Genomic DNA, 56,745 nt, shown 5'->3' with positions numbered 1-56,745 from the left:
GACGCCGATCTCGCGGGGCGACGAATGCCGCCTGGCCAGCCCGTGCAATGTGCTGGGGCGCCTGGACGGGGACGCCCGCGCCCTGGCCACGGTGCGCGACGGCGACCCCATCCGCGTGGAACTGATCGAGGGCTGACCCAGCCTCTCGGCGGACCCAGCCCTCGACCCGACACCGGACAGCTCACTCGAGCCGCGGCCGCACCCGCGGCGCCACCCGTGTTCTGCCCGACGGAGCCTTCGACTCCTGCGCTCGAAGCTCTTCGACTCCCGGAGCCCTAGAGCTCCTTGCGGAAGTTCTCCGCCACCTTCACGAAGATGTCGTTGGCCTCGGCCTCCCCGACCGTGACCCGCACCCCTTCGCCCGCGAAGGGCCGGACGACCACGCCGGCCTGCTCACACGCCTCCGCGAAGGCGAGCGTGCGCTCGCCCAGCCGCAGCCACACGAAGTTGGCCTGGGTCTCGGGCACCGTCCAGCCCTGCGCCCGCAGCGCGTCGACCACCCGTGTGCGCTCGCACACCAGCGAGCCGACCCGGCCGAGCAGCTCGTCCTCCGCCTGCAGCGAGGCGATCGCCGCGTCCTGGGCCAGCTGGCTCACGCCGAACGGCACCGCCGTCTTGCGCAGCGCCGCCGCGACCGGCTCATGGGCGATCGCGAACCCGACCCGCAGCCCCGCGAGGCCGTACGCCTTGGAGAACGTGCGCAGCACGCAGACGTTCGGCCGCTCCCGGTAGATCTCCACTCCGTCGGGCACCTCGGGGTCGCGGATGAACTCGCGGTACGCCTCGTCCAGCACCACGAGCACGTCGCTGGGCACCCGGTCCAGGAAGCGCTCCAGTTCGGCCCGCCGCACCACGGTGCCGGTGGGGTTGTTCGGGTTGCAGACGAAAATCAGCCGGGTCCGGTCGGTGATCGCGTCTGCCATGGCGTCCAGGTCATGGACGTCGCCCTCGGTCAGCGGCACCTGCACCGAGCGCGCGCCGCTGATCTGCGTGATGATCGGGTACGCCTCGAAGGAGCGCCAGGCGTAGATCACCTCGTCGCCGGGGCCGGAGGTCGCCTGGATCAGCTGCTGGGCCACGCCGACCGAGCCGGTGCCGGTCGCCACGTGGGAGAGCGGGACCCCGAAGCGCTCGGACAGCTCGTTCATCAGGCCCGTGCAGGCCATGTCCGGGTAGCGGTTGAAGTGGTGGGCAGCGGCGGTGACGCGCTCCATCACGCCGGGCAGCGGCGGATAGGGGTTCTCGTTGGAGGACAGCTTGTAGGCCACCGGGCCGTCCGCCGCGGCGGGCTTGCCCGGCTTGTAGGTGGGAATCCCCTCCAGCTCGGCGCGCAGCTTCGGGCTCGTCTCGCTCACCGCAGTCCTCCTCGCGACCACCGGCGGCCCGTCACCGCCGCCGGCTTCCAATACTGCTCACCTTATGAGGATTGGGCCGCGCTGCGTACCGGTCTGCAGGACCTCATGCGCCACACGTCCGGGCAGCGGCACCCCGCCGGTCCCGGGGGCATCACGGGCATCGTCGTACGAAGACGCACGAAGGGTCGGGCCGGGCGTACGCGGCGGGGGGCGCGCCGTACATATATCTATGCGCCGGTAGCTCGCGCCGTGGCGCGCATCCCTCGTCAAGGTGAGTTGAGACCTCTTCGAAACATCAGGTGCTTGGCAGGCCTATCCGCGCCGACGCATCATGTCCTGCGGGGAAAACGGTTAACTTCCTTGTTTTCGCAGGCACTTGGCGGCATCTCGCCATGCAGAAACGTGCCTGTCAACGCGTGCATATGCGTCCGCCCTACCCCGCGTCATGAGCCCTACTATCACCTCGCCATGACAGCAGCAGGGAAGCACCAGGTGAGCCGCGCGGAAACCTCACGCCGAGGCAGCCGGCCGGGCCGGGCGGGTATCAGAGACGTGGCCGCCGCCGCCGGAGTCTCCATCACAACCGTCTCCGACGCCCTGAACGGCAAGGGCCGGCTCCCGGACGCGACCCGGCGCCACGTCCGCGAGGTCGCCGACCGGCTGGGCTACCGCCCCTCCGCCGCCGCCCGCACCCTCCGTACCGGCAAGTCGGGCCTCATCGGCCTGACCGTGACGACGTACGGGGATGAACCTTTCACCTTCACCGAGTTCGCGTACTTCGCCGAGATGGCCCGCGCCGCCACCTCCGCCGCGCTCGCCCGGGGCTACGCGCTCGTCATCCTGCCCGCGACCTCCCGCCACGACGTGTGGTCCAACGTCGCACTGGACGGCACCGTCGTCATCGACCCCTCCGACGAGGACCCCGTCGTCACGGAACTGGTCCGTCAGGGTTTACCGGTGGTCTCCGACGGCCGCCCCGTCGGGTCCCTGCCCGTCACCGCCTGGGTCGACAACGACCACGAGGCCGCCGTCATGAACATCCTCGACCATCTCGCCGACGCCGGCGCCCGCCGCATCGGCCTGCTGACGGGGACCACGACCGACACGTACACCCACCTGTCGACCACCGCCTACCTGCGCTGGTGCGAGCGCGTCGGCCAGGACCCGGTCTACGAGGCCTACCCGGCGCACGACCCGTGCGCGGGCGCCGTCGCCGCAGACCGGCTCCTCGCCCGGCCCGACCGCCCCGACGCCGTCTACGGACTGTTCGACCCCAACGGCACCGACCTGCTCGCCGCCGCCCGCCGCTACGGGCTGCGCGTGCCCGAGGACCTGCTGCTGGTGTGCTGCAGCGAGTCCACCGTGTACGCCAGCACCGAGCCGCCCATCACCACCCTCTCGCTCAAGCCCCGCCGAATCGGCACGGCCGTGGTGCAGCTGCTCATCGACGCCATCGAAGGTGTGGAGTCGGACCAGCCGGTCGAGCAGGTGATACCGACCGAGCTGATCATCCGGACGTCCTCCCAGCGCCGCCCGCAGCGCACGACGGTCAGCCCGCCGCGCACTCCGGAGGGGGACGGGTAGCCGCGGGTGACCCGCCGTTGCGCGCCCAACCAGGGGGCGGATGGTCCCTCGGCGTGCGCGCTGGAGAGGGACGGGCGGCCCGCCGTGCTCCGGAAGGGGTCGGGCGGCCCGCCGTGCTCCGGAAGGGCATCGGTGGTCCGCCGCGTGCACCGGCCGGGGGGGCGAAGGGGCGGCGAGGCGGGTGTGCCGCCCCCGCAGCGTCGTGGAGGGCAAGGCGCCAGGTGGGGAAAGCCCTTCCCAAACGGGGCGAAAGCCGCGGTGAACAGGAGTCTTGTTCCGATTCACCACCCCTGGGTCATCACACGGCGCGATCCGCATTCCTATGATGGGCCCACGACACCGCGGGCCGCTGCGACCAGGCAGTCCGAAGCGGTGCAGATGCGGCGCGATGGTGGAGGGGTCGATGACTCAGGGGGCCGGTCAGGGACCCGAGGTGGAGCGGACGGCGACGTTGCGCGACTTCCGCGTGCCCGCGTACGTCCATGAGACCGGTCCGTTCGGCCACAGCGCCCACCCCGGCGAGGCCGTCCCGCCCGTCGAGGACCCGTTGCAGGTGCCCGAGGGTTACACGCCCACCGAGCGCGATCTGCCCGTCATCAACCGCGGTGACACCGTGCAGGTGACCGTCGACCCGGTGGCCGCGCCGGCCCCGTCCGCGACGCAGCCCGGCGCCGGCCCCGGTCCCCTCTTCGTCGTCGGCGACGTGCACGGTTATCTGGACGAGCTGATCGCCGCCCTGCAGGAGAAGGGGCTGATCGACGCGGCGGGCCAGTGGTGCGCCGGCACCGCCCGGCTGTGGTTCCTCGGCGACTTCACCGACCGCGGGCCCGACGGCATCGGCGTCATCGACCTGGTCATGCGGCTGTCCGCGGAGGCCGCGGCGGCCGGCGGCTACTGCAAGGCCCTCATGGGCAACCACGAGCTGCTGCTGCTCGGCGCCAAGCGGTTCGGCGACACGCCCGTCAACTCCGGCGCGGGCACCGCCACCTTCCAGGCGGCCTGGCTGCTCAACGGCGGCCAGAAGACCGACATGGACCGCCTGCAGGACCACCACCTGCAGTGGATGGCGCGCCTGGACGCGGTGGAGGAGGTCGACGGCTATCTGCTCGTGCACTCCGACACCACCGCCTACCTCGACTACGGCGACTCGATCGAGGCCGTCAACGACACCGTCCGCGAGACGCTGACCCGCAACGACGCCGACGAGTGCTGGGATCTGTTCCGCAAGTTCACCAAGCGCTTCTCCTTCCGCGACGAAGGCGGCGCCGACGCCGTGCGCTCGCTGCTCGATACGTACGGCGGCACCCGCATCGTTCACGGCCACAGCCCGATTCCGTACCTGCTGGGCGAGGTCGGCTCCGAGGACGGCGAGGACAGTGCCGGCCCGCTCGTCGAAGGCCCGCACGTCTACGCCGACGGGCTCGCCATCGCGATGGACGGCGGAGTGACGATGGCAGGGAAACTGCTGGTCCAGGAACTCCCACTGGGCGGCTGAGCGTTCCCGCGCGCCGCCCCGCCACGCATTCTCCCCCGTCGACCGACGGACGGCCCGGATCGGCTCAACACGCCGGGCCCATCGGCAATTTGTGGAAACCCCCTGTCACCGCGAGCCGTCGCCGCTCTACCATCGGCTTATCCGTAGCAGGCTCCCCTCCGTTTCTGCCCGACGGCTCGTCGTCATGCGAGCCCCAAGCCCTACGGAGCATCGGGGGATGCACATGAACAGCGTTCCGCAGCACCTGCTGAGCGAGGACCGTCAGGACTACGAACGGATCCTCGATGAGGCGCTGCGCTCCGCAGCCCACCGTCCCGAACTGTCCGCCGCCGGCCAACGACTCACCCTCGAACAGCTGCGCGCCATGGCGCTCAGCGCCACCTCCCTCATCGCCGCATCCGCCGCCACCGAGTACCAGCACTACGTCAAGGTCCGCGAGGAGCTGCGACAGCCGGCCCCGGCCGCCGCCCCGACGACCGAGCTGCACTCCGCGTCAGCCGACCCCGCCGACGCCCCGATGGGGCTCGCCGCCACCATGGGCGAGATGGCCGAGAGCACCGGCGCGGGCGCCGTCGCCGTGGTCGCCGTCCTCGCCCCCGTCCTTTCCGGCACCGCCGCCGCGATATTCCTGCTGGTGGGTTACGTCCTGAAGATGCTCGACCCCGAGCCGGCCTTCGCCCGGACCATGCTGACCGCCGGATGGGTGTTCGGCGCCCTGACCGCGGCCGCGATCCTCGTCGCCACCGTGGGGCTGCTGCTCACCGCCCTGCGCAACCGCCCCTCACTCGAGTCCCGCGCCCACGGTGAACCCCCGGAGGAGCTGACCCAGGCCCGCGACGCCTGGCACGAAGCCCTGCTGGAACGCGGCATCGTGCCGTTCCTGCGCGACGCCCTGACCGAGCCCGGTACGACCCCGGCGTACCCCGTGTCCCCGTCGGTGCCGTCCAGCCGCATCCCGCGCCTGGGCTACGACCGGCCGGGATTCACCAGCCCCGACGACGGACCCGCCGCCGGCCCGCGCCCCAGCTTCACAAGCCCCGACTTCAGCAGCCCCGATTTCGGCGGCCCGGAGCACCAGCCGGAGTGAGCGGATCGCGCACGCCGTCACGCACACCACCGGGGGCCGGGCCGAGGACCGGCACCGGCCGACGCCCGCGCGGGCCGGCGTCACCGACGCCGAGCTGGCCGAAGTCGTCGGCCGCATCGCGCTGAACACGCTGCCCAACTGCTCCTCGCTCAGTCCGACCTGGACTTCGCGGAGGTGGCCGCGTGAACCGGGCATGGCGCAGCGGCTCGATGGCGCAGCGGCTCGGTGGCGCTCGTGAGCGGCCACACCCTCCTCGACGCCGGCAGGCGTGCCGTGGGCAGCGCCGAGAACGCCGAGTTCGCGCTCGAGGGCGGCTTCGTCCCCATGAGGGTCCCCGGAGAGCCCACAACCCAGGTGGTCTCCGCCCCGGCCGTACGACTGCTCACCTACGGCTCCTGACAGCACGTCGCACGACGACGCTGAGCCGGATGAGCGGTACTCCGTGCATGCAGGGCACGGAGTACCGCCCGCGGTCCGCATCAGCGCGGGCCGGTGCGGGTCAGTGCGCGTCAGCCCGGGTGAGTCCGGGCGTCCGCGTCAGTCCGCGTCAGTCCGCGTCAGTCCGCGTCAGTCCGCGATCGGCAGATACACGCGGTTGCCCGCCGCCGCGAACTCCCGCGACTTCTCCGCCATCCCGGCCTCGATCTCGGCCTTGCTGCCGCCGTGCTCACGGCGGATGTCCTGCGAGATCTTCATCGAACAGAACTTCGGCCCGCACATCGAGCAGAAGTGGGCCGTCTTGGCCGGTTCCGCCGGCAGGGTCTCGTCGTGGAACTCCCGCGCGGTGTCCGGGTCCAGGGCGAGGTTGAACTGGTCCTCCCACCGGAACTCGAACCGGGCGTCGGACAGCGCGTCGTCCCACTCCTGCGCACCCGGGTGCCCCTTGGCGAGATCGGCCGCGTGGGCGGCGATCTTGTAGGTGATGACACCGGTCTTGACGTCGTCCCGGTTGGGCAGGCCCAGGTGCTCCTTGGGCGTGACGTAGCAGAGCATCGCCGTGCCCCACCAGGCGATCATCGCGGCGCCGATGCCGGAGGTGATGTGGTCGTACGCCGGCGCGACGTCGGTGGTCAGCGGGCCGAGCGTATAGAACGGAGCTTCATCGCAGATCTCCTGCTGAAGGTCGATGTTCTCCTTGATCTTGTGCATCGGGACGTGACCCGGGCCCTCGATCATGGTCTGTACGTTGAAACGCTTGGCGATCGTGTTGAGTTCCCCGAGCGTGCGGAGCTCTGCGAACTGCGCCTCGTCGTTGGCGTCCGCGATGGAGCCGGGCCGGAGGCCGTCACCGAGCGAGTACGTCACGTCGTACGCGGCGAGGATCTCGCAGAGCTCCTCGAAGTTCTCGTACAGGAACGATTCCTTGTGGTGCGCCAGGCACCACGCGGCCATGATCGAACCGCCGCGCGAGACAATGCCCGTCTTGCGGTTGGCGGTGAGCGGCACGTACGCCAGCCGCACGCCCGCGTGGACCGTCATGTAGTCCACGCCCTGCTCGGCCTGCTCGATGACCGTGTCCTTGTAGATCTCCCAGGTCAGCTCCTCGGCCCTGCCGTCGACCTTCTCCAGCGCCTGGTAGAGCGGCACCGTGCCGATGGGAACGGGGGAGTTGCGCAGTACCCACTCGCGGGTCGTGTGGATGTTGCGTCCCGTGGACAGGTCCATGACCGTGTCGGCGCCCCAGCGGGTCGCCCAGGTCATCTTCTCGACCTCCTCCTCGATGGAGGAAGTCACCGCGGAGTTGCCGATGTTGGCGTTGACCTTCACCAGGAACCGCTTGCCGATGATCATCGGCTCGATCTCCGGGTGGTTGACGTTGGCCGGCAGCACGGCCCGGCCCGCCGCGATCTCCTCGCGGACCACCTCGGGCGAGACGTTCTCCCTAAGCGCCACGAACTCCATCTCGGGCGTGATCTCGCCCCGGCGGGCGTACGCGAGCTGCGTGACCGCCTGGCCGTCACGGCCGCGACGGGGCTGGCGCGGACGTCCGGGGAAGACCGCGTCGAGGTTGCGCAGGCCGCCGCGGGGCGAGGTGTGCTTGATCCCGTCGTCCTCGGGACGGACGGGGCGGCCCGCGTACTCCTCGGTGTCGCCGCGGCCGATGATCCAGTTCTCCCGCAGGGGCGACAGGCCCCTGCGGACGTCGGTGTCGACGAGCGGATCGGTATACGGGCCGGACGTGTCGTACAGCGTGACCGCCTTCCCGTTGGTGAGGTGCACCTGACGGACCGGCACCCGCAGGTCGGGGCGCGAACCCTCGACGTATGCCTTGTGCCAGCCGATGGACTTCCCGGCCTCCTGAGCCGACTCGCTCTGAACGGAGGCAGGCGTGCGTGCGTCCTTGTTGGTCATGAGACCTACTCCCTACGCCGGCATTACCCGGTAACAGGTTCGGCGGTCGACGCAGCGGTCACCGTCTGCCGACATTTCGTGTGGAACACCACATGTTCCACGTGAAACATCGCGAAGACGGAGGTCAGCGCCCTCTCAGCCCGGTGCTCCGAGCTCCCGCGTGTGCAAAGGTGCCTCCACGCTAGCGTCAATTCAGGCGCGATGAACAGGGGGCCCCTCTCGTTCTTGCGATGATCGGGCGGTGACCACCACACACCAGCCCCCGTATCCGCCGCCCGAGCCGTCACGCGGCCAGGGCCCGACCGGCCACGGCCGGGGCGCCGAGGACGGACATGAGCACGGGCACGCGCCGGGGGCCGGGCACGGGCATCGGCACGCGTCCGGTGGGGGGCACGGGCATGGTTCCGCGCACGCTGCGGGAAGCGGGCACAGTGCCGCGCATTCCGCGGGAGGCGGGCACGGGCACTCGCACAGTCACGGGCCCGCCGCTCCCGTCTCCCGGCATCTGCGCAAGGTCATCGCGGCGATCCTCATCCCGTTCGCCGTGGCGGTGGTCGTCGGTCTCGGGGTGCTGTGGCCCGGCGGCGCCCCCTCCCACCAGCGCACCGGTGTCGGCTTCGACCGGCAGACCCAGCAGGCCACGGTCACCCAGGTGGTCGAGGTGAGCTGCAAGTCCGTCAACGCCTCCGGTGGCACCCCGACCGGTGAGACGTCCACCGCGCAGGGGTCCGCGGCCCAGCAACAGGCCAGCGGCGCCTGCAAGAAGGCCACTGTCCGGGTCGACTCGGGCAAGGACACGGGCCGGACGTTCACCGAGATCGTGCAGCCCGACCAGACGCGGCAGCTGCACCAGGGCGAGAAGGTCGTGGTCGCCTACGAGCCCTCGGCACCGAAGGACCTGCAGTACTCCGTCACGGACGTCGACCGGCGCTTCCCGATGGCCCTGCTGGCCGGCATCTTCGCGCTCGCCGTCATCGTCGTGGGGCGGATGCGCGGGGTGATGGCGCTCGTCGCGCTCGCCATCAGCTTCCTGGTGCTGAACTTCTTCATCCTGCCGGCGGTTCTGCAGGGCGAGAACCCGTTGGTCGTCGCCGTCGTGGGCTCCAGCGCGATCATGCTCATCGCCCTGTACCTGTGCCACGGACTGTCGGCCCGGACGTCCGTGGCGGTGCTCGGCACCCTGATCTCCCTGCTGCTGATCGGCGTCCTCGGTTCGCTGTTCATCGGCTGGGCCGCGCTGACGGGCAACACGGACGACAGCACCGGCCTGATCCATGGCCTGTACCCGTCCATCGACATGAGCGGTCTGCTGCTCGCCGGCGTCATCATCGGATCCCTCGGCGTGCTCGACGACGTGACGGTCACCCAGACCTCCGCCGTCTGGGAGCTGCACGAGGCCAACCCGTCGATGGGCTGGCGCGGGCTGTACCGGGCCGGCATCCGGATCGGTCGCGACCACATCGCGTCCGTCGTCAACACCCTTGTCCTCGCCTACGCCGGTGCCGCGTTGCCCTTGTTGCTGCTCTTCTCCATCGCGCAGAGCAGCGTGGGCACGGTCGCCAACAGCGAACTGGTCGCGGAGGAGATCGTGCGCACGCTGGTGGGATCGATCGGCCTGGTCGCCTCGGTGCCGGTCACCACGGCGCTCGCGGCCCTGGTGGTGGCCGCCGACCGTCAGGGGCCGGCGGCGACCGGCCAGAGCGCCGGCGGTGAGACCGGCACCGGCTCGATCCCGGTGCCCGCGGGCCGCGGCGGCCGGGGACGACGGCGCAAGCGCTGAAACGCCGGGCGCCGGGCGCCGGGCGCCGGCGTAGCCATACCCGCGACCGCGTAGCGCTGCTGTCGACGACGTCGCCGTACCGACGGCCGACGGCGTCGCCGTACCGACGGCCGACGCCACCGACTTGCAGAACCGTTCCTGCAGATCTCCGCCCCACAGCGGTGAACCGTTACGCCACCTTGGTGACGCAACGTATCAGCCCGCGCTCTGCTCCTCCGCGAGGATGCGGTCGAGCGCCTCCTCCAGATGGGCGTCGAAGTCGGCGAGCGCACCCTCCTGGCCAAGCGGCACCAGCTTGTCGGTGCGGTCCAGGAACGCCACGATCGGCGGTGCCGACGAACGGAACAGCGCCTGGTCGCCGCCGACCTGGAGCCGGATCAGCACCTCGCCCAGGGTGTCGGCTTCGACCGGTGCGATACGGACATCGCCCTCCCCGCACGGCCGCCCCACCCCGTCGAGCAGCAGCTCACGCCCGAACGCCCATGTCACCGGCGCGTCCCCGGGAAGGTGGAAGGTCAGCCGTACGGCATAGGGATCACAGGTCTCGTAGCGCAGTTCCACCGGGATGCGGAACGAGAGCTCCTCGGAGACGAGAAAGCTCATCATGACCTCTGCCTGTACTGCCTGCACGGACTCGCGCATTCGCCTACCCCGTCACTTGCCGTCGACTGGCCGGGAATGAACCCCTTGACACTGGAGGCATCTTGCTGAACGTGCACGCTAGATCACAAGGAGTGAGTTTTCAGATACTGATAGACAGTGCCAGCGAGCCCAGCAGGCGCCCGATCTCGTCCTGCAGTTTCCGCGCCGCGGACAGCAGCTGGTCGGCCTGGTGCGCGGGCAGCGAGATCGCCATCGTGGCGGCCGTGGTGCCCACCGTGATCGGCACCGCGGCGCACACCGTCCCCAGGGCGTACTCCTGCCGCTCGATCACCGGCTCCATCCGCCGCATCCGCTCCAGCCGCCGCAGCAGCGCATGGTTGTCGCACACCGTGTAGGGCGTGATGGCCTGCGCCGGGTAGCGGGCCAGGTGGTCGCGGCGGGCACCGTCGTCCAGCTGGGAGAGCAGACACTGCCCGATGGCGTGGGCATGCCCTGTCTCACGAAAGTCGGCCCACTCCTCGACCGCCGGATTGCCGGGCGTGTCCGAGACGCACATGACCTCGATCTCGCCCTCGCGGTACATGGCGTAGTACACGGGCACACCGATGGAATCGCGCCATTGCGCGAGGGTGTCCACGATCGTGCTGCGACGTTTCTGCTCCGCTCCACTGCTGCCCAGCCGTTCGGCCGACTCACCGAGGAAGAACAGGCCCTTCTCACGGCAGAGATAGCCCTCGTGCACCAGGGTGCGCAGCAGGTGGTAGGCGGTGGGCAGAGCCAGGCCGGTCTCCCGCGCCAGCTGTTTGGCGGGGGCGCCGTAGGGGTGTTCGGCGACGGCTTCCAGCAGACGCATCGCGCGCTGCACGGAGCTGATCAGAGTCGTCGCCGCAGGAGGCTGCTCGGCACCGGCCGTGGGGGCCGGCCGCTGCAGCGGGGGTGCGGTCGAGCAGGGCCGCGTGGGGGGTGCGTGCGACTCTGCGGGTGCGGTGTCAACCGTGGCCAAGGGTCACTCCCGAAGCGCGAGGGGGAGCCCGTGCGGGGAACACGGGTGCGGGGGTGTCCGCCATGCGCGGGGGATCGGCCCCGCGTCGGATTCCGGACTCTAACCGTCCGCCGCCGTGGACAGAATGGCTGTCCGGAAAACTTCCCTCCCCCGAGGGAACCGGTGATTCCCCTTGGCGATCACCGGCCGGGCCCCTACCAGTCGCTGCGCGAGGACGATCCGGCGGTGAACTTCCGCACGATGTAGATCAGGCCGCCCACCAGGGCCACGAAGACCAGCAGCTTGAAGAGCAGTCCGATCACAAAACCGACGACCGTGGCCAGCACGCTGCCGAACACGACGAGCGCGATGACCGGCACCGCGACCCACTTCACCCACCACGGCAGTCCCGCGACAATCTCTCGCATCGCCTTCGCCCTTTCCTCACCGGCCCGTTGACGGGTGCCGGACCCTTCCGGATGTCCTGCACTCGATGCTAGGGCCGGCGAGGGCGCCGGCGGGGGCCTCGCACCCCCGGTCCTCCCCTGACCCGTCCCCTAGGGAACCCCGAGGCCGGTCTCAGCCCTCCGGCGGGGAGAACACCACGAGAACGCGCAGGTCCTCGCTGATGTGGTGGAACTTGTGGGCGACCCCGGCGGGCACGTACACGACGCTGCCGCGCGCCACCTCGGTCGTCTCCAGACCGACGGTGATCGCGGCGCGGCCGCTGACGACGAAGTACACCTCGTCCTGGTTGTGCGGCTTTTGCGGGTCGTGCTCTCCCGCGTTGAGCGCGTACAGGCCGACGGACATGTTCCGCTCACGCAGGAACTGCAGATAGGCGCCTTCGTTGGCGGCGCGCTCCGCCTCCAGTTCGTCCAGCCGGAATGCCTTCATCGCCTTGTTCGCCCTCGCCTCTGCTCCTGGCCGTGTCCGTCTGCCACGATCAGACACATGAAGAATTTCGTAGTCAAGACGATCGCCAACGCGGGCGCCCTGCTGGTCGCCGTGTGGCTGCTTGACAAGATCACCCTGACCGGATCGAGCACCGGCAAGAAGGCCGGCACGCTGATCATCGTCGCCCTGGTCTTCGGCCTGGTCAACTTCCTGGTCAAGCCGCTCGTGAAGGTACTGACCTTCCCCCTGTTCATCCTCACGCTCGGGTTGTTCACCCTGATCGTCAACGCGCTCATGCTGCTGCTGACCTCGTGGGTGTGCGGCAAGCTCGACCTGAGCTTCCACGTCGAGGGCTTCTGGACGGCCGTCCTCGGCGGCCTGATCATCTCGATCGTGTCCTGGGCCCTGCACGTCGTACTGCCCGACGAGGACTGAGGCGCCATGACCTACCGCGTCTGCTTCGTCTGCACCGGCAACATCTGCCGCTCACCGATGGCCGAGTCGGTCTTCCGCGCCCGCGTGGAGGAGGCAGGTCTCGGAGATCTGGTCGAGGTCGACAGCGCGGGCACGGGCGGCTGGCACGAGGGCGACGGCGCGGACCCGCGCACGGTCGCCGTCCTCCGGGAATCCGGGTACGGCAGCGACCACACGGCGCGGCAGTTCCAGCCGTCCTGGTTCGCCCGGCTCGATCTCGTGATCGCGCTGGACGCCGGACACCTGAAGGCGCTGCGCCGCCTCGCGCCCACCGACCAGGACGCGGCGAAGGTACGGCTGCTGCGCTCCTACGACCCCGCGGCCGGGGACGACATGGACGTACCGGATCCCTACTACGGGGGCATGGAGGGCTTCGAGGAGTGCCTTGAGATGGTGGAGGCGGCGAGCGAGGGACTGCTCGCCGCGGTACGCGAGCAGATGGAGGGACGGGCGGCATGAGCGACGCGGGCGAGGGTCGGGACGACGGCACACGCGCGGTGCGCGAGGACCGGGGCGACGGCACACGCGCGGTGCGGGCAGGACTGCCCGAACCGGTCAAGCACGAACCGACACTGCCGGGCCCGGTCTTCGCGGCCCACTTCCATCTTCCGGGTGATCCCACGGGGCCGTACACCTACGGCCGTGACGAGAACCCCACGTGGACGCTGCTGGAGCGGGCCATCGGCGAGTTGGAGGCGCCGGGCGAGGACGGCGTGGAGTCGCTGGTGTTCGCCTCCGGGATGGCCGCGATCTCCGCGGTGCTGTTCTCCCAGCTGCGCGCCGGGGACGCGGTCGTGCTGCCCAGCGACGGCTACCAGGCACTGCCCCTCGTCCGCGCCCAGCTGGAGGCGTTCGGCGTCGAGGTGCGTACCGCGCCGACCGGGGGCGACGCGCAACTGGACGTGCTCGACGGCGCGCGGCTGCTGTGGATCGAGTCGCCGTCCAACCCCGGGCTCGACGTGTGCGACATCCGGCGGCTTGCCGAGGCGGCACACGCGCGTGGCGCCCTCGTCGCCGTCGACAACACGCTCGCCACGCCACTCGGGCAGCGTCCGCTGGAACTGGGCGCCGATTTCGCGGTGGCCAGCGGGACCAAGCAGCTCACCGGGCACGGCGACATCCTGCTCGGCTACGTCACCGGTCGCGCCGGCGAGGCGATGACCGCGGTGCGGCGCTGGCGCAAGATCGTCGGCGCGATCCCCGGGCCGATGGAAGCCTGGCTCGCGCATCGCTCCCTGGCCACGCTCCAACTGCGCGCCGACCGGCAGAACGCCACGGCCCTGAGGGTGGCCGAGGCGCTGCGGGAGCACCCTGACGTCACCGGGCTGCGGTATCCGGGGCTGCCCGACGACCCGTCGCACAAGGTGGCCTCCCAGCAGATGCGGCGCTTCGGGTGCGTCGTCTCCTTCACGCTGCCCACGCGCGCGCGTGCCGACCGTTTCCTGGACGCGCTGCGGCTGGTGGACGACGCCACCAGCTTCGGCGGGGTGCGCTCCACCGCGGAGCGGCGCGGCCGGTGGGGCGGCGACGCGGTGCCGGAGGGCTTCGTCCGGCTGTCGGTCGGTGCGGAGGACCCCGAGGACCTGGTGGCCGATCTGCTGCACGCGCTCGAGGAGTCCGCCGGCTGACCTGCGCGCGGCCGCCGGAGCGGTGCCCGGTTCCCCGCGACGGACGGTCCGAGCCTCCCCCCTCGTGGCTCGGACCGTCCGCGGTTCCGCAGTCCAAGAACCGCGCGAACCAGGCTAGTTGACTCCCTGTCAGTGTCCAATCACAGTAACGACAGAGACCTATCGACATATTTATAGTGGGGTGCGCGGCCGGGAACCCTGAACGGACGGCGAGAGGGGAAGGGCACGCCATGGATCTGGCCTTGCTGCGCACCTTCGTGACCGTGCACCGCGCCGGGTCCTTCACCCGGGCGGCTGCCCTGCTCGGCCTGTCCCAGCCGGCCGTGACCTCGCAGATCCGCACCCTGGAGCGGCAGCTCGGCCGCCCCCTGTTTCTGCGTCAAGCGCGCGGGGTGACTCCGACGACCATCGGCGACGAGCTGGCCCACAAGGCGGCGCCGCACCTGGACGCCTTGGTGGAGATCGCCGAGACGGGGGTCGACGAGGAGGCGTCGTTACGCAGTCTGCATCTGGCCGGGCCCCCGGAGTTCATCGCGGAGCGGGCCCTGCCGGCGCTGACGGAGCTGGCCGGTGACGACGGACAGGGACTGGCCCTGCGCGCGTCCTTCGGCACCGCCGAGGAGACGCTGGAAGGGCTGGCGGCCGGCCATCACGATCTGGCCATCAGCACCACCCGGCCCCGCGGCACCCTGCTCACCGCCACCGCGCTGTGCGACGAGGAGCACGTCCTGGTGGCCGCCCCGCACCGGGCCGCACAGGTCCGCCGAGACGAACTGCGCCGCGTGGGCGCACGAGCCCTGGAAAGCCTCCCCGTCGTGGAGGTCCACGAGTCGCTCCCGTTCGTCTCCCGCTACTGGGCCTCCGTCTTCGAGTCCCGCCCCGTGCCCTTTGGTGCGGTCATCGTCCCCGACCTGCGCGCGGTCCTCACCTGTACGGCGGCGGGGGCCGGGCTCGCCGTCCTGCCCCGCTATCTGTGTGCGGGCGCCCTGGAGCGTGGGGAGATCGTGGCGTTGCACCATCCGCCGGTGCCTCCGTTGCGGACCTACTTCCTGGTGGTACGCGCGGGAACGCTGGCCATGCCGCACATCGCGCGGGCTCATGAGCGGCTCCAGCGGGCCGCGGCTGACTGGGCCTGACCCCTCCCTCCGATTACGCATCACTGAGTGAGTTCGCTTGATGACGTTTCGCGATGTTTCACGTGAAACCAGCGGGGATGTTTCATGCGGAACGTGCCGGGCCACATTTCTCCCATGACCGTCCGACCCGTGGTCAAGCGCACCGCCCGCGCCGTCCTCCTGGACGGTGACGACCTCATTCTGATCAAGCGCACGAAGCCTGGCATGGATCCCTATTGGCTGACACCCGGCGGCGGGGTGGAGCCCGGGGATCCGACCGTCGTCGACGCTCTGCACCGCGAGGTGCACGAGGAGCTCGGCGCCAAGATCACCGACGTGGTGCCCTGCTTCGTGGACACCGTGGAGCACATCGGCGAGGACGGCGGTATGACTGGCGTGAAGGTGCAGCACTTCTTCGTCTGCCGCCTGGAATCCATGGACCTCTCCCAGCGGCACGGTCCCGAGGTGGACGAGCCGGCCGGCGAATACGAGATCGTCCGAGTGCCGTTCACCCGCGTCGGTATCGCCTCTGTGCACCTCGTTCCGCTGTCGCTGCGGCACTATCTGGACGGGAACATCGAGGGCGTCCGCGCCATGCACGCGCCCGACCTGGGTTGACGGGGTTCGCCGCCTGTTTCACGTGAAACGTCGCCCGTCTGTCCCGGAGCTGTCCGCCGGGCCACGACATGGCCAAAAGCACGTACGTGTGCCGTGAAACAGGTGGACGCAGGGGCCTGCCGTCGGACAGCCTGACCTGCGTGCCGACTGTTTCCCTCGCCGCTCTGCCCATCCGCCGTCTGACGCTTCGCGATCTCACCGCCTGCGCGGACCTGTCCGAGAACCGTGGCTGGCCCCGGGAGGAACACAAGTGGGGATTCCTCCTCACCGCGGGGACGGCTTACGGCATCGATGACCCCGACGGCGGCCTCGTCAGCGCCTGCGTCGTGACCGAGTACGGACCACGCGAGCGGCCCGCTCTCGGTGCCGTCGGGATGGTGCTGGTCGCCGCCCGCCACGCCCGTAAGGGTGTCGGGCGCCGGATGATGCGCCACGTCCTCGCGGAGATGGGCACCACGCCACTCACCCTGCACGCCACGCCGAACGGCCGCCCCCTCTATGAGGAGCTGGGCTTCAAGACCACGGGCCGGGCGGAGATGGTGGTCGGTCGCCTGACACCGGACGTCACGGTGGGCAGCGTGGTCACGCGGGCGGCCACGGCCGAGGACCTGCCGGCCATCCTCCGTCTCGACGAGGAGGTGTTCGGCGCCGACCGCACGCCCATCGTGACGCGACTGCCCGCCTTCGCCGACCAGCTGCGCGTCGCGGAGGACGGTGGCCGGATCACCGGCTATGCCGCCGCGTGGCCGAACATGGACACCCATGTCGTGGGCCCGCTCATCGCCCGGGACACCGCGACGGCGAAGGCGCTGATGGCCTCCCTCGCCGCGGGCACCGACCGTCCGTTGCGCACGGACATCGACGTCCGGCACGAGGAGCTGCTGTCCTGGGTCAAGGAGAACGGCATGGCGTCGGTCGCCTTCAACTCCGTCATGACGCACGGCATCACCGACCTGCCGGGTGACTGGAGCCGGCGGTTCGCCCCGGTGACGGTGGCGGCGGGCTGAACCACGCCGTAAGCGCACGACAACGCCGGTCCCCGTGGGGACCGGCGTTGTGCTGTAGGGGGTGCTGCCGCTCAGGCGAGCGCCTCGACGGCCGCGGTGGCGAAGGCGTGGTCCTGCTCGGGGGCACCGCCGCCGACGCCGATCGCGCCGATCAGGCGGCCGTCGCGGCGGACGGGCAGGCCACCCGCGATGAACAGCAGCGGCCGGTCGAGCGCGGTGGGCAGAGTGTGGAAGAGGCCGCCGGGCTGGACGGCGTCCACCAGGTCCGCGGTCGGGGCGTCGAGCTGAAGCGCGGTGTAGGCCTTGCGGGTGCTGGTCTCCCCCGAGATCAGTACGGCCCTGTCGTCCCGCCGGAAGGCGAGGAGGTGCCCGCCCGCGTCCAGCACGCTGATGCTCACGGTGACACCGGCCGTCTCGGCGGCCCGGCGGGCGGCGGCGACGAGGATCTCGGCGTCCTGCGTGGTCAGGGGGGTCACGGCGGTGGTGGTGCTCACGGGGGTCTCCTTGGGTGAGGGGTTGTGCGGTGGTGCGGGAGAGCGGTGCACGGGGCGCCGCTCCGGTGATGCACGAGGGCGTTGCTCAAGGAGCGGGTTCTGCCTGCGCCGGGACGGCCCTGGCCCGGCTCCGGCAGGATCCGCGTGGGTCAGTGGTGGACGACGGCCCGCTGCTCGACGGCCCCTGAGCCGGCGACCACCGTGCTGGGCGCTTCGCCCCGGCGCTCCAGGGCGGCCGAGAGCACGGCCAGGACGAGGGCGCCCGCGGCGAGGACGGCTCCCACCCAGTTGGGGGCGGTGTAGCCGAAGCCGGCCGAGATCACGAGTCCGCCGAGCCAGGCCGACAGGGCGTTGCCGAGGTTGAAGGCGCCGATGTTCACGGCCGAGGCCAGCGTGGGGGCGCCATGGGCCTGGTCGAGGACACGCTTCTGCAGCGGCGGGACGGTGGCGAAGCCCAGCGCGCCGATCAGGGTGATGGTGACGGCCGCGAGGACCTTGTTGTGCGCGGTGAGCGTGAAGAGTGCCAGGACGACGGCCAGGGCGCCCAGGGAGACGTACAGCATGGGCATCAGGGCGCGGTCGGCGAACTTGCCGCCGACGAGGTTGCCGCCGACCATGCCGAGGCCGAACAGCACCAGCAGCCAGGTGACGGAGCCGTCCGCGAACCCGGTGACGTGCGTCATCATCGGCGCGATGTAGGTGATGGCCGCAAAGACGCCGCCGAAGCCGAGGACGGTCATCGCCATCGCTAGCAGGACCTGGACGTTCTTGAACGCGGCCAGCTCGTGGCGCAGGTGCACGCCCTGTGGCTTGGGCATGTCGGGGACGAGCTTGGCGATGCCGAGCAGGCCGACGACGCCGAGGGCGGCGACGATGCCGAAGGTGACACGCCAGCCGATGTGCTGGCCGACCAGGGTTCCGAGCGGCACACCGACGACGTTGGCGACGGTCAGGCCGGTGAACATCATCGCGATGGCGCCGGCCTTCTTGTCGGGGGCGACCAGTTCGGCGGCGACCACCGACCCGATGCCGAAGAAGGCGCCGTGGGCGAGGGAGGCGACCACGCGGCCGATGAGCATGATCCCGAAGGCGGGAGCGAGGGCGGACAGCAGGTTGCCGGCGATGAACAGGGCCATCAGCAGCATCAGCATCCGCTTGCGGGGGATCATGGTGCCGAGGACCGTCATCAGCGGGGCGCCGAACATGACACCGAGCGCGTAACCGGTGACGAGGAAGCCGGCCGTCGGGATGGAGACCCCGAAGTCGCCCGCGACCTCGGGCAGCAAGCCCATGATCACGAACTCGGTCGTTCCGATTCCGAAGGCCCCGATCGCGAGGGCCAGTAGCGCGAGAGGCATGGAGGGGTACACCTTCCCAGACGATTGCAGATGCGCTTTGCGTGCGTCCACAATAGTTGCACACGCGGGATACTTGCAAGCGCGCTCTATTGCGCGGCTGCTCTATCCTGGTAACAGCCGCTCCGGGACGGAGGAAGAACACCGATGACAGCGACGGACCCCGCGCTCACCGCCCTCGCTCAGGGCTGGTGCGCACTCTCCCTGCTGCACGGCAGGATCGAGACGCACATCGAGCGCGCCCTGCAGGCTCGCCATGAGCTGAGTGTGCGCGAGTACTCGCTGCTCGACGTGCTCAGCCGGCAGCACGACGGCGACGGCGGACATCTGCAGATGAAGCAGGTCGCCGACGCGGTCGTCCTCAGCCAGAGCGCCACCACCCGCCTGGTCACCCGCCTCGAGGACCGCGGTCTGCTCGAGCGCTACCTGTGCCCCACCGACCGTCGCGGCATCTACACCAACGTCACCGAGGCCGGTCTGAAGCTCCTGGAGGAAGCCCGGCCCACCAATGACGCCGCACTGCGCGAGGCCCTCGACGAGGCGGCGAAGAACCCGGAGCTGGCCCCTCTGGTCCACGTCGTGGAAACGCTGAAGGCACCGGTGCCCGCCTAGGGAGCGGGCCATAGGGTGCGGGCATGGGAGATCTTGAGATACGGGCCGCCGGTCCCGACGACGTCCCGGCCATCGTGGCCATGCTCGCGGACGACCCGTTGGGTGCCCAGCGCGAGTCCCCCGACGACCTCGCGCCGTACCTGACCGCGTTCGAGAGCATCGCCGCGGACCCGAACCAGCACCTGGTCGTCGCAGCCCGCGAGGGTCGCATCGTCGGCACCCTTCAGCTGACGCTGATTCCCGGTCTGTCCCGGCGAGGGGCCACCCGGTCGATCATCGAAGCGGTGCGGATCCACGCCGACGAGCGTGGCAGCGGACTGGGCACCCAGCTCATCGAGTGGGCGGTGGAGGAATCCCGGCGCCTGGGCTGCCAGTTGGTGCAGCTGACCTCCGACAAGAGCCGCACCGACGCCCACCGGTTCTACGAACGGCTCGGGTTCGAGGGCTCACACCTCGGTTTCAAGCTGCCTCTGTGACCGACGTGGCGCGGGGGCCGTCCCATGGGTGTTTCACGTGAAACAACCCCCGCGTCCGGAACAGCAATGCGTCAGCCGATACCCCGCCACCCCTGCGGATCGACTGCCCCCGGCACTGCCGCGCTGTCGTCGTACGGCTGCCGCGTGAAGGCGAACGACCCGAGGTCCAGGTGGTCGATGGAGCCGTCGGGCCGCCGCACCGCCCGTAGGACCTCGCCGGCGTAGTAGCCCTCCAACCCCGTCCATGTGCCGTCACCGTTCGGCCGGAAGCGCGAACGCCGGCCGTTGCCCGTGAGGGGCTCCAGCGACGCCAGCCCGTCGGCCGTCAGCCGCAAGGCGACGCCCTGCGTACCCCAGTACCAGGGCCCCGCCAGGTCCAGCGCCACTGGATCGGCCTCCCGCAGCGGATGCCAGGGCTCGGGGATGCGCGGTTCCGCCTCGGCGACGATCCCCACGAGATCCGCGGCCACGGTGGCCACGAGCGGACCGGAGGTGCAGTTGGCGAGCACGACGGCGGCCACGTCGTCCTCCACGCTGAACTGCAGGCCGGCCAGGAACCCCGGAAGCGATCCGGAATGCCCGGTCAGCAGCCGCCCACCGTGGTGCCGGATCTCCAGGCCGAGTCCGTAGGCGTAGCCGTCGGCCACGTTCGCCGCCTCAGAGGGGGCCGCGGGTGTCCGCATCTCGCGCAGGGACTGCGCACAGAGCACCCGGTCGTCTCCCTTGGCCAGGAAGACGGCGAAGCGCGCCAGGTCACCCGTGGTGGACCACAGCTGTCCGGCAGGGGCCATGCGGCCCAGGTCCTCCGCGGGTTCGGGCAACATCACGTCCGCCCATGGGTGCACGGCCCAGCCTCCGGCATGCGGGGCACTGGGACGCACATCCGTGCGGTGAAGGTCCAGAGGTTCGAGGACTTCGCGCCGCAGCACGTCTTCCCATGACTCGCCCCGCACCTCCTCGACCAGGGCCCCGAGCAGCGTGAAACCGGGATTGGAGTAGTGGAACCGCTGCCCGACGGGGTGCCGGAAGGGCTGCTCCCCCAGAACATCGGCGAGTTCGGGCCGCAGCGTGCCCGGGGTGCGCTCCCACCATGGCGCCGGCGACTCGGCCGCCAGTCCGCCGGTGTGCGCGAGCAGATCACGGATCGTCACCTCGCCCGCGCCGGTGCCGGGCAGGTGCTTCTCCAGCGGGTCACCGAGGTCGAGCAGCCCCTCGTCCCGCAGCCGCAGGACCAGAACGGCCGTGAAGGTCTTGGTGATCGACCCGATCCTGTACTGCACGTTCTCGTCGGGCCCATGACCGTCGACCGACGTGCGCGCACCGTGCCAGACCGTGTGTCCGCCGCGGACGACGGCCGCGACGAGCGAGGGGGCCCTGCCGTCCGCCTGGGCCACGGCGATCCGGTGCAGCAACGCCCGCCGGGTGGCGGGCAGCAACTCTTCCTGAGATGTCGTCATGGGCCCAGTCCACCCGCCGCGACATCCCACGTCGAATCCATTTCAACGGCTGCGGCACCGCCCGGCGGGCTGTGGGGTCTCGCCGCTCGTGACCTGCCGATCTTGCGTGACCTGGGTGTTCTTGGCTGTCTCCTGGCCTTGGCGCCCATGATCAGTCTCAAATCCGAGGCATTTCCTCGTGAGGGCGAGGTCGAGATCAGGCGGCTTGCCCGTGCCGGCCGAGTACACCAGGCTGAGCCCCGAGCACCAGGACCGCCGGCGAGCCCCAGATCGCGCAGCGATGAGTTTCCCGGGGAGCGCTGGTCTACCCGCCGGACCCTCACGGACGGAAGGCTGCGCCATGCGGAAGCTGATCTACGGCATGAACCTGACCCTGGACGGCTACATCGCCGCGGTCGGCGACGACATCGGCTGGAGCGGACCGCCGAGTGACGAGCTGTTCCAGTGGTGGCTCGACCACGAGCAGGCGAGTGGCCTGTCGCTGTATGGGCGCAAGCTCTGGGAGACGATGAGCTCCTACTGGCCGACCGGCGACCAGCAGCCCGACGCAACCCCGGCGGAGATCGAGTTCGCGCGGAACTGGCGGGACACGCCGAAGGTGGTGTTCTCCTCGACGATCGACAAGGTCGACTGGAACACCCGCCTGGTCACCGGCGACGCGATCGCCGAGATCACCCGGCTCAAGGCCGAGGACGGTGGCCCGATGAACATCGGCGGCGCAACGCTCGCCGGGGCGGCCATGCGCGCCGGGCTGATCGACGAGTACGTGATCGCCGCCCATCCGGTCCTGGTGGGCGGCGGCACGCCGTTCTTCACCGCGCTGGACAGCTGGGTGAACCTCAGCCTGGTGGAGACCCGGACGTTTCCCGGCGGCGTGGTCCTGACCAGGTACGAGACGAGGCGCTGAGCAGCTTCCCGCTGTCTCGTGGCTTGGAATGCCATCGCCTGGCCATCGCTCGTGAGATGTGGCCACGACATCCGAGACCTGCGACATGGGCGCCTCAGGTCTGTGCCATGTCCACGAAGCGCGAGTAGTGGCCCTGGAAGGCGACCGTGATCGTCGCCGTCGGGCCGTTACGGTGCTTGGCCACGATCAGGTCGGCCTCGCCCGCGCGGGGCGACTCCTTCTCGTAGGCGTCCTCGCGGTGCAGCAGGATGACCATGTCGGCGTCCTGCTCGATGGAGCCGGACTCACGCAGGTCCGAGACCATCGGCTTCTTGTCGGTGCGCTGCTCGGGGCCACGGTTGAGCTGGGAGAGCGCGATCACGGGGAGCTCCAGCTCCTTGGCGAGCAGCTTGAGGTTACGAGACATGTCCGACACCTCCTGCTGACGGCTCTCGGCGCGCTTGGAGCCGCCGGACTGCATCAGCTGGAGGTAGTCGATGACGACCAGCCGGAGGTCGTTGCGCTGCTTCAGACGGCGGCACTTGGCGCGGATCTCCATCATCGACAGGTTCGGGGAGTCGTCGATGTAGAGCGGAGCGGCGGACACGTCGGGCATCCGGCGGGCCAGGCGCGTCCAGTCCTCGTCGGTCATCGTGCCGGAGCGCATGTGGTGCAGAGCGACACGGGCCTCCGCGGACAGCAGGCGCATCGCGATCTCGTTGCGCCCCATCTCGAGGGAGAAGATCACGCTCGGCAGGTTGTGCTTGATCGCCGCGGCGCGCGCGAAGTCCAGCGCGAGGGTGGACTTACCCATCGCAGGACGGGCCGCGATGACGATCATCTGGCCGGGGTGCAGACCGTTGGTGAGCGAGTCGAAGTCGGTGAAGCCCGTGGGCACACCGGTCATCTCGCCGCTGCGTGAGCCGATCGCCTCGATCTCGTCGAGGGCACCCTCCATGATGTCGCCGAGCGGCAGGTAGTCCTCGCTGGTGCGCTGCTCGGTGACGGCGTAGATCTCCGCCTGGGCGCGGTTGACGATCTCATCGACGTCGTCGTCGGCCGCGTATCCCATCTGCGTGATCCGCGTGCCGGCCTCGACCAGGCGGCGCAGGACCGCGCGTTCGTGCACGATCTCCGCGTAGTACTCGGCGTTGGCCGCCGTCGGTACCGTCTGGACGAGGGTGTGCAGATACGACGCGCCGCCGACCTTGTTGATCTCACCCCGCTTGGTGAGTTCGGCGGCGATGGTGATGGGGTCGGCCGGCTCGCCCCGGGCGTAGACGTCGAGGATCGCCTGGAAGATCGTTTCGTGCGCCGGCTTGTAGAAGTCGTGGCCCTTGAGGATCTCGACGACGTCGGCGATCGCGTCCTTCGACAACAGCATGCCGCCGAGGACCGACTGCTCGGCCTCCAGATCCTGGGGCGGTACCCGCTCGAAGGCCGAACCGGCGCCGTCCCAGCCGCCGCTGTCCCGCCCCCGGTCGTGCTGCTCCTCACGGGTGCGGACCCCGTCACCGCGCCGGCGGGAAGCGGGCAGACGATCACTCGGACCGCTGTCGGCCCACGGATCGTCCAAGGGCTCGGAAATACTCACCGAGCCACCTCCTCCCGTCCGCCGAGCGGACCTCGCCGTGCCCCTCTGTTCTAAGGGACGGCACTGACAAACCGAGAGGCCCAACTCCACTTGCAACGCGTCGGTTTTGTGGCGGTTCTGCACACGGGCGTACGGAGCGGGCGCCGGACCACGGTAGGCCCCACGGGGGCGTCAGCCAATCTGGTTATCCACAGGCCATGTGGACGACGGCCCCGATGCTGTGGAGAACTCGGCGAAACCTGTGCACGACCCGGTGGACAGCGCTGTGAACAAGCTCGCTCCGCCGCCAACGCAACGCCTCTGACCTGCGACTTCGACATCCACCGGCTGTGCAGAAGAAAAACTTCCCCGGTCGGCCCAAGATCACTTCGAACACTGCGCGAGAAGTCACTCACCGAACCGGTAAGTAAGGGTCTAAGGCCGATTGCATCTCTTACCTGTGGACGACTAGATTGGTGCTCATGACACAGGCTCCCGCGACCTCCAGGGCCACCCGCCGCCGCCACGACCGCGAGATCGTCGCCCTGGCCGTTCCGGCCTTCGGCGCCCTCGTCGCAGAGCCTCTCTTCGTCATGGCCGACAGCGCCATCGTGGGCCACCTCGGCACCGCCCAGCTCGCCGGACTCGGCGTCGCCTCCGCCCTGCTCACCACCGCCGTGAGCGTGTTCGTCTTCCTCGCCTACGCGACCACGGCCGCCGTCGCCCGCCGCGTCGGCGCCGGCGATCTCCCGGCCGCCATCCGCCAAGGCATGGACGGCATCTGGCTGGCGGTGCTGCTCGGCGCCGCCGTCATCGCCCTGGTCCTTCCGCTGGCTCCGGCGATCGTCGACCTCTTCGGCGCCTCGTCCACCGCGGCTCCGTACGCCATCACCTATCTTCGGATCTCCGCGCTCGGCATACCCGCCATGCTCGTCGTGCTCGCCGCGACCGGTGTCCTGCGCGGGCTGCAGGACACGAAGACACCGCTCTATGTCGCCGTCGGCGGCTTCGTCGCCAACGGCGCCCTGAACGCGGGCCTCGTCTACGGCGCCGGTCTCGGCATCGCGGGCTCGGCATGGGGAACCGTCATCGCGCAGTGCGCCATGGCCGCCGTCTATCTCACGGTGGTGATCCGCGGTGCCCGTCGGCACGGCGCCTCCCTGCGTCCCGACGCCGCGGGCATCCGCGCCTCCGCGCAGGCAGGCGTCCCCCTCCTGGTGCGCACGCTCTCCCTGCGCGCCATCCTGATGATCGCCACCGCTGTCGCCGCGCGTCTCGGTGACGCCGACATCGCCGCCCACCAGATCATCCTGTCGCTGTGGAGCCTGCTCGCCTTCGCCCTCGACGCCATCGCCATCGCAGGGCAAGCGATCATCGGCCGCTACCTGGGTGCGGGCGACAGCGACGGCGCCCGAGCCGCCTGCCGGCGCATGGTGGAGTGGGGCATCGCGGTCGGCGTCGCTCTCGGCGTTCTGGTGGTGCTCACCCGTCCGCTCTTCCTGCCGCTGTTCACCAGCGACTCCTCGGTGACCGACACCGCCCTGCCCGCACTGCTGATCGTGGCGCTCTCCCAGCCGGTCTCCGGCGTCGTGTTCGTCCTGGACGGCGTACTCATGGGAGCCGGCGACGGACCGTATCTGGCCTGGGCGATGCTGCTCACGCTGGCGGTCTTCGCCCCGGTCGCGCTCCTTGTCCCGACGCTGGGCGGAGGACTGACCGCGCTGTGGGCAGCGATGACGCTGATGATGGCCGTGCGGCTACTGACCCTCTGGCTGCGCGCCCGCTCGGGCCGCTGGCTGGTGACGGGCGCGACGCGCTGACCGTTTCACGTGAAACAGCGCCGTCTGAAGGCCACGGCGATCTATCAGCGCCGCCTGAAGGCCACGGCTATCCGTCAACGCCACGATCCGGCATGGCGAACCGCCGACACGACGATCCGTCGGCATCGATCCGTCGGCGCCATGGTCCGCCGGGACCGTTTCACGTGAAACACCCCTCCGCGTCCCCACCCCCTGGACCAGCTTCCCGGCACGCGAAAGGGGCCGCACCCCTCAGGGTGCGGCCCCTTTCACTGGCTCGAACGAGCGCAGCGATCACGCGGTGATCAGCCCGCGACGACCTCGATGTTGACCTTGGCGGCAACCTCGGGGTGCAGACGCACGGACGTCTCGTGGGCGCCCAGGGTCTTGATCGGCGAACCGAGCTCGATGCGGCGCTTGTCGACCTCGGGGCCACCGGAAGCCTTGATCGCGGAAGCGATGTCGGCCGGAGTGACGGAGCCGAAAAGACGACCGGCGTCGCCGGAGCGGACGGCCAGACGGACCTTCACACCCTCGAGCTGGGCCTTGATCTGGTTGGCCTGCTCGATGGTCTGGATCTCGTGGATCTTGCGAGCACGACGGATCTGCTCGACGTCCTTCTCGCCACCCTTGGTCCAGCGGATCGCGAAGTTCCGCGGGATCAGGTAGTTGCGAGCGTAACCGTCCTTGACGTCGACGACTTCGCCCGCGGCACCGAGGCCGGAGACCTCGTGGGTCAGGATGATCTTCATGATTCGGTCACCCTTCCCTTAGCGCGCGGTGGACGTGTAGGGCAGCAGCGCCATCTCACGGCTGTTCTTGACGGCCGTGGCGACGTCACGCTGGTGCTGCGTGCAGTTGCCGGTCACGCGGCGGGCACGGATCTTGCCGCGGTCGGAAATGAACTTCCGCAGCATGTTCGTGTCCTTGTAGTCCACGTACGTGACCTTGTCCTTGCAGAAAGCGCAGACCTTCTTCTTCGGCTTGCGCACAGGCGGCTTCGCCATGGTGATTCTCCTGTGTGATCAAGAAGTTTGGGTACGACCCACCCTCGACCGGGACCGGCCCCGAAGGACCGACCGAAGGCCTAGAAGGGGGGCTCGTCCGAGTAGCCGCCACCGCCGCCGGAGCCGCCGCCCCAGCCGCCGCCGCCCTGGTTGCCACCGGCGGGAGCGCCGGTCGCCCAGGGGTCGTCGGCAGGAGCGCCGCCGCCCTGCTGGCCGCCACCGCCGGGGCCGCCGCCCCAGCCGGCGCCGCCCTGCTGGCCGCCACCGCCGCCGTAACCGCCCTGGCCACCGCGGCCGGCGGTCTTGGTGACCTTGGCCGTGGCGTTGCGCAGGCTGGGGCCGACCTCGTCGACGTCCAGCTCGAAGACCGTGCGCTTGACACCCTCACGGTCTTCGTACGACCGCTGCTTCAGCCGGCCCTGCACGATGACGCGCATGCCTCGCTGGAGCGACTCGGCGACGTTCTCCGCCGCCTGGCGCCAGACCGAGCAGGTCAGGAACAGGCTCTCGCCGTCCTTCCACTCGTTGGTCTGACGGTCGAAGGTGCGGGGGGTGGACGCGACACGGAATTTCGCGACCGCCGCACCGGAAGGGGTGAAGCGCAGCTCGGGGTCGTCGACAAGATTGCCGATGACCGTGATGACGGTCTCGCCTGCCATGGGGGAACCTCTCGGCGGGTTTGCTGCTGGCTGCTTGTGGTGCTGCTCGGAATCCCGAGATCAGCTGAGCGGGAGGCTCAGTGGGTCTCGGGACGGAGGACCTTGGTCCGGAGGACCGACTCGTTCAGGTTCATCTGCCGGTCGAGCTCCTTGACGACCGCGGGCTCAGCCTGCAGGTCGATGACCGAGTAGATGCCCTCGGGCTTCTTCTTGATCTCGTACGCGAGACGACGACGGCCCCAGGTGTCGACCTTCTCGACCTTTCCGCCGCCATCACGGACGACAGAGAGGAAGTTCTCGATCAGCGGGGAGACAGCGCGCTCCTCGAGATCGGGGTCGAGGATGACCATCACCTCGTAGTGACGCATGTGGAACCCACCTCCTTTGGACTCAACGGCCACGGTCGTTCCGTGGCAGGAGGGTTGTGATGCGTACGCAACGGTATCGGCCGCCACTGACAATCGAGGGTCAGCCGGAGGAATCACCCCGGCCTGTCCCGACTGGGCCTGGGCAGACACCGGTGCAGACGGTACAGACTACCTGCACACCGGCTTCCGGTTGAAATCCGGCCGGGGAGGCCGTCAATCTGTACACATCGGGTGTGTATGGCGCTACGATGCGCCGTCTTCCGCAGGAGGTGCCCTATGGCACAGGTATTGCGACCCAAGACCCCCTCCGGCCTCTTGGCCACGGACGGAAAGTCCCATCCCCTCCAGGACACGCTGCTCGTCGTGACGCTGGTCCTCGGTCTCCTGGCCTTCATCACGGGCCTGGTCGCCGACGACCTGCACCTGCTCAGCTCCTGGGCCGGACTGGTGGGCATCCTCACCGGTGCCTACGGCCAGTGGGTCTCGGTGACCACGCGTGAGCGCTTCGGCATCATCGTGGGCCTGGGCGCATCCGGTGTCGGTTTCCTGCTCGGCATGGCGCACGGCGGCCTCTTCGGCGGCGTCTTCTGACGCCACCCCACTCTTCCTTCTCCAGCACCACGCAACTCACCCGGCCGCCGCGCGGCCGGGCGAGATGTCCCGTGCGCCCAGCAGGGGCGCTCCGCGGGCGCAGTAGGCTTCGGCACCAGAGCCGGAGCCCCTGACCCATGGGGACACACCAGCCCGAGGAGCGCCCCGAATGACCCTGACCCTGAGGACCATCAGTCGCGAGCAGCATCTGGCCTTCATCCAGACCCTGCCGGCGGCGAGCCACATGCAGGTCCCGGCGTGGGCGGACGTGAAGGCGGAGTGGCGCTCCGAGAGCCTCGGCTGGTTCGACGACCGCACCGGCGAGTTGGTCGGCGCGGGCCTGGTGCTCTACCGGCAGCTGCCGAAGATCAAGCGCTACCTCGCCTATCTGCCCGAGGGCCCGGTCATCAACTGGTTCGCGCCGAACCTGCAGGAGTGGATCGAGCCGATGCTCGCCCACCTGAAGCAGCAGGGCGCCTTCTCGGTGAAGATGGGCCCGCCGGTGGTCATCCGGCGCTGGAACGCCGAGACCATCAAGAAGGGCATCCAGGACCAGGACGTCAAACGCCTGCGCGACCTGGAGGCCGACTTCATCGAGCCGCGCGCCTTCGAGGTGGCCGACAAGCTGCGCCGGATGGGCTGGCAGCAGGGCGAGGACGGCGGCGCCGGTTTCGGTGACGTCCAGCCCCGCTACGTCTTCCAGGTGCCGCTGGCGAACCGTTCCCTGGAAGAGGTCCACAAGAACTTCAACCAGCTGTGGCGCCGCAACATCAAGAAGGCGGAGAAGGCCGGCGTGGAGGTCGTCCAGGGCGGCTACCACGACCTCGAGGAGTGGCAGCGGCTCTACGAGATCACGGCCGTGCGCGACCACTTCCGGCCGCGCCCGCTGTCGTACTTCCAGCGCATGTGGTCGGCCCTCAACAGCGAGGACCCCAACCGCATGCGGCTGTACTTCGCACGCCACAACGGTGTGAACCTGGCGGCGGCCACGATGCTGATCGTCGGCGGCCACGTCTGGTACTCCTACGGCGCCTCCGACAACATCGGCCGCGAGGTCCGGCCCTCGAACGCGATGCAGTGGCGGATGCTGCGCGATGCCTACGCGCTCGGTGCGACCGTCTACGACCTGCGCGGCATCTCCGACTCGCTGGACGAGTCCGACCACCTCTTCGGCCTGATCCAGTTCAAGGTCGGCACCGGCGGCCAGGCCGCCGAGTACCTCGGCGAGTGGGACTTCCCGCTGAACAAGCTGCTGCACAAGGCGCTCGACATCTACATGTCGCGCCGCTGACGCCCCGTTCAGTGCTTCGATACCTCTGACAGACCGCTGCGACACCTCTGACACCCCGCAACCACGAGAAAGGTTCCAGGTCCGGCCATGGCGCTCACGCTCTACGTCGACACCGCGCGCTGGCGGGCGCACCACAAGCACGTGCAGGAGCAGTTCCCGGGCCTGGTCCCGGTCTGCAAGGGCAACGGCTACGGATTTGGTCACGAGCGGCTGGCCGAGGAGGCCACACGCCTGGGTGCGGACCTGCTCGCCGTCGGCACGACGTACGAGGCCGCCCGGATCAAGGACTTCTTCAGCGGCGACCTGCTGGTGCTGACCCCGTACCGGCGCGGCGAGGAGCCGGTGCCGCTGCCCGACCGGGTGGTGCGGTCGGTCTCCTCCATCGACGGCGTGTACGGCCTGGTCGGCGCCCGGGTGGTCATCGAGGTGATGTCCTCGATGAAGCGGCACGGCATCAGCGAGCAGGACCTGCCGCAGCTGCACGCCGCCATAGAGAACGTGCGTCTGGAGGGCTTCGCCATCCACCTGCCGCTGGACCGCACCGACGGCTCGGACGCCGTCGAGGAGGTCATCGGCTGGATGGACCGGCTGCGCGCGGCCCGGCTGCCGCTGCACACGATGTTTGTCAGCCATCTCAAGGCCGACGAACTCCAGCGCCTGCAGCAGCAGTTCCCGCAGACCCGGTTCCGCGCCCGCATCGGTACACGGCTGTGGCTGGGCGACCACGAGGCCACCGAGTACCGCGGCGCGGTCCTGGACGTCACGCGCGTGTCCAAGGGCGACCGCTTCGGTTACCGGCAGCAGAAGGCGGCTTCCGACGGCTTCCTCGTCGTCGTGGCGGGGGGTACCTCGCACGGGGTAGGGCTGGAGGCCCCGAAGGCGATGCACGGCGTCATGCCGCGCGCCAAGGGCGTCGCACGCGCCGGCCTCGCCACGGTGAACCGGAACCTGTCTCCGTTCGTCTGGGACGGCAAGCAGCGCTGGTTCGCCGAGCCGCCGCACATGCAGGTGTCGATCCTGTTCGTGCCCGCCGAGGCGGCGGAGCCGAAGGTCGGTGACGAGCTGGTGGCCCATCTGCGGCACACCACGACGCAGTTCGACCGGCTCGTGGACCGCTGAGCCGACGGGACGAACGCCGAAGGCCGTACACGGGAGCGCCCGTGTACGGCCTTTGTCATACGTCCCCGGGAGAGCTGTTCGCTCAGAGCGAACCCCCGGCGGGGTCGCGGCCGTTGCCCCACTCCACCGTCGGGGTGTCGAAGTGGGCGGCATGCCGCGGGGGATGGGCGGCGGGCCCGAGGACGAACACGTCCTCGGCACCGTCGAGGACCCCGCCGGACGGGTCGTCGTCACCGGCGCGGCGCACCACGTCCCGCTCCGGCATGAGGATGTCGCGCACCACGACGGCGCACAGGTACAGCGTCCCCAGCAGGTGCACGCCGATCGCCCAGTGGTAGCCGTCGGTCGGCAGACCCTTGTGGGCGTCTCCGCTGGTGGTGTACGCGAGGTACATCCAGATACCGAGGAAGTACGCCACCTCGCACGCCTGCCAGATCAGGAAGTCCCGCCACTTCGGCCGGGCCAGCACGGCCAGCGGCACCAGCCACAGGACGTACTGCGGCGAGTAGACCTTGTTGGTGACGATGAACGCGGCGACGATCAGAAACGCGAGCTGGGCGAACCGGGGGCGGCGCGGGGCGGTGAAGGTGAGCACGGCGATGCCCAGGCAGCACAGCAGCATCAGCACCGTGGCGAGCGTGTTCACGGTGTCGGTGCTCAGCGGATGGCTGGAGTTCTGGGCCATGATCAGCCAGAAGGAGCCGAAGTCGACGCCCCGCTCCTGGCTGAACCGGTAGAACTTCGACCAGCCCTCGAACGCGAAGAGCATCACCGGCAGGTTCACCACGAGCCAGGACACGGCCGCGCCCGCCACCCCCTGACCGAAGGCACGCCACTTGCCCGCGCGCCAGCACAGCACCAGCAACGGGCCCAGCAGAAAGATCGGATAGAGCTTGGCGGCCGTGGCGAGCCCCAGCAGGACACCGAAGGCCACGGAACGGCCCCGGGACCACATCAGCATCGCGGCGGCCGTCAGGGCGACGGCGAGCAGGTCCCAGTTGATGGTGGCTGTCAGGAGGTAGGCGGGCGCCAGCGCGACGAGCAGGCCGTCCCAGGGCCGGCGGGCGTGAGTGCGGGAGACGCAGACGGCGATGACGGCCGCGCAGACCATCAGCATCCCGGCGTTGACCATCCAGTACCACTGTTCCTGGTGCTGAATGCTGCCGCTGCCAGGTGTCAGCCAGGCCGCCACCTCCATGAACACGCCGGTCAGCACCGGGTACTCGAGGTAGTCCATGTCCCCGGGCAGCTTGTCGAAGTACGGCACGAGCCCGTCGGCGAACCCGCGGCCCTGATACAGGTGCGGGATGTCGGAGTAGCAGGCGTGCGTGTACTGCGAGCTGGCTCCGAAGAACCAGGCGCCGTTGTAGCAGGGCGCCTTCTGCACCAGCCCGAGGGCGAACATGCCGATCGCCACCAGGGCGACGATCCGGACGGGCGTCCACCAGGAGGCCCCAGTCAGGGCGCGTCGTCCGAGGGGACCGCCGATCAGCTCACTGCCGGCCGCGGCGATCTTGTCGTCCCGGGTCGGCCGCACGGTGTCCGGCTCGTGCACGCTCGTCGGCGTCGATTCTGCACTGGGCATGGGGCACATCCTGCCGTACAAGGCTGGGAAAACGCCGAGGGCCGCCGCACCTGAGTCGGTGCGGCGGCCCCTGTTTCACGTGAAACGTCGGGATGTTTCACGTGAAACCCCGTGTCGGGTGGGTCGGTGGCTACCCGGCCGGGCCTCCGAAGAGCCCGCCTCCGCCACCGTTCTGGTTGCCCCGCGGGTTGCCCACGCTGTCCGACGGGGACGGCGAGGTCGACACACCGCCGTCCGTGCCGCCGGTGTCGGTGCCACCGCCGTTCGCGCCGCCGGTGGAGGGGTCACAGGTCCAGTCCCAGGGCTTGCAGGACCCGCTCGTCGACGGCGACGGACTCGGGTCGCTGTTACTGGGCGACGGCGTCGGCGACGGGCTCTCCGACTCCGATTCGGTCGCCGACGGAGTGGGCGTCGGCGAGGGCTGCTCGTTGATGATCTCGCCGATGGGCTCAGGTGCCGGGAACGGCACGGACGGCTCGCCCTTCAGCGCCTCCGCCATGTAGTCGTGCCAGATCTGCGCCGGGAAGGAGGCACCGTGGATCTTCTTCTGGCCACCGGTGCCGAACATCTTGAGAAACGTCCGGTTCTTGTTCGAGGCGTCGTCGTCGTACCGGAACATGGTGATCGCCGTGGACAACTGCGGGGTGTAGCCCACGAACCAGGCCGACTTGTTGCCGTCGGTGGTACCCGTCTTGCCGGCCACATCGCGGCCGGGGAGCTTGGCGGCGGTACCCGTGCCCTTGTCGACCACGGTCTTCAGCACGTCGGTGACGTTGTCCGCGACCTTCGAGGTGAAGACCTGCTTGGTCTTGGTCTGGTGCTGGAAGGTCAGACCGTCCTTGCTGACGACCTTCTCGACGGAGTACGGGTCGCGCTGCTTGCCGCTGGCGGCGAAGGTGCCGTACGCCCCGGCCATACGGATGGCACTGGGGTCGGAGGTGCCGATGGAGAAGGACGGGTAGTTGGTGCCGGCCAGACTGCTCTCCAGCAGGCCCGCGTCGACGGCGGCCTGCTTGACCTTGTCCAGGCCGACGTCCATGCCGAGCTGGACGAAGGGGGAGTTCACCGACTCCCGCATGGCCTCACGCAGGTCGATCAGGTACTTGGGCGGATCACCGTACGACTTGTCGCCGTCGTTGGTCTGCAGCCACTCCTGCCCCTTCTCGTTCGTCCAGACGTTGCCCTGATAGTCCTTGATCTTCAGCTTGTTCTTGCCGTTGTACAGACTCTTGGGCGAGACGATGGTGCGCTCGTCCTGGGCCTGGTCCGGTCCGAGGTCGGGGTTGCGCTTGCCCCACTGCATGGCCGCGGCCAGAACGAAGGGCTTGAACGTCGAACCCACCTGGGCGCCGGTGGCGTCGGCGTTGTTGGTGAAGTGCTTGGTCGCGTCCTCACCGCCGTAGATCGCCTTGATGGCACCGGTGCCCGGGTCCACGGACGCCCCGCCGAACTGGACGTGGGTGTCGTACTGCGGGCGCAGCTTCGGCTTGATGTTGGCCTTCTGCACCCTGGTGACGGAGGCCTCGAGCTCCTGGATCTTCTTCTTGTCGAAGGTGGTGTAGATCGACAGGCCGCCCTCACGCAGCTTCTGCTGGTCCACGTGCGTCTCGTCGCTGTGCGTGACCAGGTAGCTGTTCGCGAGGTCGACGAGGTAGCCGATCTGACCGCTCAGCCGGGTGTTCGAGCGCGGGTTCTGGACCGTGGGGAGGGTCCGGTACTTGTCCCGTTCCGCGGCGCTGAGATGGCCGTACTCGACCATCTTGTTCAGCGTGTCCTGCATCTGGTTGAAGGCACGCTTCCTGTTGGCGTCGGGGGTGGCCGCCGGGTCGATCGAGGTCGCACCGGCCGGGTCGTAGTAGGTGGCGCCCTTGAGCATCGCGGCCAGGAACGCGCACTCACCGGGCTTCAGGTCGACGGCGTCCTTGTTGAAGTAGGCCCGTGCGGCTGCCTGGATGCCGTAGGCGTTGCGCCCGTAGTAGGCGGAGTTCAGGTAGCCGGCCATGATGTCGTCCTTCTTGACGGTGGCCCCTACCTTGATCGAGACGAAGATCTCCTTGAACTTCCGCGTCAGGGTCTGCGACTGGTCGTTGAGCATCGCGTTCTTGACGTACTGCTGGGTGATGGTGGAGCCACCCTGCGTCTCACCGCCGCGCGCCATGTTCAGTACGGCCCGGGCGATGCCCTTGGGGTCGATGCCGCTGTCCGTGTAGAAGGTCTTGTTCTCCTGGGAGATCACGGCGAACTGCATCGCCTTGGGGATCTGCTCCAGGTTGATGATCTGGCGGTTGGTTTCACCGCCCGTGGCGACCATCTGGCTCTTGTCGGCCCAGTAGTAGACGTTGTTCTGCGAGGTCGCCGTCTTGGCCAGGTCCGGGACGCTCACCATGGCGTATCCGATGCCCGCCACGGCCACCAGGCTGCCGAGGAAGCAGAGGAACAGACCGGAGACGAGCTTCCAGGACGGCATCCAGCGGCGCCAGCCGTACTTGCCCGCGCGCGGGTAGTCGATGATCCGCTTCTTGCCGGGATCGACCGCGCGCCCGCGGCCCCGCCCCGGACCGGCGGGCGCGGGGCGGCGCCCGCCACGGCCCGGATCGGCCGCGCGGCGCCGGCTTCCGCCTCTCTGCGCCGCTCTGCGGGCCTCGGCGCGGCCGCCGTAGGGCCGCTCCTCGCCTTCCGAACCATAGGCGTCCGACCCGTAGGCGTCGGACGGAGACCCGGTGGCGCCTCGCGGTGCCGCCCGGCGGCCGGAGGGCGAACCGGACGTACCGCGTCGGCCCGCGGCACGTCCGCCTCCCTGCGGCTGTGGCGGTTTGCGACGGTGCTCGCTCATCGAACGATTACTCCTAGGGCAGGCGCACCCGTGCGCGCCTGGAAACGGCGGCTGGTTTCCGGTCCCCCCGAAGTACGGATGTGGTCGGTTCCGCATTCACCCGTACTGCACCGAGGACGACGACGCCCTCAGGCGTCACTCGGTTCCCGGTGGGCTGCATGGCGCACAGACTACGCACCGTCAAAACCTGCCGAGCCCCGAAGTTCACCCCAAATCAGGCAACTCAGTTGTGACGAATCAGTGATGTGATCCCGTTCACCGTCGCTCCTCTTGTCGCACCCGGATGGTCGTTCTATCGTCGTGATGTATCGAGTCGATACATCAGCTCGGCATAAAGACCGTCAACGGCGCCCGTCACACGGGTCGCGGCAGAGAGGAGGCGACGATGAGCCGGCGTTCCGGGATCCTCGAGTTCGCCGTACTCGGCCTGCTCCGCGAATCTCCGATGCACGGCTATGAGCTGCGCAAACGACTCAATACGTCACTGGGTGTGTTCCGTGCGTTCAGCTACGGGACGCTCTACCCCTGCCTCAAGACGCTGGTCGCCAACGGCTGGTTGACGGAGGAGACGGGGCCGGGCACCGAGGACGCCCTCGCCGCTCCGCTCGCAGGGCGCCGCGCCAAGATCGTCTACCGGTTGACGGCGGAAGGTAAGGAGCACTTCGAGGAGCTCCTGTCGCAGACGGGGCCCGACGCGTACGAGGACGAGACCTTCGCCGCTCGCTTCGCCTTCTTCGGGCAGACCTCGCGCGACGTCCGTATGCGCGTCCTCGAAGGCCGCCGCAGCCGGCTGGAGGAGCGGCTGGAGAAGATGCGCGCCTCACTCGCGCGCACCCGGGAGCGCCTCGACGACTACACCCTCGAGCTCCAGCGCCACGGGATGGAGTCCGTGGAGCGCGAAGTGCGCTGGCTGAACGAGCTCATCGAGAGCGAGCGGGCCGGAAGGGACATGCGTTCCGCCGGGGGAGCCGCTCAGCAGGACAGGACATCTGGAGCGTCGGGCGGCCTGCCCCGTACCGGGGACACCCCCCGGACGGATACGCCCGACGACACCGCCACGTGAGCGCCCACCTCGGGCCTCACTCGTACACACAGGGAGCAACCGGAATGGGTTCGGTTCGCGTAGCCATCGTCGGCGTGGGCAACTGCGCCGCCTCGCTGGTGCAGGGAGTCGAGTACTACAAGGACGCCGACCCGGCGTCCAAGGTGCCGGGCCTGATGCACGTCCAGTTCGGCGACTACCACGTCAAGGACGTCGAGTTCGTCGCCGCCTTCGACGTCGACGCCAAGAAGGTCGGCCTCGACCTCTCGGACGCCATCGGTGCATCCGAGAACAACACCATCAAGATCTGCGACGTGCCCACCACCGGTGTCACCGTCCAGCGCGGTCACACCCTCGACGGTCTCGGCAAGTACTACCGCCAGACCATCGAGGAGTCGGACGCCGAGCCCGTCGACGTCGTCCAGGTCCTCAAGGACAAGCAGGTCGACGTCCTGGTCTGCTACCTGCCCGTCGGTTCCGAGGACGCGGCGAAGTTCTACGCCCAGTGCGCCATCGACGCCAAGGTCGCCTTCGTCAACGCCCTGCCGGTCTTCATCGCCGGTACCAAGGAGTGGGCGGACAAGTTCACCGAGGCCGGCGTGCCGATCGTCGGTGACGACATCAAGTCCCAGGTCGGCGCCACCATCACGCACCGCGTCATGGCGAAGCTGTTCGAGGACCGCGGTGTCATCCTGGACCGCACCATGCAGCTGAACGTCGGCGGCAACATGGACTTCAAGAACATGCTCGAGCGCGAGCGCCTGGAGTCCAAGAAGATCTCCAAGACGCAGGCCGTCACCTCCCAGATCCCCGACCGGGACCTCGGCGAGAAGAACGTCCACATCGGCCCGTCCGACTACGTCGCCTGGCTCGACGACCGCAAGTGGGCCTACGTCCGCCTCGAGGGCCGCGCCTTCGGTGACGTCCCGCTGAACCTGGAGTACAAGCTCGAGGTCTGGGACTCCCCGAACTCCGCCGGTGTCATCATCGACGCGCTGCGCGCCGCGAAGATCGCCAAGGACCGCGGCATCGGTGGCCCGATCCTGTCGGCGTCGTCCTACTTCATGAAGTCCCCGCCGGTGCAGTACTTCGACGACATCGCCCGCGAGAACGTCGAGAAGTTCATCCGCGGCGAGGTCGAGCGCTGACCGATGCGCCGATAGCTCCTGCCAGGGCCGGAAGGGTCCCTGGGGCACTGTGCCCCGGGGACCCTTCCGTGTGTGAGGCTGTGCCGCATGGCCGTCGTCCGTGATCTTCGCGTTCTGCTCCGCTTCAGGGACTTCCGGCGCCTGCTCGCGGTACGGCTGCTCTCCCAGGGCGCGGACGGGATCTACCAGGTCGGCCTCGCCACCTACGTCGTGTTCTCGCCGGAGAAGCAGACCTCGCCCGCGGCGATCGCTTCCGCCATGGCGATCCTGCTGCTGCCCTACTCCGTGGTCGGCCCCTTCGCCGGCGTCCTGCTGGACCGCTGGCGCCGCCGGCAGGTCCTCGTCCACGGCAACCTGCTGCGCGCCCTGATGGCTGCCGTGACGGCCACCCTGATGGTCGCTCACGTCCCCGACTGGCTCTTCTACGTCTCCGCGCTGTGCGTCACCGCCGTCAACCGGTTCGTGCTGGCGGGCCTGTCCGCCGCCCTGCCGCGCGTCGTCGACGCCGAGCGACTGGTGATGGCCAACTCCCTGTCGCCGACCGCCGGAACCCTCGCGGCGACCGCCGGCGGCGGACTGGCCTTCGCCGTACGGCTCCTGGCCGCGGGCTCCGACGCCGCGGTGGCCCTGCTGGCCGCCGCCCTGTACCTGTGCTCCGCGCTCGCCTCGCTGCGCCTGGCCGTGGGACTGCTGGGTCCCGACCGGGCGCTGGTACGGCCGCGGCTCACCAGGGCGGTCCAGGGCACCGCACGCGGGCTCGCGGCGGGCGCACGCCATCTGGCCGCGCCGCAACGCCGCGAGGCGGCCTGGTCGTTGGCTGCGGTGACCCTGATGCGGTTCTGCTACGGCGCCCTGACCGTCACCGTGCTGATGCTGTGCCGGTACGCGTGGACCTCCGACGCTGACCGGGGACTGGCGTTGCTGGGCCTGGCTGTCGGCGTCTCGGGCGCGGGCTTCTTCGCGGCGGCTGTCGTGTCCCCGTCCGCGGTGGGCCTGCTCGGTCCGGTGCGCTGGATCATGGTCTGTTCGGCCTGCGCGGCGGTGCTGGTACCGGCGCTGGGGCTGACGTTCACTCAGGGCCCCGGCCTGGTGGCGGCGTTCGTGCTGGGACTGGTGACCCAGGCGGCGAAGATCGCCACGGACACCGTGGTGCAGTCCACGGTCGACGACGCCTTCCGCGGCCGGATCTTCTCCCTCTACGACGTGCTGTACAACGTCGCGTTCGTGGGCGCGGCCGGCGTTGCCGCGCTGATGCTGCCGCCGGACGGGCGCTCGGTCCCGCTGGTGATCACTGTGTCCCTGGTCTATGGGGCGGTTGCCTTGACTATGACCCGTTTTAGGCGCCGGTAAGTGTCACATCCGAGCCACAGAGTGAACTCGGGAAAGCAAAGTGGCCACAAGGACCCAGTAATTTACGTGGGTCTTATCTCGCGCCCTGCGCACCCACGTTCGAGGGGGACCCCCAAAGTGACCACTCCGCCGCCCCACGGCCAGAACCCGTACGCCCAGACGCCTCCCCCGCCCGTGGGTCAGCAGCCTGGTCAGCCCGGCATCCCGCCGCAGGGCGCTCCCTACGCCCCCTTCCCGAACCAGGCCGCCCCGGGCGCTCCTGGCGCCCCGGTCCCGCCGCCGGTTCCGGCCGCTCCGGCGAAGAAGGGCGGGAAGAAGGTTCTGAAGGTGATCTCCGGCGTTGTCGTCGCGATCATCATCGCCCTGGTGAAGTTCGGCGGCGTCTTCGGCATCAGCTGGTTCATGAGCCGCAACGACGCGGAGTCGACGTCGGTCGGCGCCTGCATGCACAACAAGGGCACGGACACCGACGCGAAGCTGGAGGAAGTCGACTGCTCCTCGGCCGACGCGCAGTACAAGGTCGTGAAGAAGTTCGAGTTCTCCAGCGACGAGAACAAGTGCCAGGGTGTCGCCCCGGTCTGGTACGTCCAGTCGGGCGGCGCGCACGACGTGGTGCTGTGCCTGGACGAGGTCAAGAAGTAACGCGGCACGGACGAAGGGGCGGTGTTTCACGTGAAACACCGCCCCTTCGTCGTTCCCGGGGTCATGTTTCACGTGAAACATGACCCCGTTTCGTTCATTCAGCCCTGCGCCGACCACCAGTCCTTGAGGGCGGCCACTGCCTGGTCGTGTTCCATCGGGCCGTGCTCCAGACGGAGTTCCAGCATGTGCTTGTAGGCCTGGCCGATCAGTGGGCCGGGGCCGACACCCAGAATCTCCATGATCTGATTGCCGTCGAGGTCCGGGCGGATCGCGTCCAGCTCCTCCTGCTCCTGCAGCTGGGCGATGCGCTCCTCCAGGCCGTCGTAGGCGCGGGACAGCGCGGCCGCCTTGCGCTTGTTGCGGGTGGTGCAGTCGGAGCGCGTCAGCTTGTGGAGGCGGCTCAGGAGGGGGCCGGCGTCACGGACGTAGCGCCGCACCGCGGAGTCCGTCCACTCGCCGGTGCCGTAGCCGTGGAAGCGCAGGTGGAGCTCGACCAGCCGGGAGACATCCTTGACCAGCTCGTTGGAGTACTTCAGCGCCGTCAGCCGCTTCTTGGTCATCTTGGCGCCGACCACCTCGTGGTGGTGGAAGGAGACCCGGCCGTCCTTCTCGAAGCGGCGCGTCCGCGGCTTGCCGATGTCGTGCAGCAGCGCGGCCAGCCGGAGCGTCAGGTCGGCGCCGTCCTCCTCCAGCGCGATCGCCTGCTCCAGGACGATCAGCGTGTGGTCGTAGACGTCCTTGTGCCGGTGGTGCTCGTCGCTCTCCAGCCGCAGCGCCGGCAGCTCGGGCAGGACCCGCTCGGCGATCCCGCTGTCCACCAGCAGGGCCAGGCCCTTGCGCGGGTGGGCGGAGAGGATGAGCTTGTTCAGCTCGTCCCGCACCCGCTCCGCGGAGACGATCTCGATCCGCTCGGCCATCTCCGTCATCGCCGTCACAACCTCGGGCGCGACCTCGAAGTCGAGCTGGGCGGCGAAGCGCGCGGCCCGCATCATGCGCAGCGGGTCGTCGGAGAACGACGCCTCCGGGGTGCCCGGGGTGCGCAGGACGCGCGCCGCCAGATCCACCAGACCACCGTGCGGGTCGATGAACTCCTTCTCCGGCAGCGCGACGGCCATCGCGTTCACCGTGAAGTCACGGCGGACGAGGTCCTCCTCGATGGAGTCGCCGTACGACACCTCCGGCTTGCGGGAGGTGCGGTCGTAGGCCTCGGAGCGATACGTGGTGATCTCGATCTGGTAGCCGGACTTCTGCGCACCCACCGTGCCGAAAGCGATCCCGACCTCCCAGACGGCGTCCGCCCAGGGCCGCACGATCTTCAGGACGTCCTCGGGCCGGGCGTCGGTCGTGAAGTCCAGGTCGTTACCGAGCCGGCCGAGCAGCGCATCCCGCACCGAGCCGCCGACCAGAGCGAGCGAGAAGCCCGCCTGCTGGAAACGGCGGGCGAGGTCGTCGGCGACAGGGGCCACCCGCAGCAGTTCGCTCACCGCGCGCTGCTGCGCCTGGCTCAGGGCAGTGGGAGTGTCTTCATTGGCGTTCGGCACAACAGAACAGGGTACGTGCCCCGGCGGGCGGCGCAGAGAAGCGCTCCTCTATATAAGGATCCATGCTTATAGGGATCCATGTCGGGATCTGTGCCACGGGTGCGCCGCCCGCCGTCCCAGTCGAGTGAGCCCTCGCTGATCTTGTGGCCGCTGATCTTGTGGCGCAGACCGCGGCACTTCCACTCAGCGCGCATCGTTACCATGCGTGGACGCACATTCCGACGACCACTGACGACGACGAGGGACGGGCGAGCGCGTGGCCGAGGCGGCAGACATCCAGGGGACCAGTCCCTCACCTGCCCGCCGCTGGTTGCGGCGCACCGCCGCCCTGCTCATGGGAGTGCCCCTGCTGGCCGGCGCGCTGCAGCTGCCCGCCGCACCCTCCGCCCAGGCCGCACCGCATGCCGCGCCCGAGGCCTCGGGCTCGCGCTCGGTGTCCGTGGCCGTGGACTCGCTCACCCCCAGCGCCCTCTCCGACGGCGACACCCTGACGGTCTCCGGCACGGTGACGAACAACGGCCGGCAGGCGGTCACCGACGCCCATGTGGGGCTGCGGGTCGGTCCGGAGCTGTCCACCCGCTCCGAGATCGACGCCGCCGCCGAGCGCGGCGCCTATACGCCCGGCGCCGACGGCTCCGAGATCGGCGGCACGTACATCACCAAGTTCGCCAAGCTCACGCCCGGCGTCGCCGAGCACTTCAGCATCTCCGTACCGGTGGACAAGCTGGACCTCGGCAGTGACGGCGTCTACCAGCTCGGGGTCTCGCTGTCCGGCAAGACGGCCACGCAGTCGTGGGAACAGGTCCTGGGCATCCAGCGCACCTTCCTGCCGTGGCAGCCCGACGAAGCGGACACCAAGACGAAGACGACCGTCCTGTGGCCGGTGATGTCGTCGGTGCGGATGACGGCCGAGACGAGTCCCGGCGAGCAGCAGACGCCGGTCTTCCTCAACGACGACCTGGTCAAGGAGATCGCCCCGGGCGGCCGCCTGCAGCAGATGGTCGCGCTGGGCAAGAGCCTCGACGTCACCTGGGTGATCGACCCCGATCTGCTGTCGTCCGTGGACGCGATGGCGGGCAGCTACAAGGTCCGGGGCGCCGACGGCACCACGACCCCGGGCCGCAACCAGGCCGTAGCCAAGCAGTGGCTCGCCGAGCTGCAGCAGGCCGTCGCGGGCAAGGAGGTCGTCGCCCTGCCGTTCGGGGACCCGGACCTGGCTTCCCTCGCCCACAACGGCACCGGTGTGACCGGCTCGCTCAGCCAGCTGAAGGCGGCCACCGACGTCGCGACGCTCACGGTGCAGACCGTGCTCCACGTCACGCCCGCGACCGATTTCGCCTGGCCCGTGGCCGGTGCCGTCGACCCGTCGATCATGAAGGTCGCCACCTCCGCGGGAGCCGACAAGGTCATCGCGCGCAGCGACAGCTTCCGGGAGACCGCCGGGCTGCCCTACACCCCGTCCGCCGCCCGCCCCGTCGGCGGCGGCACCACGGCGGTCGTGGCCGACGCCCGGCTGTCCACGCAGTTCCAGGGCGACCTGACCACGGCCTCCGCCTCCTCACTCGCGGTGCAGGAGTTCCTCGCGCAGAGCCTCGCGCTGAACCAGCAGTCCGACAAGGAGCGCAGCATCGTGGTCGCCCCGCAGCGGATGCCGACCGCGAGCCAGGCGCAGGCGATGGCGGAAGCCGTGGCGGCACTCCAGGGCAGCACGTGGTCGCAGCCGCAGCAGCTGACGGCGGCCGCGAAGGCCAAGCCCGACCCGGACGCCACCACGACCATCCCCTCGGGGTCGGCGTACCCGTCGTCCCTGCGTCGCCAGGAGCTGCCGCGGTCGGCCTTCGCACAGATCGCGACCACGCAGGACAAGCTCGACAACTTCCAGGTGATCCTCACCGACCCGTCCCGGGTCGTGACCCCCTTCGGGCGGGCCATGAACCGCGAGATGTCCACGTCGTGGCGCGGCCGGGCCGGGGAGGCGAGGGCGTTCCGCCGGGGCGTGGAGGACTACCTGGACACGCTCGCCCACCAGGTGAAGCTGGTCGACAAGTCCGACACCAAGCTGTCCGGGCGCAGCGCCACCATCCCGGTGTCCGTGCAGAACAACCTGTTGCAGGGCTCCGACCACCTGGTGCTGCGCCTGACCTCGACCAACCCCACGCGCCTCAAGATCGGCGGCGGGGCCTTCGACGAGCAGCCGGTCACCGTCTCGGGCGGTCACAGCCAGACGGTGAAGTTCACTACGTCCGCGAACGTCAACGGCCAGACCACGGTGATCGCCCAGCTCTTCACGGAGGACGGCCGCAAGTACGGCTCCCCCGTCTACTTCGACGTGAAGGTCACCGAGATCACCGCCACGGTGATGCTGGTCATCGGTGGCGGCGTCCTGCTGCTCGTCCTGGCCGGCTTCCGGATGTACACCCAGCGCAAGCGGGCCGCGGCCCGTGCCGCCGCGGAGGCCGAACCGGCGCACAACGGCGAGGCCGCCGACGAGCCCGGCGAGACGGCAGCCGCCGAGGAGAACCCGGACGGCCCCCGGGACCGTCTCACGCAAGAGTCCGCCGCCCACCCGGGGGCAGACGGTACGCAGCCGAGTGACCCGACACCGGACACCGCAGCGGAAAACCCCGACCCGTCCGGGACGGGTGAGAGAGTGGACCGTTGAGGATGTCGTGGCCGGTGGGCCCGGGACGATGAGGTGGGGTAACCATGAACGCGCCGTACGACGGTGACCACGGCCAGGCCGTGGGCGGCTCGGGCCACCCCGAGGGCCCGCCGCCCGAGAACGGCCCGGTACCGCCGCAGCACCCCGCGGACATGTACCTCGAGGACGCCTACGACCAGGACCCCTACCGCGGGCAGGATCTCTCCGCGCAGGACCCGGTCGCCGAGGCGCTCTACGACCGTGCCGCGCACCCGCCGCCCCCGCCGGGCACCTTCCCGCCCGCACAGCAGCTGTACGCGCAGCCGCAGCAGTCGCCGTACGCCCCTGACCCGCATGTGTGGGCGCAGACGCCCGCGCCGGAGCCGGACGGCCCGACGCAGTACCTGCCGTTCGGCGACGATCCCCGCACCACCCAGTACGTCGGGGTGGACGACCTGGTCAGCCAGGCCGGCCAGGGACGCCATGAGCCGGACGCCTTCGCCCACCTCTTCCGCGACCAGCAGCAGAGCGCCGGCCACCCGTCCTACGAGCAGCAGCCGTCGGTCCCGGGCCCGGCGGCCGCGCCGGGCACCGCCCAGGGGCCCGCAGGCCCGCACCAGGCGCCGCCCGTGCCCAGCGCCGAGCAGACGCTCCACCTGGGCGCCACTCCCGCCGCGCAGCCCTTCGCCGCGGACGCCTCGGCCGACGTGGAGGCCACGGCGGCCGTGACCGCCGCGCCCGTCGCACCGGCGAAGAAGGGCGGCCGCGCCGCCGGTCTGCTGAAGTCGAGCGCCGTGATGGCCGCGGGCACGATGGTCTCCCGCCTGACCGGCTTCGTCCGCTCCGCGCTGATCGCGTCCGCTCTGGGCATCGGTGTCCTCGGTGACACCTTCCAGGTCGCCTACCAGCTGCCGACGATGATCTACATCCTGACCGTCGGCGGCGGTCTGAACTCCGTCTTCGTGCCGCAGCTGGTGCGCTCGATGAAGGAGGACGAGGACGGCGGCGAGTCCTACGCCAACCGGCTGCTGACCCTGGTCATGGTGGCGCTCGGCCTGCTCACGGTGGCGGCGGTCTTCGCGGCGCCCCTGCTGATCCGGCTGCTGTCGGACTCGGTCGCCTCCGACCCCGCCTCCAACGAGGTCGGGATCACCTTCGTGCGCTACTTCCTGCCCTCGATCTTCTTCATGGGCATCCATGTCGTGATGGGCCAGATCCTGAACGCGCGCGGCAAGTTCGGCGCGATGATGTGGACGCCGGTCCTGAACAACATCGTCATCATCGTGACGCTGGCCATGTTCATCTGGGTCTACGGCACCGCCGAGCACTCCGGCATGAAGGTCACCAACATCCCGCCCGAGGGCCAGCGGCTGCTCGGTGTGGGCGTTCTGCTCGGCCTGGTCGTCCAGGCGCTGGCGATGATCCCCTATCTGCGCGAGACCGGGTTCCGGCTGCGGCTGCGCTTCGACTGGCGCGGCCACGGACTGGGCAAGGCCGTCACCCTCGCCAAGTGGACCTTCCTCTTCGTCCTCGCCAACCAGGCCGGCGCGCTCGTCGTCTCCCAGCTGTCCACCTCGGCCGGCAAGGCCTCCCCGGTCGACGGCACCGGCTTCGCCGCCTACGCGAACGCCCAGCTGATCTGGGGTCTGCCGCAGGCCATCATCACGGTGTCGCTGATGGCGGCCCTGCTGCCGCGCATCTCCCGCTCGGCGGCCGAGGACGACACGGGCGCCGTCCGGGACGACATCTCGCAGGGCCTGCGCACCACGGCCGTCGCGATCGTGCCCATTGCCTTCGGGTTCCTCGCCCTCGGCATCCCGATGTGCACGCTGATCTTCGGCTCGTCGGGCACCAGCGAGGCCACCAACATGGGCTACATGCTGATGGCCTTCGGCCTCGGCCTGATCCCGTACTCCGTGCAGTACGTCGTCCTGCGCGCCTTCTACGCCTACGAAGACACCCGCACGCCCTTCTACAACACGGTCATCGTGGCGGCGGTCAACGCCGGCGCCTCGGCGCTGTGCTACTTCCTGCTCCCGGCCCGCTGGGCGGTGGTCGGCATGGCCGCCGCGTACGGCCTGGCCTACGCCATCGGTGTCGGCGTCGCCTGGTCCCGGCTCCGCAAGCGCCTCGGCGGTGACCTGGACGGAGCCCAGGTCCTGCGCACCTACGCGCGGCTGTGCATCGCCTCTGTCCCGGCCGCCGCGCTCAGCGGCGCCGCCTGCTACGGCATCGGGCACGTGCTCGGCCAGGGCGTGGCCGGCTCTTTCGCGGCCCTGCTGGCCGGCGGGGTCGTCCTCCTCGGCGTCTTCTACGCGGCCGCCCGCCGTATGCGCATCGAGGAACTGAACTCGCTCGTCGGTATGGTGCGCGGACGACTGGGCCGCTGAGAGGGGGTAGGCGCACAACCAACGGACGCCACCGTGTGTCGTGCATAGCGGCGGACTGTGGGCACAATTGGTTTCGGCGTCGGACGGCGCGCTCGTCGTCGCACGGCGCGCAAAGGATGGGGAGGCAGGAACGACGGTGGCGGAACGGAGCACGGCTGCCGTCGACGTGGCAGACAACAGCGACGACGAGTCGCTGACCGCACAGGCGGACCAGTCCACGGCCGACGGGGTGGCCCAGAACCGGGAGCGGGACACGGACATCGACGAGGCACAGGGGAGTGGCGGGACGGCGGAACGTCCCGGGAAGGTCTCACCGCCCGAGCTGCACAGCGGTCACAAACTGGCCAGACGCTACCGACTCGAGGAATGCGTCACCCGTCTGGACGGATTCAGCAGTTGGCGCGCGGTCGACGAGAAACTGCGCCGCGCCGTCGGCATCCATGTCCTGCCGGCCGACCACGCGCGGGCCCGCTCCGTGCTGGCGGCGGCCCGCTCCTCCGCGCTGCTCGGCGACCCCCGCTTCGTGCAGGTCCTGGACGCCGTCGAGGAGAACGACCTCGTCTACGTCGTCCATGAGTGGCTGCCCGACGCCACCGAACTGACCACGCTGCTGTCCGGCGGCCCGCTGGAGCCGCACGACGCCTACCAGATGGTCAGTCAGATCGCCGCCGCCATGGCCGCCGCCCACCGCGAGGGCCTCGCCCATCTGCGTCTGAACCCCAACGCCGTCCTGCGCACCTCCACCGGTCAGTGGCGCATCCGCGGCCTGGCCGTCAACGCCGCGCTGCGCGGAATCAGCTCCGACACCCCCCAGCGCACGGACACGGAGGCGATCGGCGCTCTGCTGTACGCGGCGCTCACCCAGCGCTGGCCGTACGAGAACGACGCCTACGGCCTGTCCGGGCTGCCCAAGGACGTCGGTCTCATCCCGCCCGACCAGGTACGGGCCGGGGTCCACCGCGGCCTGTCCGAGCTCGCCATGCGTGCCCTCGCCAACGACGGCGCCACCGCCTCCCGGCACGAGGCTCCCTGCACCACGCCGGAGGAGCTGGTCAAGGCGATCGGTGAGATGCCCCGCATCCGCCCGCCGGAGCCCGCGTTCACCGCGCCGCCCGAGTACCAGCGCACGACATACCAGCAGGGCGCCTACGGCCGCCCTTCGCCGCACCCTGGTGTGACGCAGCCGGTGCCCACCCCGCCGCCCCCGCTGCAGAGCCGTACCGGCAAGGCGCTGAAGTGGGCGGTGTCCGCCCTGCTGATCGCCGCGCTGGGCCTCGGCAGCTGGCAGCTCGCGGACGCCCTGATGGACCGCGGCGGCGCGTCCGACCAGACCGACCAGACACAGACCACGGACGGCAACGGCAAGGGCGACGACCAGACCCGACCGGCCAAGCCGATCGCCATCAAGCACGCCGAGGAGTACGTGGCGGAGGGTTCCCCCCAGGCCCCCGGCGACGTGGACAAGACCTACGACGGTGACAGCTCCTCGTACTGGCGCACCAAGCGCTACAACGAGGGCCCCGTCCTCGCTCCGTACAAGCCGGGTGTGGGCATCGTCTACGACCTCGGCGCGGAGCAGGACGTCCAGTCCGCGTCGATAGCGCTCCGGTATCCCGGTGACCACACCACCGTGCACCTGTACGCCACGGATTCACTGACGCCGTCCACGTCGGTCGACGGTATGAAGGAGATCGGCAAGGCCACCACGAGCGGCACCTCGCTCACCGTGAAGGCGTCGAAGACGGTGAAGACGCAGTACGTACTGCTGTGGATCACGGCAGTGCCGAACGCGCCCTCGGACGGCTACAGCAGCGCGGGCTGGAAGCAGGCCATCACCGACGTGACGTTCAAGGGCTGACATCTCACCGATGGGGGGAGGGGGTCGGATGGCGGGCGGCAGTGGATACGACGGTGTGAGCGATCAGGAGCTGCTCGACCGCCATGTCCAGGGAGACCCCGACGCCTTCGGTGAACTCGTGCGGCGCCATCGGGACCGGCTGTGGGCGGTTGCCCTGCGTACGCTCGGGGACCGCGAGGAGGCCGCCGACGCGGTGCAGGACGCCCTCGTGTCCGCCTACCGTGCCGCCCGCACCTTCCGCGGACAGTCGGCGGTCACGACGTGGCTGCACCGGATCACCGTGAACGCCTGCCTAGACCGCGCCCGCAAGGCGGCCTCCCGCAAGACCTCGCCCGTCGACGACACCGAGCGGCTGGAGCAGCTGCTGGAGCCGCACGAGTCCGCCTCGGCGCCCGCGGAACGCAACGACCTGCACCGCCAGCTCCTGGAGGCGCTCGGCACGCTCCCGGCCGACCAGCGGGCCGCCCTGGTCCTGGTCGACATGCAGGGGTACCCCGTCGCCGAGGCCGCCCGCATCCTCGATGTGCCGACCGGGACGGTGAAGAGTCGCTGCGCCCGGGGCAGAGCCAGACTGGTGCCGCTGCTCACCCATCTGCGGCCCGAGAACACCTCCGACAGCGGAAAACCGGACGCGGGACGGAACCGGATGCACGGGACATCCGTCCCACCGGCAGCGGAACCCGACGACCCGGGTTCCGGCGAAGCAGGACCGAGCGACTCAGCTGCTGTGAAGGGCGGAGGTGGGCGAGCGTGACATCCACGACGGACATGGCCGGGCACCCGGATGTCGCCGAGATCTCCGACCTCGCCGAGGGACTGCTCCCGCCGGCGCGGACCACGGACGTCCGGCGGCATTTGGAGTCGTGCGAGCTGTGCGCGGACGTGTACGCGTCGCTGGAGGAGATCCGCGGACTGCTCGGCACCCTGCCCGGCCCGCCGCGGATGCCGGCCGATGTCGCGGGTCGCATCGACGCCGCACTGGCCGCCGAAGCCCTGCTGAGCGCGACCACCCCGGACGAGCGCTCCGAGGAGGCGACCGCTTCTTCGGTCAGCGAGACCGACCCGCATGTTTCACGTGAAACAACGACCGTCTCCGACCGCCCCGCCGGTCACGCCCGCACCGCCACCACCGGCCCCGGCCGTAAGCAACGCACGCGCCGCAGCCGCCGTACGGTCGGGCTCATCGGCGCCGCCTGCGCGGCCGCCGCTGTCGGGCTCAGTGCTCTCCTGGTATCCACGCTGACAGGCGGCACCTCCGGAACGACGGCACAGCAGCATCAGTCCACCGCCGCGGACACCTTCTCCGAGGCCAAGCTGGGGCAGCAGGTCGACCACCTGGTCGCCCAGCAGCAGAAGTCCGCCGACGGCTCGCGCACGCCCCACAGCTTCGGCGCCGACTCCAGGACCGGCACCGAGCAGCCCAAGGTGTTCCGCTCCCAGCCCACCGTCCCCGACTGCGTCCGCAAGGGCCTGGGCCGCGACGATGCCGCCCTGGGCACCGAGACCGGCACCTTCCAGGGCAAGGACGCGCTGCTCGTGGTGGTGCCCGACGCCTCCGACGTGCACCGGGTCGACGCCTATCTCATGGACGCCACCTGCGTCGCTCATCCCTCGGCCGGTCCCGCCAAGGTTCTGCTCAAGAACTCGTACACCCGTCCCTGAGGACAGCCCGCCCGCGTGCACGGACACGGCGGGAATGCACGCCCCTTAGGATCCGTTGGGTGGGGTGAGAGTTCTGAACGGGCTCCACCGGCCGTACGACGCAGTCCAGAGACGAGGAATCAAGCCGTGAGCGACGTCCGTAACGTGATCATCATCGGCTCCGGGCCCGCCGGCTACACGGCGGCGCTGTACACCGCGCGCGCGTCGCTGAAGCCCCTGGTGTTCGAGGGCGCCGTGACCGCGGGCGGTGCCCTGATGAACACCACCGAGGTGGAGAACTTCCCGGGCTTCCGCGACGGCATCATGGGCCCCGAGCTCATGGACAACATGCGCGCCCAGGCCGAGCGCTTCGGTGCCGAGCTGATCCCGGACGACATCGTCTCCGTCGACCTGACCGGTGAGATCAAGACCGTCACGGACACCGCGGGCACCGTCCACAAGGCCAAGGCCGTCATCGTCACCACCGGCTCGCAGCACCGCAAGCTCGGCCTGCCGAACGAGGACGCGCTCTCCGGCCGCGGTGTCTCCTGGTGCGCCACCTGCGACGGCTTCTTCTTCAAGGACCAGGACATCGCCGTGATCGGTGGCGGTGACACCGCGATGGAGGAGGCCACCTTCCTCTCGCGGTTCGCCAAGTCCGTGACCATCGTCCACCGCCGCGACACCCTGCGTGCCTCCAAGGCCATGCAGGAGCGCGCCTTCGCCGACCCGAAGATCAAGTTCGTCTGGGACAGCGAGGTGGCCGAGATCCAGGGCGAGCAGAAGCTGTCCGGTCTGAAGCTGCGCAACCTCAAGACCGGTGAGTTCTCGGACCTGCCGGTGACCGGTCTGTTCATCGCGATCGGCCACGACCCGCGCACCGAGCTGTTCAAGGGCCAGCTGGACCTGGACGAGGAGGGTTACCTCAAGGTCGCCGCGCCCTCCACCCGGACGAACCTCACCGGTGTCTTCGGCGCCGGTGATGTGGTCGACCACACCTACCGCCAGGCGATCACCGCGGCCGGCACCGGCTGCTCCGCCGCCCTGGACGCCGAGCGCTTCCTCGCTGCCCTCGCCGACAACGAGCAGCAGGCCGAGCCCGAGAAGACCTCCGTCTGATCCCCCTTCCGCCCCACGCCCCGACCGATTAAGGAGAGCCCACCGTGGCCGACCTGAAGAACGTGACCGACGACTCCTTCGAGCAGGACGTCCTCAAGAGCGACAAGCCCGTCCTGGTGGACTTCTGGGCCGCCTGGTGCGGTCCGTGCCGCCAGATCGCTCCGTCCCTCGCGGCGATCGCGGCCGAGTACGGCGACAAGATCGAGGTCGTCAAGCTCAACATCGACGAGAACCCGGCGACGGCCGCCAAGTACGGCGTGATGTCCATCCCGACGCTGAACGTCTACCAGAACGGCGAGGTCGCCAAGACCATCGTCGGCGCCAAGCCGAAGGCCGCCATCGTGCGCGACCTCGAGGACTTCATCGGCTGACGTTTCACGTGAAACATCCAGGGGCCGGCCCTCAAGGGCCGGCCCCTTTCATGTCTCGTCAGGATCACAGCGGTCGCAGCGCCGGCTCCTTCTGCACCGCGCCCAGCAGCCGGTCCAGCGCCAGCTCCACGTCCTCTTTCCACGACAGCGTGGAGCGCAGCTCCAGCCGCAGCCGCGGATGCGCCGGATGCTGGCGGACCGTCTTGAAGCCCACGGCCAGCAGATGGTCCGCAGGGAGCATGCAGGCGGGTTCCTTCCAGCGGGCGTCCCCGAACGCCTCGATGGCCTTGAACCCGCGGCGCAGCAGATCCTTGGCGACCGTCTGGACCATCACCCGGCCGAGCCCCTGCCCCTGGTACCCCGGCAGGATGAAAGCGGTGATCAACTGCACGGCGTCCGGTGAGACCGGGCTGGTGGGAAAGGCCGTCGAGCGGGGAACGTAGGCGGGCGGCGCGTAGAGCACATAGCCCACCGGTTTGTCGTCCACGTAGACGACACGACCACAGGAGCCCCAGTCGAGCAGAACCGCGGAGATCCAGGCTTCCTTCTCCAGAGCCGGTGTGCCGGCCTTTACCGCGGCTTCACCGCTGACGGGATCGAGCTCCCAGAAGACGCACGAACGACAACGCTTGGGAAGGTCCTGAAGGTTGTCCAGCGTGAGCGGTACGAGCCGACGCCCCATGAAGGCTGTTCCTCGCTTTCTTCGCCCGCCGAACCACGGGCGGCTGTCAGAGCACTCCGTTCCCTGAGCAGGCTGCCGACGAATCCGCCGACCGCGCCCAGGCCCAGTCCCGCGCTCACCAGTCCGGTCCGGCTCATCGTTCGCACGGCTCCCTGCCTCCCACTCAAAGGTGCCTGGTAGGTGGATGCGCCATACCCCAACGCATCGTATCCACGATGCGATTCCATCGATACCGGCAGAAAGCAAAGAGCGGGCCGTGTTCCGGTACACACCGGACACGGCCCGCTCCTGCCGGACACTCAGGCGTCGGACTCCTCCGCGCCGTCGTCCTCCTGGAGACCCCTGGGCAGCACCGGACCCTCGCCCGGGGCGAGCGTGCCCAGGATCCGCTCGAGGTCTTCCACGGAGGCGAACTCGACAGTGATCTTGCCCTTCTTCTGGCCCAGGTCGACCTTCACCCGCGTCTCGAAGCGGTCCGAGAGCCGGCTCGCGAGATCGGACAGCGCCGGGGAGAGCCGGCCACCGGCCCGCGGACCCTTGGCACGCTGAGCCTTCTGCGGGCGCGACCCCATCAGGGTCACGATCTCCTCCACCGAACGGACCGAGAGCCCCTCGGCGACGATGCGGTGGGCCAGCCGGTCCTGATCCTCATGGTCGTCGACACCGAGCAGCGCCCGCGCATGACCGGCGGAGAGCACCCCCGCGGCCACCATGTTCTGCACCTTGGGCGACAGCTTCAGCAGACGCAGGGTGTTGGAGACCTGCGGACGGGAGCGGCCGATGCGGTCCGCCAGCTGGTCGTGCGTGCAGTTGAAGTCCTTGAGCAGCTGATCGTAGGCCGCCGCCTCTTCGATCGGGTTCAGTTGGGCCCGGTGCAGGTTCTCCAGCAGGGCGTCCAGGAGGAGCTTCTCGTCCTCCGTGGCCCGCACGATCGCCGGGATGGCGTCCAGTCCGGCTTCACGGCAGGCCCGCCAGCGGCGCTCGCCCATGATGAGTTCGTACTGGGCCGGGCCGACCTGCCGGACGACGACCGGCTGCAGGAGGCCGACCTCCTTGATGGAGGTGATGAGCTCGGCCAGGGCCTCCTCATCGAAGACCTTGCGGGGCTGTTCCGGGTTCGGCCGGATGGCGTCGAGAGGGATTTCCGCGAAGTGGGCTCCGAGGGGCGGCGCGGGCATCTCGGGAGCGGATGGCGTCGGCTCCTCGGTTTCACGTGAAACAGCGGGAAGCGTGGCCAGCTTGGCAGCGGCCACCCCTCGGTCGCCCGTCAGCACCGGGACCGACGCAGGGGATGCCGACGCGCCACCTCCCAGGGCCGTCGCGGCAGGTGTCCTCTCGGTCGGGGCAGCAGGAATCAGCGCACCGAGTCCGCGTCCCAGCCCCCTCCGTCGGTCGCTCACTGGATGCCCTCCACCATGTTCGGGTTGCTCTGGGCGCCGATGTGGGCGTGCGCAGCTTCGTAACTGACGCCGACGCCCTTCAGCGCGATCTCTCGTGCCGCCTCAAGATAGGACAGCGCACCGCTCGACCCAGGATCGTAGGTCAGAACCGTCTGCCCATAGCTCGGTGCCTCGGAGATACGGACCGAGCGAGGAATGCTCGTCCGCAGCACCTCGTCACCGAAGTGGGTGCGCACCTCTTCGGCGACCTGGGACGCCAGGCGCGTCCGGCCGTCGTACATGGTGAGCAGGATGGTCGACACGTGCAGCGTGGGGTTGAGGTGCCCCCGCACCAGATCGACATTGCGCAGCAGTTGGCCCAAGCCCTCCAGTGCGTAGTACTCGCACTGAATCGGGATCAGGACCTCCTGGCCTGCGACGAGCGCGTTGACCGTCAGCAGGCCGAGCGAGGGCGGGCAGTCGATGAGGATGTAGTCCAGCGGCTGCTCATAGGCCTGGATCGCCCGCTGCAGCCGGCTTTCGCGCGCCACGAGCGAGACCAGCTCGATTTCCGCACCGGCCAGATCGATGGTGGCGGGGGCGCAGAAAAGGCCCTCGACATCGGGGACCGGCTGTACGACTTCGGCGAGTGGCCTGCTGTCGACCAACACGTCGTAGATGGAAGGAACTTCGGCGTGGTGGTCGATGCCCAGCGCGGTGGACGCGTTGCCCTGCGGATCGAGGTCGATCACCAGCACCCGGCCGCCGTGCAGTGCCAGCGAGGCGGCAAGGTTGACGGTCGTCGTCGTCTTGCCGACGCCGCCCTTCTGGTTGGCGACCACGATCAAACGGGTCTGCTCCGGTCGCGGCAGACCTTCGCCGGCGCGGCCCAGAGCCTCCACCGCCAGTTGGGCAGCACGACCGATCGGGGTGTCGTCCATCGGGGGCGGTGTTTCACGTGAAACATCGTCCCCGATGGACTCAGTACGGGGACCGGGGACCGGATCGGTCATCGGTCCCGCGATGTTGGCGTCGGACCGCAAGGATTCACTCTCCTCGACTTCAGGCTCGCAATGAACAGAGCCTCGCATGTCTTCGGGGTCGTGAACCAGTGAGGTCTGGTCTTCTGTGGAGAAATCCACCTCTGTGGACAACTCCGTGCCCCTCAAGGGGGACCCTGTCTCGTCGACAGGGGGCTCATCGAGTGAACCGAGGGGCTTACGGTCGCGGGGTTCGGCCGCAGCGCGGCCCCGACTGATGATGCCGTGCAGCAGTGAGCGACGTTTCACGTGAAACACGATGCACAGCACGCCAGGCCGAACTGCCGCGACACTCCGTCAGGCGTACGAGGGGCAGCTTGTGTGGAGTACGTCTCGTCGTCGGAGGCGATCAACGCCGCCGGCGCGTCCGTCCCGTCCGTGCCGCCTTCGCACGCTTCGCCGCGAACCGCACGCCACCGGGGCTCTCACCGACCTCGACCCGCACCACGGTCGACAGGGGATCCACCACGCCCTCACCGACATGCAGGATCGACGTCTCCACCGCACCCAACTTGCTCAGTGCCGTGGCCGCGCTCTTCAGCTCCTCCTCCGCGGTGTCGCCCTTGAGCGCGAGCATCTCGCCGTAGGGACGCAGCAGCGGGATGCCCCAGGTGGCCAGCCGGTCCAGCGGGGCGACCGCACGGGCCGTGACGACATGGACGGGAGGCAGCTTGCCCATGACCTCCTCGGCGCGGCCGCGCACCACGGTCACATGGTCGAGCCCGAGCAGCTCCACGACCTCCGTCAGGAAGGTCGTACGACGCAGCAACGGCTCCAACAGAGTGATCTTGATGTCCTCGCGCACCAGCGCCAGCGGGATTCCTGGCAGACCCGCCCCGGAGCCCACGTCGCACACGGTCACACCCTCGGGGACGACCTCCGAGAGCACCGCACAGTTCAGCAGGTGCCGCTCCCACAGGCGCGGCACCTCCCGCGGCCCGATGAGCCCACGCTGCACACCGGCCTCGGCCAGGAGCTCGGCGTATCGGACCGCATCCGTGAAGCGATCACCGAACACGTCGCGCGCCTGCTCGGGCGCAGGGGGGAGCTCCGCTGCCTCCGTCACGGGGACCGTCCTTCCGTACCGCATCAGCGCCGGCGGCGCCTATCACCAGAACTACAGGCTGACAAAGTCCGGCCCCGCCTGCGCAACAGACGGGGCCGGAGTGACGTACGTACCGACGTCAGTTGGGCAGGACGACGACGAAGCGCTGCGGCTCTTCGCCCTCGGACTCGCTGCGGAGGCCGGCGGCCTTCACCGCGTCGTGGACGACCTTCCGCTCGAACGGGGTCATCGGCTTGAGCCGCTTGGCCTCACCGCTGCTCTTGACCTCGGCGGCGGCCTTGGCGCCGAGCTCCGACAGCTCGGAGCGCTTCTTGGCCCGGTAGCCGGCGACGTCCAGCATCAGCCGACTGCGGTCTCCGGTCTCCCGGTGCACGGCGAGCCGCGTCAGCTCCTGCAGTGCCTCGAGCACCTCGCCGTCACGGCCGACCAGCTTCTGCAGGTCGCGGCTGCCCGTATCGCTGACGATCGACACGGAGGCCCGGTCGCCCTCGACGTCCATGTCGATGTCGCCGTCGAGGTCGGCGATGTCCAGCAGACCCTCGAGGTAGTCCGCCGCGATCTCGCCCTCCTGCTCCAGGCGGGTGAGGGTGTCTGCACCCTCGGCAGCGGCGGAGGTGGTGCCTTCCGTCACGGGATGGGCTCCTTCTTACTTCTTGGACGGGGACTTGGGCCGCTGCGGACCCTTGCGCTGGCCGGACTGGGCCTTGCTGCGGGTACCGGAGCCCTGCTTCGGGGCGGCCTTGCCGGCGGCATCGGCGGGCTTGGTGTCCTCCGGCTCGTCGGACTTGCTCAGCGAGGGACCGGTGGACGAGGGCTCATCGCCCGCCTTCGTCGCGCCCGACTGGCGCTGGGCCTTGGACTGCCGCTTGGGCTGCTGCCGCTTGGGCTGGCCACCGGTGATGGTCGTGCCGTCCTCGGTCTCGACCACCGTCTGGCTCTCGCTGCGGATCACCGTGCCGTCGGTCTGGGCGGCCAGGCCGGCCTTGCTCAGGCCGTTGATGAACTTGCGCTCGAACTCGTTGCGGTCACGGCCCTTGGCGACGATGGCCTTGATGATGACCTTGTCCCGGCGCCGGGCGACCTTGCCGTGGTGCGTGACGTGCTTGTGCAGGCGCTCCAGGTAGGCGGCCTGGGCCTTGGAACCCGGGGTGGGGTTGTTGTGGATGACGTACATCTGCTGGCCCATGGTCCACACGTTGGTGGTCAGCCAGTAGACGAGGACACCGACCGGGAAGTTGATGCCGAAGACGGCGAACATGACCGGGAAGACGTACATCAGCATCTTCTGCTGCTGCATGAACGGCGTCTTCACCGTGGTGTCGACGTTCTTCGTCATCAGCTGGCGCTGCGTGTAGAACTGCGACGCCGACATCAGGACGATCATGATCGCGGTCACGACACGGACGTCGGTCAGCGTGGCGCCGAGCGAGGCGACCTTGTCGGCGCTGTCCGTGAACTTCGCGGCGAGCGGGGCACCGAAGATGTGTGCCTTACGGGCACTGGCGAGCAGCGGGTCGTTGATGACACCGATGGTCTTGCCCGTCGCGATGCCGTTGAGCACGTGGTACAGGGCGAAGAAGAACGGCGACTGAGCCAGGATGGGAAGGCACGAGGAGAGCGGGTTGGTACCCGTCTCCTTGTACAGCTTCATCATCTCTTCGGACTGACGCTGCTTGTCGTTCTTGTAGCGCTCCTGGATCTTCTTCATCTCCGGCTGGAGCGTCTGCATCGCGCGCGTCGACTTGATCTGCTT

The 56,745-nt window shown here is 69.5% G+C and carries 53 protein-coding genes (2 of these 53 only partly in view); 30 read left to right on the top strand and 23 right to left on the bottom strand.

Annotated elements, in window-relative coordinates; genetic code table 11:
* A protein-coding gene (locus ACZ67Q_RS17155; protein ID WP_471182404.1) for a cyclophilin-like fold protein crosses the window boundary here: on the top strand, window positions 1-136 show its end. It extends 260 nt beyond the left edge of the window; 136 of the gene's 396 nt are visible here — the last part of the coding sequence; its start codon lies beyond the left edge, outside the window; it ends in the stop codon at window positions 134-136.
* Window positions 137-275: 139 nt separating this feature from the next.
* On the opposite strand, the gene hisC is transcribed toward ACZ67Q_RS17155, so the two are convergent.
* The gene (gene hisC, locus ACZ67Q_RS17150; protein ID WP_361630358.1) at window positions 276-1,355 is read right to left on the bottom strand and encodes a histidinol-phosphate transaminase; all 1,080 of its coding nucleotides are present in this window, start codon (window positions 1,353-1,355) and stop codon (window positions 276-278) included.
* Between the two features lie 468 nt (window positions 1,356-1,823).
* Here hisC and ACZ67Q_RS17145 point away from each other — a divergent pair, with 468 nt between their 5' ends.
* The 4 genes from ACZ67Q_RS17145 (at window position 1,824) to ACZ67Q_RS17130 (ending at window position 5,920) form a co-directional block, all read left to right on the top strand.
* Complete coding sequence (locus ACZ67Q_RS17145; RefSeq protein WP_361630355.1) at window positions 1,824-2,939, top strand: LacI family DNA-binding transcriptional regulator; 1,116 nt, start codon at window positions 1,824-1,826, stop codon at window positions 2,937-2,939.
* A 388-nt stretch (window positions 2,940-3,327) separates the two neighbouring features.
* The gene (locus ACZ67Q_RS17140; protein ID WP_471182401.1) at window positions 3,328-4,434 is read left to right on the top strand and encodes a metallophosphoesterase; all 1,107 of its coding nucleotides are present in this window, start codon (window positions 3,328-3,330) and stop codon (window positions 4,432-4,434) included.
* A 217-nt stretch (window positions 4,435-4,651) separates the two neighbouring features.
* A complete protein-coding gene (locus ACZ67Q_RS17135; RefSeq protein WP_471182399.1) occupies window positions 4,652-5,521 on the top strand; it encodes a hypothetical protein in 870 nt (289 codons plus the stop codon).
* Between the two features lie 234 nt (window positions 5,522-5,755).
* Complete coding sequence (locus tag ACZ67Q_RS17130) at window positions 5,756-5,920, top strand: hypothetical protein (protein ID WP_471182397.1); 165 nt, start codon at window positions 5,756-5,758, stop codon at window positions 5,918-5,920.
* Window positions 5,921-6,088: 168 nt separating this feature from the next.
* Here ACZ67Q_RS17130 and thiC read toward each other — a convergent pair whose 3' ends face one another.
* Window positions 6,089-7,873, bottom strand: a complete 1,785-nt coding sequence (thiC, locus tag ACZ67Q_RS17125; RefSeq protein ID WP_471182394.1) for a phosphomethylpyrimidine synthase ThiC — start codon at window positions 7,871-7,873, stop codon at window positions 6,089-6,091.
* Between the two features lie 241 nt (window positions 7,874-8,114).
* On the opposite strand from thiC, the gene ACZ67Q_RS17120 reads away from it, so the two are divergent.
* Entirely contained in the window at window positions 8,115-9,653 is a 1,539-nt protein-coding gene (locus ACZ67Q_RS17120) for a YibE/F family protein (RefSeq protein WP_471182391.1), read from the top strand.
* 195 nt (window positions 9,654-9,848) lie between these two features.
* Here the strand turns inward: ACZ67Q_RS17120 and ACZ67Q_RS17115 are convergent, their stop codons facing one another.
* The 4 genes from ACZ67Q_RS17115 to ACZ67Q_RS17100 all read right to left on the bottom strand — a co-directional run bounded on the left by ACZ67Q_RS17115 (window position 9,849) and on the right by ACZ67Q_RS17100 (window position 12,135).
* Window positions 9,849-10,295 (bottom strand): SsgA family sporulation/cell division regulator, encoded by a 447-nt coding sequence (locus ACZ67Q_RS17115; protein ID WP_471182388.1) that lies wholly within the window; start codon window positions 10,293-10,295, stop codon window positions 9,849-9,851.
* 100 nt (window positions 10,296-10,395) lie between these two features.
* Window positions 10,396-11,121 carry an IclR family transcriptional regulator gene (locus ACZ67Q_RS17110; RefSeq protein WP_471182386.1) on the bottom strand — a complete coding sequence of 242 codons (726 nt, stop codon included), beginning with the start codon at window positions 11,119-11,121 and terminating at the stop codon, window positions 10,396-10,398.
* Between the two features lie 332 nt (window positions 11,122-11,453).
* Entirely contained in the window at window positions 11,454-11,666 is a 213-nt protein-coding gene (locus ACZ67Q_RS17105; protein ID WP_361630335.1) for a DUF5326 family protein, read from the bottom strand.
* 151 nt (window positions 11,667-11,817) lie between these two features.
* Window positions 11,818-12,135, bottom strand: a complete 318-nt coding sequence (locus tag ACZ67Q_RS17100) for a cupin domain-containing protein (protein WP_361630332.1) — start codon at window positions 12,133-12,135, stop codon at window positions 11,818-11,820.
* A 57-nt stretch (window positions 12,136-12,192) separates the two neighbouring features.
* Here ACZ67Q_RS17100 and ACZ67Q_RS17095 point away from each other — a divergent pair, with 57 nt between their 5' ends.
* The 6 genes from ACZ67Q_RS17095 to ACZ67Q_RS17070 all read left to right on the top strand — a co-directional run bounded on the left by ACZ67Q_RS17095 (window position 12,193) and on the right by ACZ67Q_RS17070 (window position 16,977).
* The gene (locus ACZ67Q_RS17095; protein WP_471182382.1) at window positions 12,193-12,570 is read left to right on the top strand and encodes a phage holin family protein; all 378 of its coding nucleotides are present in this window, start codon (window positions 12,193-12,195) and stop codon (window positions 12,568-12,570) included.
* Between the two features lie 6 nt (window positions 12,571-12,576).
* A complete protein-coding gene (locus ACZ67Q_RS17090) occupies window positions 12,577-13,068 on the top strand; it encodes a low molecular weight protein-tyrosine-phosphatase (protein WP_471182379.1) in 492 nt (163 codons plus the stop codon).
* Window positions 13,065-14,237: a cystathionine gamma-lyase gene (locus tag ACZ67Q_RS17085; RefSeq protein WP_471182376.1), complete on the top strand. Its 1,173-nt coding sequence runs from the start codon at window positions 13,065-13,067 to the stop codon at window positions 14,235-14,237. Before ACZ67Q_RS17090 ends, ACZ67Q_RS17085 begins: the two co-directional genes overlap by 4 nt.
* A gap of 230 nt (window positions 14,238-14,467) precedes the next feature.
* Window positions 14,468-15,373: a LysR family transcriptional regulator gene (locus ACZ67Q_RS17080; protein ID WP_471182374.1), complete on the top strand. Its 906-nt coding sequence runs from the start codon at window positions 14,468-14,470 to the stop codon at window positions 15,371-15,373.
* 114 nt (window positions 15,374-15,487) lie between these two features.
* Window positions 15,488-15,970 (top strand): NUDIX domain-containing protein, encoded by a 483-nt coding sequence (locus ACZ67Q_RS17075; RefSeq protein ID WP_471182371.1) that lies wholly within the window; start codon window positions 15,488-15,490, stop codon window positions 15,968-15,970.
* A 140-nt stretch (window positions 15,971-16,110) separates the two neighbouring features.
* A complete protein-coding gene (locus ACZ67Q_RS17070; protein ID WP_471182369.1) occupies window positions 16,111-16,977 on the top strand; it encodes a GNAT family N-acetyltransferase in 867 nt (288 codons plus the stop codon).
* 71 nt (window positions 16,978-17,048) lie between these two features.
* Here the strand turns inward: ACZ67Q_RS17070 and ACZ67Q_RS17065 are convergent, their stop codons facing one another.
* Both ACZ67Q_RS17065 and ACZ67Q_RS17060 read right to left on the bottom strand, forming a co-directional pair.
* Window positions 17,049-17,471 (bottom strand): GlcG/HbpS family heme-binding protein, encoded by a 423-nt coding sequence (locus ACZ67Q_RS17065; RefSeq protein ID WP_471182366.1) that lies wholly within the window; start codon window positions 17,469-17,471, stop codon window positions 17,049-17,051.
* 149 nt (window positions 17,472-17,620) lie between these two features.
* Window positions 17,621-18,829, bottom strand: a complete 1,209-nt coding sequence (locus ACZ67Q_RS17060) for an MFS transporter (RefSeq protein ID WP_471182363.1) — start codon at window positions 18,827-18,829, stop codon at window positions 17,621-17,623.
* Window positions 18,830-18,973: 144 nt separating this feature from the next.
* On the opposite strand from ACZ67Q_RS17060, the gene ACZ67Q_RS17055 reads away from it, so the two are divergent.
* Window positions 18,974-19,438 carry a MarR family winged helix-turn-helix transcriptional regulator gene (locus tag ACZ67Q_RS17055; protein WP_471182360.1) on the top strand — a complete coding sequence of 155 codons (465 nt, stop codon included), beginning with the start codon at window positions 18,974-18,976 and terminating at the stop codon, window positions 19,436-19,438.
* A 23-nt stretch (window positions 19,439-19,461) separates the two neighbouring features.
* The gene (locus tag ACZ67Q_RS17050; RefSeq protein ID WP_471182357.1) at window positions 19,462-19,914 is read left to right on the top strand and encodes a GNAT family N-acetyltransferase; all 453 of its coding nucleotides are present in this window, start codon (window positions 19,462-19,464) and stop codon (window positions 19,912-19,914) included.
* A 71-nt stretch (window positions 19,915-19,985) separates the two neighbouring features.
* Here ACZ67Q_RS17050 and ACZ67Q_RS17045 read toward each other — a convergent pair whose 3' ends face one another.
* On the bottom strand, window positions 19,986-21,371 hold the full coding sequence (locus tag ACZ67Q_RS17045) for a serine hydrolase domain-containing protein (protein ID WP_471182354.1): 1,386 nt from the start codon (window positions 21,369-21,371) through the stop codon (window positions 19,986-19,988).
* Window positions 21,372-21,711: 340 nt separating this feature from the next.
* Here ACZ67Q_RS17045 and ACZ67Q_RS17040 point away from each other — a divergent pair, with 340 nt between their 5' ends.
* On the top strand, window positions 21,712-22,278 hold the full coding sequence (locus ACZ67Q_RS17040; RefSeq protein ID WP_471182351.1) for a dihydrofolate reductase family protein: 567 nt from the start codon (window positions 21,712-21,714) through the stop codon (window positions 22,276-22,278).
* Between the two features lie 94 nt (window positions 22,279-22,372).
* On the opposite strand, the gene dnaB is transcribed toward ACZ67Q_RS17040, so the two are convergent.
* Window positions 22,373-23,851, bottom strand: a complete 1,479-nt coding sequence (gene dnaB / locus ACZ67Q_RS17035) for a replicative DNA helicase (protein WP_471182348.1) — start codon at window positions 23,849-23,851, stop codon at window positions 22,373-22,375.
* Window positions 23,852-24,312: 461 nt separating this feature from the next.
* On the opposite strand from dnaB, the gene ACZ67Q_RS17030 reads away from it, so the two are divergent.
* Entirely contained in the window at window positions 24,313-25,650 is a 1,338-nt protein-coding gene (locus ACZ67Q_RS17030) for an MATE family efflux transporter (RefSeq protein WP_471182345.1), read from the top strand.
* Window positions 25,651-25,934: 284 nt separating this feature from the next.
* Here ACZ67Q_RS17030 and rplI read toward each other — a convergent pair whose 3' ends face one another.
* The 4 genes from rplI to rpsF all read right to left on the bottom strand — a co-directional run bounded on the left by rplI (window position 25,935) and on the right by rpsF (window position 27,663).
* Window positions 25,935-26,381 carry a 50S ribosomal protein L9 gene (gene rplI, locus ACZ67Q_RS17025; protein WP_471182342.1) on the bottom strand — a complete coding sequence of 149 codons (447 nt, stop codon included), beginning with the start codon at window positions 26,379-26,381 and terminating at the stop codon, window positions 25,935-25,937.
* 18 nt (window positions 26,382-26,399) lie between these two features.
* Window positions 26,400-26,636, bottom strand: coding sequence for a 30S ribosomal protein S18 (gene rpsR / locus ACZ67Q_RS17020; RefSeq protein ID WP_003949403.1), 237 nt, complete (start codon window positions 26,634-26,636; stop codon window positions 26,400-26,402).
* Window positions 26,637-26,716: 80 nt separating this feature from the next.
* Entirely contained in the window at window positions 26,717-27,295 is a 579-nt protein-coding gene (locus tag ACZ67Q_RS17015; protein WP_471182339.1) for a single-stranded DNA-binding protein, read from the bottom strand.
* A 77-nt stretch (window positions 27,296-27,372) separates the two neighbouring features.
* Window positions 27,373-27,663 carry a 30S ribosomal protein S6 gene (gene rpsF, locus ACZ67Q_RS17010; RefSeq protein ID WP_014673750.1) on the bottom strand — a complete coding sequence of 97 codons (291 nt, stop codon included), beginning with the start codon at window positions 27,661-27,663 and terminating at the stop codon, window positions 27,373-27,375.
* 276 nt (window positions 27,664-27,939) lie between these two features.
* On the opposite strand from rpsF, the gene ACZ67Q_RS17005 reads away from it, so the two are divergent.
* The 3 genes from ACZ67Q_RS17005 (at window position 27,940) to ACZ67Q_RS16995 (ending at window position 30,664) form a co-directional block, all read left to right on the top strand.
* Window positions 27,940-28,254: a hypothetical protein gene (locus tag ACZ67Q_RS17005; RefSeq protein ID WP_471182336.1), complete on the top strand. Its 315-nt coding sequence runs from the start codon at window positions 27,940-27,942 to the stop codon at window positions 28,252-28,254.
* A 169-nt stretch (window positions 28,255-28,423) separates the two neighbouring features.
* On the top strand, window positions 28,424-29,545 hold the full coding sequence (gene femX / locus ACZ67Q_RS17000; protein ID WP_471182333.1) for a peptidoglycan bridge formation glycyltransferase FemX: 1,122 nt from the start codon (window positions 28,424-28,426) through the stop codon (window positions 29,543-29,545).
* An 87-nt stretch (window positions 29,546-29,632) separates the two neighbouring features.
* A complete protein-coding gene (locus ACZ67Q_RS16995) occupies window positions 29,633-30,664 on the top strand; it encodes an alanine racemase (RefSeq protein WP_471182331.1) in 1,032 nt (343 codons plus the stop codon).
* An 82-nt stretch (window positions 30,665-30,746) separates the two neighbouring features.
* On the opposite strand, the gene ACZ67Q_RS16990 is transcribed toward ACZ67Q_RS16995, so the two are convergent.
* Together ACZ67Q_RS16990 and ACZ67Q_RS16985 are read right to left on the bottom strand one after the other, a co-directional pair.
* Window positions 30,747-32,249, bottom strand: coding sequence for a glycosyltransferase family 87 protein (locus ACZ67Q_RS16990; protein WP_471182328.1), 1,503 nt, complete (start codon window positions 32,247-32,249; stop codon window positions 30,747-30,749).
* Between the two features lie 130 nt (window positions 32,250-32,379).
* Window positions 32,380-35,082 (bottom strand): transglycosylase domain-containing protein, encoded by a 2,703-nt coding sequence (locus tag ACZ67Q_RS16985; RefSeq protein ID WP_471182325.1) that lies wholly within the window; start codon window positions 35,080-35,082, stop codon window positions 32,380-32,382.
* 385 nt (window positions 35,083-35,467) lie between these two features.
* On the opposite strand from ACZ67Q_RS16985, the gene ACZ67Q_RS16980 reads away from it, so the two are divergent.
* From ACZ67Q_RS16980 to ACZ67Q_RS16965, 4 genes are all read left to right on the top strand, one after another.
* Window positions 35,468-36,145 (top strand): PadR family transcriptional regulator, encoded by a 678-nt coding sequence (locus ACZ67Q_RS16980; RefSeq protein WP_471182322.1) that lies wholly within the window; start codon window positions 35,468-35,470, stop codon window positions 36,143-36,145.
* 44 nt (window positions 36,146-36,189) lie between these two features.
* On the top strand, window positions 36,190-37,272 hold the full coding sequence (locus ACZ67Q_RS16975; RefSeq protein WP_471182319.1) for an inositol-3-phosphate synthase: 1,083 nt from the start codon (window positions 36,190-36,192) through the stop codon (window positions 37,270-37,272).
* 87 nt (window positions 37,273-37,359) lie between these two features.
* On the top strand, window positions 37,360-38,622 hold the full coding sequence (locus ACZ67Q_RS16970) for an MFS transporter (RefSeq protein WP_471182316.1): 1,263 nt from the start codon (window positions 37,360-37,362) through the stop codon (window positions 38,620-38,622).
* Window positions 38,623-38,739: 117 nt separating this feature from the next.
* A complete protein-coding gene (locus ACZ67Q_RS16965) occupies window positions 38,740-39,264 on the top strand; it encodes an LppU/SCO3897 family protein (protein WP_471182313.1) in 525 nt (174 codons plus the stop codon).
* Between the two features lie 98 nt (window positions 39,265-39,362).
* Here the strand turns inward: ACZ67Q_RS16965 and ACZ67Q_RS16960 are convergent, their stop codons facing one another.
* A complete protein-coding gene (locus tag ACZ67Q_RS16960; protein WP_471182311.1) occupies window positions 39,363-40,805 on the bottom strand; it encodes a CCA tRNA nucleotidyltransferase in 1,443 nt (480 codons plus the stop codon).
* A 256-nt stretch (window positions 40,806-41,061) separates the two neighbouring features.
* Here ACZ67Q_RS16960 and ACZ67Q_RS16955 point away from each other — a divergent pair, with 256 nt between their 5' ends.
* The 7 genes from ACZ67Q_RS16955 (at window position 41,062) to trxA (ending at window position 50,825) form a co-directional block, all read left to right on the top strand.
* Window positions 41,062-43,467, top strand: coding sequence for a DUF6049 family protein (locus ACZ67Q_RS16955; protein WP_471182308.1), 2,406 nt, complete (start codon window positions 41,062-41,064; stop codon window positions 43,465-43,467).
* Between the two features lie 44 nt (window positions 43,468-43,511).
* The gene (gene murJ, locus ACZ67Q_RS16950; protein ID WP_471182305.1) at window positions 43,512-45,836 is read left to right on the top strand and encodes a murein biosynthesis integral membrane protein MurJ; all 2,325 of its coding nucleotides are present in this window, start codon (window positions 43,512-43,514) and stop codon (window positions 45,834-45,836) included.
* A gap of 136 nt (window positions 45,837-45,972) precedes the next feature.
* Entirely contained in the window at window positions 45,973-47,694 is a 1,722-nt protein-coding gene (locus ACZ67Q_RS16945; protein WP_471182303.1) for a protein kinase family protein, read from the top strand.
* Window positions 47,695-47,722: 28 nt separating this feature from the next.
* Window positions 47,723-48,448 carry an RNA polymerase sigma factor SigM gene (gene sigM / locus ACZ67Q_RS16940; protein WP_471182300.1) on the top strand — a complete coding sequence of 242 codons (726 nt, stop codon included), beginning with the start codon at window positions 47,723-47,725 and terminating at the stop codon, window positions 48,446-48,448.
* Window positions 48,445-49,356, top strand: a complete 912-nt coding sequence (locus tag ACZ67Q_RS16935) for an anti-sigma factor family protein (protein ID WP_471182298.1) — start codon at window positions 48,445-48,447, stop codon at window positions 49,354-49,356. The genes sigM and ACZ67Q_RS16935 overlap by 4 nt, the downstream gene beginning before the upstream one ends.
* A 126-nt stretch (window positions 49,357-49,482) precedes the next feature.
* A complete protein-coding gene (gene trxB / locus ACZ67Q_RS16930; RefSeq protein ID WP_361630236.1) occupies window positions 49,483-50,454 on the top strand; it encodes a thioredoxin-disulfide reductase in 972 nt (323 codons plus the stop codon).
* A 44-nt stretch (window positions 50,455-50,498) separates the two neighbouring features.
* Window positions 50,499-50,825, top strand: coding sequence for a thioredoxin (gene trxA / locus ACZ67Q_RS16925; protein ID WP_361630233.1), 327 nt, complete (start codon window positions 50,499-50,501; stop codon window positions 50,823-50,825).
* 64 nt (window positions 50,826-50,889) lie between these two features.
* Here the strand turns inward: trxA and ACZ67Q_RS16920 are convergent, their stop codons facing one another.
* From ACZ67Q_RS16920 to yidC, 6 genes are all read right to left on the bottom strand, one after another.
* Entirely contained in the window at window positions 50,890-51,507 is a 618-nt protein-coding gene (locus ACZ67Q_RS16920; protein ID WP_471182293.1) for a GNAT family N-acetyltransferase, read from the bottom strand.
* Between the two features lie 299 nt (window positions 51,508-51,806).
* Window positions 51,807-52,907, bottom strand: a complete 1,101-nt coding sequence (locus ACZ67Q_RS16915; protein WP_471182291.1) for a ParB/RepB/Spo0J family partition protein — start codon at window positions 52,905-52,907, stop codon at window positions 51,807-51,809.
* Window positions 52,904-53,977 carry a ParA family protein gene (locus tag ACZ67Q_RS16910; RefSeq protein WP_471182711.1) on the bottom strand — a complete coding sequence of 358 codons (1,074 nt, stop codon included), beginning with the start codon at window positions 53,975-53,977 and terminating at the stop codon, window positions 52,904-52,906. Before ACZ67Q_RS16910 ends, ACZ67Q_RS16915 begins: the two co-directional genes overlap by 4 nt.
* 298 nt (window positions 53,978-54,275) lie before the next feature.
* A complete protein-coding gene (gene rsmG / locus ACZ67Q_RS16905; protein ID WP_471182288.1) occupies window positions 54,276-54,992 on the bottom strand; it encodes a 16S rRNA (guanine(527)-N(7))-methyltransferase RsmG in 717 nt (238 codons plus the stop codon).
* 118 nt (window positions 54,993-55,110) lie between these two features.
* A complete protein-coding gene (locus ACZ67Q_RS16900) occupies window positions 55,111-55,623 on the bottom strand; it encodes a Jag family protein (protein ID WP_471182286.1) in 513 nt (170 codons plus the stop codon).
* 15 nt (window positions 55,624-55,638) lie between these two features.
* Window positions 55,639-56,745, bottom strand: partial view of a membrane protein insertase YidC gene (gene yidC / locus ACZ67Q_RS16895; protein WP_471182283.1) — the 3' portion only. 174 nt of this gene lie beyond the right edge of the window; only the last 1,107 of its 1,281 coding nucleotides appear in the window; its start codon lies beyond the right edge, outside the window; the stop codon is at window positions 55,639-55,641.

It is taken from the genome of Streptomyces sp. NPDC036813 (assembly GCF_055609245.1).
The sequence above is the reverse complement of the archived record's forward strand: the minus strand, read 5'-3'. Positions and strand labels throughout refer to the sequence as shown.

Coding starts and splice junctions, on each gene's coding strand:
- ACZ67Q_RS17090 (WP_471182379.1), top strand. CDS start 12,577: ATGACCTACCGCGTCTGCTTCGTCTGCACCGGCAACATCTGCCGCTCA.
- ACZ67Q_RS16985 (WP_471182325.1), bottom strand. CDS start 35,082: ATGAGCGAGCACCGTCGCAAACCGCCACAGCCGCAGGGAGGCGGACGT.
- ACZ67Q_RS16995 (WP_471182331.1), top strand. CDS start 29,633: ATGGCGCTCACGCTCTACGTCGACACCGCGCGCTGGCGGGCGCACCAC.
- ACZ67Q_RS17135 (WP_471182399.1), top strand. CDS start 4,652: ATGCACATGAACAGCGTTCCGCAGCACCTGCTGAGCGAGGACCGTCAG.
- ACZ67Q_RS16975 (WP_471182319.1), top strand. CDS start 36,190: ATGGGTTCGGTTCGCGTAGCCATCGTCGGCGTGGGCAACTGCGCCGCC.
- ACZ67Q_RS16970 (WP_471182316.1), top strand. CDS start 37,360: ATGGCCGTCGTCCGTGATCTTCGCGTTCTGCTCCGCTTCAGGGACTTC.
- ACZ67Q_RS17030 (WP_471182345.1), top strand. CDS start 24,313: ATGACACAGGCTCCCGCGACCTCCAGGGCCACCCGCCGCCGCCACGAC.
- ACZ67Q_RS17080 (WP_471182374.1), top strand. CDS start 14,468: ATGGATCTGGCCTTGCTGCGCACCTTCGTGACCGTGCACCGCGCCGGG.
- ACZ67Q_RS17100 (WP_361630332.1), bottom strand. CDS start 12,135: ATGAAGGCATTCCGGCTGGACGAACTGGAGGCGGAGCGCGCCGCCAAC.
- rplI (WP_471182342.1), bottom strand. CDS start 26,381: ATGAAGATCATCCTGACCCACGAGGTCTCCGGCCTCGGTGCCGCGGGC.
- ACZ67Q_RS16980 (WP_471182322.1), top strand. CDS start 35,468: ATGAGCCGGCGTTCCGGGATCCTCGAGTTCGCCGTACTCGGCCTGCTC.
- ACZ67Q_RS17095 (WP_471182382.1), top strand. CDS start 12,193: ATGAAGAATTTCGTAGTCAAGACGATCGCCAACGCGGGCGCCCTGCTG.
- rpsR (WP_003949403.1), bottom strand. CDS start 26,636: ATGGCGAAGCCGCCTGTGCGCAAGCCGAAGAAGAAGGTCTGCGCTTTC.
- ACZ67Q_RS17060 (WP_471182363.1), bottom strand. CDS start 18,829: ATGCCTCTCGCGCTACTGGCCCTCGCGATCGGGGCCTTCGGAATCGGA.
- ACZ67Q_RS17045 (WP_471182354.1), bottom strand. CDS start 21,371: ATGACGACATCTCAGGAAGAGTTGCTGCCCGCCACCCGGCGGGCGTTG.
- ACZ67Q_RS17040 (WP_471182351.1), top strand. CDS start 21,712: ATGCGGAAGCTGATCTACGGCATGAACCTGACCCTGGACGGCTACATC.
- ACZ67Q_RS17005 (WP_471182336.1), top strand. CDS start 27,940: ATGGCACAGGTATTGCGACCCAAGACCCCCTCCGGCCTCTTGGCCACG.
- rpsF (WP_014673750.1), bottom strand. CDS start 27,663: ATGCGTCACTACGAGGTGATGGTCATCCTCGACCCCGATCTCGAGGAG.
- ACZ67Q_RS16990 (WP_471182328.1), bottom strand. CDS start 32,249: ATGCCCAGTGCAGAATCGACGCCGACGAGCGTGCACGAGCCGGACACC.
- ACZ67Q_RS16920 (WP_471182293.1), bottom strand. CDS start 51,507: ATGGGGCGTCGGCTCGTACCGCTCACGCTGGACAACCTTCAGGACCTT.
- murJ (WP_471182305.1), top strand. CDS start 43,512: ATGAACGCGCCGTACGACGGTGACCACGGCCAGGCCGTGGGCGGCTCG.
- ACZ67Q_RS17015 (WP_471182339.1), bottom strand. CDS start 27,295: ATGGCAGGCGAGACCGTCATCACGGTCATCGGCAATCTTGTCGACGAC.
- sigM (WP_471182300.1), top strand. CDS start 47,723: ATGGCGGGCGGCAGTGGATACGACGGTGTGAGCGATCAGGAGCTGCTC.
- ACZ67Q_RS17140 (WP_471182401.1), top strand. CDS start 3,328: ATGGTGGAGGGGTCGATGACTCAGGGGGCCGGTCAGGGACCCGAGGTG.
- ACZ67Q_RS16910 (WP_471182711.1), bottom strand. CDS start 53,977: ATGCGAGGCTCTGTTCATTGCGAGCCTGAAGTCGAGGAGAGTGAATCC.
- ACZ67Q_RS17145 (WP_361630355.1), top strand. CDS start 1,824: ATGACAGCAGCAGGGAAGCACCAGGTGAGCCGCGCGGAAACCTCACGC.
- ACZ67Q_RS17105 (WP_361630335.1), bottom strand. CDS start 11,666: ATGCGAGAGATTGTCGCGGGACTGCCGTGGTGGGTGAAGTGGGTCGCG.
- femX (WP_471182333.1), top strand. CDS start 28,424: ATGACCCTGACCCTGAGGACCATCAGTCGCGAGCAGCATCTGGCCTTC.
- ACZ67Q_RS17085 (WP_471182376.1), top strand. CDS start 13,065: ATGAGCGACGCGGGCGAGGGTCGGGACGACGGCACACGCGCGGTGCGC.
- ACZ67Q_RS17075 (WP_471182371.1), top strand. CDS start 15,488: ATGACCGTCCGACCCGTGGTCAAGCGCACCGCCCGCGCCGTCCTCCTG.
- ACZ67Q_RS17115 (WP_471182388.1), bottom strand. CDS start 10,295: ATGCGCGAGTCCGTGCAGGCAGTACAGGCAGAGGTCATGATGAGCTTT.
- ACZ67Q_RS17055 (WP_471182360.1), top strand. CDS start 18,974: ATGACAGCGACGGACCCCGCGCTCACCGCCCTCGCTCAGGGCTGGTGC.
- ACZ67Q_RS17050 (WP_471182357.1), top strand. CDS start 19,462: ATGGGAGATCTTGAGATACGGGCCGCCGGTCCCGACGACGTCCCGGCC.
- thiC (WP_471182394.1), bottom strand. CDS start 7,873: ATGACCAACAAGGACGCACGCACGCCTGCCTCCGTTCAGAGCGAGTCG.